We start from the raw sequence: 57671 nt of genomic DNA on the forward strand, positions 1-57671 counted from the left end.
GGAACACGGGGAACACGGGGAGACGGGGAACGGGGGAGGACGAGCTGATGGCTCGATGGGCGCTGCTGCTCGACAAACCGCCTGGTGAGGGTCCATATCGCCGGCAGTTCGAGCTGATGGCCACGATCGACGGCGCGCGTGAGGAGGCCGAGGCGCGGTTCGGGGAGCTGGTCCGCCTGTACCAGCCCCGGCATCCGATGTATCCCGTGCGGATGCAGCGGTTCCGCACCGCTGACGGCTGGATGGTGATCGGGGACGGCTCGGCCGGCGGAGTGTTCACGTACCACTTCCTGTTCACCGAGCTGGAGTGGGACTCGGGGCCCATCACCTACTGACGGCGTACCCTGCCGATCATGCTTGTCGCCGCCGCAGTCTGCCCCTGCCCTCCGCTGCTGGTGCCCGAGGTCGCCGCTGGTGCCGCCTCCGAACTGGACGCCGCGCGCGCGGCGTGCACGGACGCGGTCGGCGTGCTCGCCGCCGCCCGCCCCGACCTGCTGGTGGTCCTCGGTCCCGCAGAGCAGAGCGGGCGTGGCACCTTCCCCCAGGGCACTCCGGGCTCGTTCCGTGGGTTCGGTGTCGACCTGGACGTACGGCTCGGCCCCGCCGCGGATTCGGCGACCGAGCGTGAACTGCCGCCGTCGCTGGCCGTGGGCGCTTGGCTGCTCCAGCGGACCGGCTGGGCGGATGCCCCGATCGAGGGACTCGGCATCGGGGAGTCGCTCGCGCCCGAGCGGTGTGCCGAAGCCGGAAGGGACATCGGCGCGCGAGTAGGGCGGGTGGCGCTGCTGGTGATGGGAGACGCCAGCGCATGCCGCACGCTCAAGGCGCCGGGTTACCTCGACGAGCGGGCGGCACCCTTCGACGCGGAGGCGGCGCGGGCACTCGGCTCGGCGGACCTGGCCGCCGTCCGGGCGCTGGACGCCGAGCTTGCGTACGAGCTGAAGGCCTCGGGCCGTGCCCCCTGGCAGGTCCTCGCCGGCGCCGCCGAGGGCGCGACTCTCGGCGGCGCCCTGCTGTACGAGGACGCGCCCTACGGCGTGGGATACCTGGTCGCCACCTGGTCCTGACCCGGTCCCGGCGGTCGCCACCTGGTCCTGACCCGTCCCGGCGGTCGCCACCTGGTCCTGACCCGGTCCCGGCGGTCGCCACCTGGTCCTGACCCGTCCCGGCGATCGGCCTGCGGTACCTCGGTGCGGAATCGGCGGTCGGGCTAAAGCACCTCTGGTGTGGGAACGGCGCACGGCCTCCAGCGCCCTGGGCGCGGAAACCGCGGACGGCCGGGAGCCGTTCCGCTCCGCGGCCGTCCCTTGATCACCGTCCTCGAGCACCGTCCCCCGATAACTGCCATTCACCGTCGATCACCGCCGATCACCAGCGGGGAGCCGGCGGAACCAGGCGAATCGGGGAGGGGATTTCCGCGGCGCGCCCTCAGGAGGTCGGCGGTGGGCCCTCGGGCCTCGTCGGCATCGTCGGTTCACCGGTGGTCGGCCCGGGGCCCTGGCCCTCCTGGTGGGCGAGGCGGTCCATCGCCTCCTTGGCCTTGCCCGTGCCCGCCTGGATCTTGTCGGTGTACTTGCCCTTGGTCCGCTCGTCGACGGCCTTGGCGGCCTTGTCGATGCCGTGCTGAACCTTGTCCCCGTGCTGGCGCGCGAGGTCCGACATCTTGTCCTTGGCCGGGGCGAGCTTGCTCTTCATATTGTCCAACAGACCCATGGTCCACCTTCCCTCGCCGGGCAGTTACCTGCGGGCGCCGTCACCGGCCTCGTTGTCGGCGGCCTCCTCGGCGGACTGCTGCTTGGGGATGTCGGCGTTCCCGGTCGCGTCGTCGTCCGTAGCGGCCTCCGGCCGTTCGGTCACCTCGTCGCGCCCGTCCTCGGCCGAGCCCCTCGCCTCCGCCGACTCGGCTTCCTTCGCCTCTGCCGACTCCGCTGCCACCGCCTCGGCTCCCGCCGGCTCCGGGCCGGCCTGTGCCTCGGCGGCCGACGCCTCCTGAGTCGCCTTCGACCTGCCGAGGAGTCGTGCAAAAACGCCCATATCCACTCCATACGGTACTCGTGCGGGCGAATTCCCGCGTCACCCGGTGCGTCACATTGCCTCGCCCGGGCCACCGCCTCCTGCACTCCGGCAGACGGCGCTACGCTTCGGGCAACGACCCGCTCGCACCTCCGTCACGTAACTCGTTCGAGACCCCGTCCGCATGTTTGCGAAACTGGTGCGGTGAGCAGCGCATCCGTCGCCCCCCGTGTCATCGCCGTAGTCGGTCCCACCGCGGCCGGAAAGTCCGATCTCGGTGTCTTCCTGGCCCAGCAACTGGGCGGCGAGGTCGTCAACGCCGACTCCATGCAGCTGTACCGGGGGATGGACATCGGTACCGCCAAGCTGACGCCCGAGGAGCGTGGCGGCGTTCCGCACCACCTGCTCGACATCTGGGACGTGACCGTCACCGCCTCCGTCGCCGAGTACCAGAAACTCGCCCGCGCGCGGATCGACGCGCTGCTCGCCGAGGGCCGCTGGCCGATCCTGGTCGGCGGCTCCGGCCTGTACGTCCGCGGTGCCGTCGACAACCTGGAGTTTCCCGGCACCGACCCCGTGGTCCGGGCCCGGCTGGAGGAGGAGCTGGCGCTGCGCGGCTCCGGTGCGCTGCACGCGCGACTGGCCGCCGCCGATCCCGAGGCCGCCCACGCCATCCTCCCCAGCAACGGCCGCCGTATCGTCCGGGCCCTGGAAGTGATCGAGATCACCGGCCAGCCCTTCACCGCGAACCTGCCCGGCCACGATTCCGTCTACGACACCGTCCAGATCGGTGTCGACGTCGCTCGTCCGGAACTGGACGAGCGGATCGCGCGACGGGTCGACCGGATGTGGGACGCGGGCCTGGTGGAGGAGGTGCGCGCCCTGGAGGCGCAGGGACTGCGAGAGGGGCGCACGGCGGCGCGCGCGCTGGGTTACCAGCAGGTGCTCGCGGCGCTCTCCGGGGACTGCGGCGAAACGGAGGCGCGGGCGGAGACCGTGCGTGCCACCAAGCGCTTCGCGCGCCGTCAGGATTCGTGGTTCAGGCGCGATCCCCGGGTGCACTGGCTGAGTGGGGCCGCGACGGACCGCGGGGAACTTCCGCAGCAGGCCCTGGCGTTGATCGAACGACCGGTCACAGCCTGATCACGTGATGGCATCGGGATGCGCCGCCGGTCATCGCTGCCTTCCGCGCCGTGCCATCATCGAGCTTCGATCGACCAAGTGGAGCCTAGTTGGGAGGGCGCGTGGCGATGGAGGCCGGCCCTCGCGACACCGCACAAAGTGCCGAGCACGTCACCACTGACGGTGACGATCCGGACCAGGCTGTGGACCGTCTGGCCGACGACGGACCCGACGAGACGCCGGGCGGGGTGACCGCCGACGGGCCGACGCCCGAGGAGATGTATCCGGGCGGGCCGGAGGTCGAGGTCGAGCTGCGCCCGCAGCGCCGACTGCGCATCTGGCAGCTCGCGCCGATCGTGGGACTCTCCGCCGTGGGCTCCCTGATGTTCGCCTTCCCGCTCGCCTTCGACTTCGGCGACAGCGGTGCCGTCATCGCCATGCTCGGCCTGCTGATCTGCTCCTGCGCCGCGGGCTGGGGAATGATGGCCGCCCGCCGGGTGGGCTACACCTGGCCCGGCCTGCCGGCCCGGGGTTCCGGCCGCCGCCCCGACTGGCGGGTCGTACTCGGATACGTCCTGCTGGTGGCCGTGGTCGTGATCCTTGCCGTCTGGCGCGTGGCAAGACTGCGCTGAAACGTCCCGACAGAGCGCGGGGCCGTCGGCGCACAGGTGATGACAGCGACGTGGGGCCGGCCACGGCCGCGCAGGTGACCACTGGGACGCGGGAACTGCAGGCCCGCAGGTGAGACCACTGGGACGCGGGAACTGCAGGCCCGCAGGTGACTACGGCCCGGCAGGTGACCACACGCCCGCTGGGAGTCACAGGGCCCGGGGGATCCGCGCACTCCGTCGGCGGCCCCGGCGGAACGCTCCCGTACGATCGAGGAATGAGCACGCGGATCGCCTTCCTCAAGGGGCACGGCACCGAGAACGATTTCGTGATCGTCCCCGACCCCGAGAACGCCCTCGACCTCAGCCCGGCCGCCGTCGCCGCCCTGTGCGACCGCCGGGCCGGCATCGGTGGCGACGGTGTGCTGCACGTCGTACGGTCCGCGGCGCATCCGGAGGCCGCGGGGATGGCCGACGAGGCGGAGTGGTTCATGGACTACCGCAACGGCGACGGGTCGATCGCGGAGATGTGCGGCAACGGCGTCCGTGTGTTCGCGCGCTACCTTCAGCACGCCGGACATGTGGTCGAAGGGGACCTCGCGATCGCCACACGCGCGGGTGTGAAGTCCGTCCACATCGCGAAGGAGGGTGACGTCACCGTCGGCATGGGCCGTGCCCGGTTGCCCGAAGGGGACGTCACGGTGAGCGTGGGCGAGCACAGCTGGCCCGCACGCAACGTGAACATGGGCAACCCGCACGCCGTCGCGTTCGTCACCGGCCTCGACCAGGCGGGCCGCCTGCTCGACCCGCCGCCGGTCAGTCCGGCCGACGCCTACCCCGACGGGGTGAACGTCGAGTTCGTCGTCGACCGCGGCCCCCACCACGTCGCCATGCGCGTGCACGAGCGAGGCTCCGGCGAGACCCGCTCCTGCGGCACGGGCGCGTGCGCCGTCGCGGTGGCCGCCGCCCGGCGCGACGGCACCGATCCGGGCGTCACCGGCGCCCCGGCGACGTACACCGTCGACGTGCTCGGCGGGCGGCTGGTCATCACCGAACGGCCCGACGGTGAGATCGAGATGACAGGTCCCGCCGTGATCGTCGCCGAGGGCGAGATCGACGCCGATTGGCTGGAAAACGCCCTACGTTGATCCGGGGGAGCCGGGCGGGCGACGGCCGCACGGGCATGGACCAGCGGTTCTCCGTGACCGGAGCCGTTCGAAACCGCGGCCGAGTCCAGGGCAGGTGGCGCAAACTCTAAACCTCCTTCTCGTCGCTCGAATGGGTGATCCGTTTCACGCTCGGCGAGAGCCGGTCGGTCGCACGTGATGGGCTCGGTAGCATCAAGCACCGGCACGGACGGGGGAACGTCGCCATCCCTGAGCCGCGTACGCCCTGGGGGCCCCGTCCGCCGGTCCACGAGCCGGAGGTGCCCATGAGTGCGGAGGCCACGAACCCTGCGACCCCTGGCCCGGTAGCGCCCCCGGTGCCGCAGGCGCTCACGGCGTCCGTGGCACCCGCCGCGGCCCGCAAGAAGTCCCGGCCCCGGATCGACCTGCGCCGGCTCGGCCGGGCCGCGCTGCTCGGCCCCGCCGTCCGCGGCAGACTGCCCGACGCCATCGGTCATGTGGTGGAGGCCCATCGGGCCCACCACCCCGACGCGGACCTCGAACCCCTGCGCCGCGCCTACGTCCTCGCGGAGTCCTCGCACCGGGGGCAGATGCGCAAGAGCGGCGAGCCCTACATCACGCACCCGCTCGCGGTGACCCTGATCCTCGCCGAGCTCGGCGCCGAGACCACGACGTTGACGGCCTCACTGCTCCACGACACCGTCGAGGACACCGATGTGACGCTGGAACAGGTACGGGAACAGTTCGGCGAGGAGGTTCGTTATCTCGTCGACGGTGTCACGAAACTGGAGAAGGTCGACTACGGGGCCGCCGCCGAGCCCGAGACCTTCCGCAAGATGCTCGTCGCCACCGGCAGCGACGTGCGCGTGATGTCGATCAAACTCGCCGACCGCCTCCACAACATGCGCACCCTCGGCGTGATGCGCCCCGAGAAACAGGCGCGGATCGCCAAGGTCACCCGGGACGTTCTCATCCCGCTCGCCGAACGCCTCGGCGTCCAGGCACTCAAGACCGAACTGGAAGACCTGGTCTTCGCCATCCTCCACCCCGAGGAGTACGAGCACACCAGAGAACTCATCGCGGACAACGCCGCCCGCCGCAGCGACCCGCTCGCCGAGGTCGCCGACGAGATGCGCGCCGTGCTGCGCGAGGCCGACATCCCCGCCGAAGTGCTCATCCGCCCACGGCATTTCGTCTCCGTCCACCGCGTGGCCCGCAAGCGCGGACGGCTGCGCGGCACCGACTTCGGCCGCCTGCTCGTACTGGTGAACGAGGACGCCGACTGCTACGGCGTCCTCGGTGAACTGCACACCTGCATGACGCCGGTCGTCTCCGAGTTCAAGGACTTCATCGCCGTACCGAAGTTCAACCTGTACCAGTCGCTGCACACGGCCGTGGCCAGGCCGGACGGGCAGGTCGTCGAGGTCCTCATCCGCACCCACCAGATGCACAAGGTCGCCGAGGCCGGTGTCGTCGCCCTCGGCAACCCGTACGCCCCCGGGACCGACGACCCGGCCGACGGCGAGCGCGCCGACCCCACACGCCCCGGTTGGCTCTCCCGCCTCCTCGACTGGCAGCGGGCCGCGCCCGATCCCGACACCTTCTGGTCCACGCTGCGCGAGGACCTCGCCCAGGACCGCGAGATCACCGTCTTCCGTCCCGACGGCGGGACCCTCGGCCTGCCCGAGGGCGCCACCTGCGTCGACGCCGCCTACGCGCAGTACGGCGAGGACGCGCACGCCTGCATCGGCGCCCGCGTCAACGGCCGTCTCGCCACATTGAGCACCGTTCTGAGGGACGGCGACACCGTTCAGCTCCTGATGGGCCAGGATCCCGCCTCCGAGCCCTCCCGCGAGTGGCTGGAGCACGCCCACACCCCGGCCGCCCGCATCGCCATCCAGCGCTGGCTCACGACGCACCCGGGCGGCGGCGACGGAACCGGGGAGACGAGGGGCGACCGCTTCGAGGGAGCCGGCGGTGCGCGCACCGAGGAGGCGGGCGCCGCGCGGTTCGGACCCGCCGAGGACACCCCTCCGGGGCGCCCGGCGGACAGTGCCGTCGAGAGCTCCCCGGCCGTTCGTCCGCGCAACGCCGACGTCCTCGTCGACCGGCCGGGGGCACCCCTGGACCGGCCCGGGGCGCCCGTGCGGCTCGCCGGGTGCTGTACGCCCGTACCGCCGGACGAGATCACCGCGTTCACGGTGCGCGGGGGTGTGGTGACCGTGCACCGGGCCGGGTGCGCCGCGGTGGCGCAGATGAAGAGCCGGGGGCGCCCGGAGATCGGTGTGCGCTGGGGAGACAGCGCCGAGTGCCGTGTCACGCTGGTCGCTGAATCGTTCGGCCGCCCCCACCTGCTCGCCGACCTGACCGAGGCGATCGCCCTGGAGGGCGCCGAGATCGTCTCGGCCACCGTCGAACCGCCCAGCCAGCAGCAGGTGCGCCACACCTACACCCTCCAGCTCCCCGACTCGGCCCGTCTCCCTACGCTGATGCGCGCCATGCGGGACGTGCCCGGTGTGTACGACGTGAGCCGCGCCCAGCACCAGCCACCGTCGTCCCCCTGACCCCGTCGTACCCGGCGGACCCGCGAGGTGACGGCAAGTCGCCGAGCCGGCCCGGGCGGCCCTGAGAGGTGACGGAGCCCTTGAACCGGCCTGGGTGGACGCGAGGTACGGGGAGCCCTTGAGCCGGCCCGGGTGGACCCGCGAGGTGACGGGAAGCCTCTGAGCCGGGGTGCCGGCTCCGGCGGCCCCGGAGGTGACGCGACGCGTCGGTGCGTGGCCGGCGATGCGACACCAGGGTGGCGTGGCCGGAAGGCCGCCGGGGGCCAACCCGTTCGGGTGGGCCGGGCGCGCGTCGCCGCCGTGGCGCGGGCACGCCCTGGTAGCGGTGGTCCATGTCGCTCACCCCACGCCCCCGGACCCAGCCCCGGATCTCCCGGCACCGGAAGGCGGCCCTGCTCGCCTCCGCCGTCTCCGTCTGTCTGCTCGCCGCCGCGGCCCCGGCCGAACCTTTGGGCGTCGGGGACCGGCTCTACCCGTACCTCGGAAACCCCGGCTACGACGTGGCCTCGTACGACCTGGCCCTCACCTACCCCGGGACCAACGACAAGCCGCTGCAGGCCGTCACCACCATCGACGCCTGGACCACCGCGAACCTGGACCGCCTCAACCTCGACTTCGCGCACGGCACGGTGCGCTCCGTCGAGGTCGACGGCCGCCCCGCCGAGTTCACCAGCGCGGGCGACGACCTGGTCGTCACCCCGGAACACTTCCTGCACAAGGGCATCTGGACCAGGATCACCGTCCGGCACACCAGCGATCCCATGCCCGGCAAGGACCAGGAGGGCGGCTGGGTACGGACCGCCGACGGCCTCGCCATGGCGAACCAGGCGGACGCCGCCCACCTGGTCTTCCCGTGCAACGACCACCCGTCCGACAAGGCGCTCTTCACCTTCCGGATCACCGCCCCGAACGGCTACACCGCCGTCGCCAACGGCCTGCCCGCCGGAGCGGAACGGGTCGGCGGAACCACCACCTGGACCTACCGCACCCAGCACCCCATGGCCACCGAACTGGCTCAGGTGTCCATCGGCCGCTCCGCCGTCGTGCACCGCGAGGGCCCGCACGGCCTGCCGATGCGCGACGTCGTGCCCAGCGCCGACCGCAAGGCCCTGGAACCCTGGCTCGCCAAGACGCCCGGCCAGGTCGCCTGGCTGGAGGGCAAGGTCGGCCGCTACCCGTTCGAGACCTACGGCGTACTCATGGCACAGGCCTCCACCGGCTTCGAGTTGGAGACCCAGACCCTCTCCCTCTTCGAGAAGGAGGTGTTCACCGAGCCCGCCTACCCCAAGTGGTACGTCGAGTCGGTCATGGTCCACGAGCTGTCCCACCAGTGGTTCGGCGACAGCGTCAGCCCCCGCACCTGGTCCGACGTCTGGCTGAACGAGGGGCACGCCACCTGGTACGAGGAGCTGTACAGCGAGGAGACCGCGCACCGCCCCATGGTCGACCGGATGAAGGCCGCCTACGGCGCCTCCGACCGCTGGCGCGAGGCCGGCGGGCCGCCCGCCCGGCCCAAGGAGCCTGCCCCCGGCCAGAAGATCAGCCTCTTCCGGCCGAACATCTACGACGGCGCCGCGCTCGTGCTCTACGCTCTGCGGCAGGAGATCGGCCGGCCCGCCTTCGAGCGGCTGGAACGGCGCTGGGTCCAGGAGCACCGGGACTCCACCGCCACCACCTCCGACTTCGTCCGGCTGGCCTCGGCGGTCGCCGGCCGCGATCTGAACGGCTTCTTCCAGGCCTGGCTGTACGGCGAGAAGACCCCGCCGATGCCCGGCCACCCCGACTGGAAGCCCCAGGCGCCGACCCAGCCCGCCAAGGCACTGACCCGTCGATAACCCGATGACGAGACGTGCCGTTCCGTGCGACCATCTTCAGGTCGGCGCGACACGGGACACGGGAATCTCCCGGGGTACTCGTGCGTTGAACGCGGTAAGGCGGTCCCGCCGACCGCACCACCGGCGCCGAAACGGCACTCCATCGACGTAAGGATCCAATGACCTCCTCTTCTTCCCCTTCCCAGGACACCAAGCGCCTCGCGCACGCCTACCCCGAGGGTCTTCGGGCCGATGCCCTGATGGAAGAGGACGTCGCCTGGAGCGAGAAGATCGACGGCGAGCGGGACGGAGACCAGTTCGACCGCTCCGAGCGTGCGGCCCTGCGCCGCGTGGTGGGGCTGTCCACCGAGCTGGAGGACGTCACCGAGGTCGAGTACCGCCAGCTCCGCCTGGAGCGGGTCGTGCTCGTCGGCGTGTGGACCACCGGCACCGCCCAGGACGCGGACAACTCCCTCGCGGAGCTGGCCGCCCTCGCGGAGACCGCCGGCGCCCTCGTGCTCGACGGCGTCATCCAGCGCCGCGACAAGCCCGACGCGGCCACCTACATCGGCTCCGGCAAGGCCGCCGAGCTGCGGGACATCGTCCTCGAGACGGGCGCGGACACCGTCATCTGCGACGGTGAGCTGAGCCCGGGCCAGCTGATCCAGCTGGAGGACGTGGCCAAGGTCAAGGTCATCGACCGTACGGCCCTGATCCTGGACATCTTCGCCCAGCACGCCAAGTCCCGAGAGGGCAAGGCGCAGGTCGCACTCGCGCAGATGCAGTACATGCTGCCGCGACTGCGCGGCTGGGGTCAGTCGCTGTCCCGGCAGATGGGCGGCGGTCGCGGCGGCCTCGCCACGCGTGGCCCCGGTGAGACCAAGATCGAGACCGACCGGCGCCGCATCCGCGAGAAGATGGCGAAGATGCGCCGGGAGATCGCGGACATGAAGACCGGCCGCGAGGTCAAGCGCCAGGAGCGCCGACGCAACAAGGTGCCGTCCGTCGCCATCGCGGGCTACACCAACGCCGGCAAGTCCTCCCTGCTCAACCGCCTCACGGGCGCCGGTGTCCTGGTCGAGAACGCCCTGTTCGCGACCCTGGACCCGACCGTCCGCCGCGCGGAGACCCCGAGCGGCCGGCTGTACACGCTGGCCGACACCGTCGGCTTCGTCCGGCATCTTCCGCACCACCTGGTCGAGGCGTTCCGCTCCACCATGGAGGAGGTCGGTGACGCCGACCTGATCGTGCACGTGGTGGACGGCTCGCACCCCGTCCCGGAGGAGCAGCTCGCCGCCGTACGCGAGGTGATCCGGGACGTCGGCGCCACCGGCGTGCCCGAGATCGTCGTGATCAACAAGGCGGACGCGGCCGACCCGCTCGTCCTCCAGCGGCTGCTCAGGGTCGAGAAGCGCTCCATCGCCGTCTCGGCCCGCACGGGCCAGGGCATCGAGGAACTGCTCGCCTTGATCGACAACGAGCTGCCGCGTCCCTCGGTCGAGGTCGAGGCGCTCGTGCCGTACACCCACGGCAAGCTCGTCGCCCGTGCCCACACCGAGGGTGAGGTGATCTCCGAGGAGCACACCGCGGAGGGCACCCTGCTCAAGGTCCGGGTCCACGAGGAGCTGGCGGCGGACCTGGCGCCCTTCACGCCGGCCTCCGCGGCCTGACACGCGGCACCGGAAAGGCCCGCCACCCCTCCGGGGGCGGCGGGCCTTCGTCATACCCGGGCGGGTGGTCTCACCGCCCGGCGAACTTCCTGCTGACCGAGTCGTACACACCCTTGGCCACGTCACCCAGACGGGGACCGGCCAGCCAGCCCGAACTCACCGGGCCGATCGACGTGTTGGACACCAGCGCCGGCTTGCCGTCCGCGCCCGTCTCCACCCAGCCGCCGCCGGAGGAGCCACCGGTCATCGTGCAGCCGATCCGGTACATCGTCGGGTCCGACTTCTCGATGGACAGCCGGCCCGGCTTGTCCTGGCACCGGTACAGCAGCTGGCCGTCGTACGGGGCCGCCGCCGGGTAGCCGGACGCCGTGATGCTCTGCACCTTCGCCACGGCGGGCGCGTCGAAGTTCACCGGCAGCGCTCCGCCGACCGTCTCCTCCAGCGACTTGCCACCGCCGCCCTGTTCCGGCGTCACGTGAATCACCGCGAAGTCGTACGAGGCGCCGTTGCCGCCGGTCTCGCCGCCCTGGTCGATCCACTGCTGGGAGGTCTGCGCCGCGTCGGCCCACCACACGCCGTACGGGGCGACCTCGGACCTGCTGGCGCCCTGCAGCTGCGCGGCCGACCTGCCGGCGTTGTTGTACGACGGCACGAAGGCGATGTTGCGGTACCAGCCGCCCTTCCTGCCCGCGTGCACGCAGTGCCCGGCGGTCCAGATCAGGTTCGACTTGCCCGGGTGCGCGGGGTCCTTCACGACCGTCGCCGAGCAGACCATGGTGCCCTCGGGCGAGTCGAAGAGCAGCTTGCCCGAGGCGGCCGCGTTGGTGTGGTACGGCGGCGCGACGGCCTGCGCCTTCACCGGCTGCGGCGTCGGGTCCGTGACGCCCTGGTCACCGGAGATGTCGTTGTCGTCGACGCCCTTGTCCGGGTCGTCGGCGTCCCGCATCCGGTCCGGGTCCCACAGGCCCTTGATGATCGGGTTGATGAAGTCGTTGGCCTCGCGCAGCCAGTCGTCCTTGTTCCAGTTCTTCCAGGCGCCGTTCTTCCACTTGTCGATGTCGACCCCGTGCTCCCTGAGCCTCTCCTTGAGGTCGTCCGGGATCCTGATCTTTCCGTCGCCGGAGCCAGCCGCGGTCGCGGTGGCACTCGGCTCGCCGTCGGCGTTGTCGTCGCCGTTGCAGGCGGTGGCGGTCAGCGCCAGCGCCGATGCGAGGGCGACCGCCGCCAGCGCGGGGGAGGTGCGGCGGCTGCCCCTCCCTCGCCGAACGGTGAACGACGGCCGTATGGATCGCATGCTCTTGACTCCCCCTGCTGTAAAGGAACTCGGCGCTTCGGCCGTGCCACCGGCCCGGAACTCCCGCGGAGTTCATGCCGGTCCCACGACCTTCTGGGAACGGCATCACACACTATGCGCTCGCTGTGGGGGACTTCCGCCGGAACGGCAACGGTTCGGCTACAAGCCGTCTGACCAGGCCAATCATCCGCACATGGACCGATTTGACGTGCACTCACCTCTGGTGCCCCATAGGGACCGGGAACAGCGGACCGCCGGCAAATGATCTCCAGGAGACCCGTAACCCGACGACCGGTCCACGGTTGTAGCGGTGGGGGGCCCGCTGCCTGCGTCCGGTCCCCGGGACCGACACGCCTTCGAACAGCGGGGAGGACGACGAGCCGTGGCCGTTACGGAGTCGATGGCCGGTGGGCTGCACGGGGAAGCCCGAGCCGCGCACGAGGGGATCCTCAGACGCCAGTCGGCGCGCGAATCCTCGGCGCGCACCTACGCCCGGGCCCTGCCCATCGTGCCGGTCCGGGCCCGAGGGCTCACCATCGAGGGCGCCGACGGCCGCCGCTACCTCGACTGCCTGTCCGGCGCGGGCACGCTGGCGCTCGGCCATAACCACCCGGTCGTCCTGGAAGCCGTCCACAAGCTCCTCGCCTCAGGCGCTCCGCTCTCCGTCCTCGACCTCGCGACTCCCGTCAAGGACGCCTTCATCACCGAGCTGTTCAGCACGCTGCCGTCCGGCCTCGCCGGCCGTGCCCGGGTGCAGTTCTGCGGACCGGCCGGCACCGACGCCGTCGAGGCTGCCCTCAAGCTCGTCCGGGTGGCGACCGGCCGCACCGGCATCCTCGCCTTCACCGGCGCCTACCACGGCATGACCGCCGGCGCGCTCGCCGTTTCCGGCGGCGCCCGGGATGTCCAGGTCACCCGCCTGCCCTACCCCCAGGACTACCGCTGCCCCTTCGGCATCGGCGGCCCACACGGCGCCGAACTCGCCGCCCGCTGGACCGAGTCCCTCCTGGACGACCCGAAGTCGGGTGTGCCGCTGCCCGCCGGGATGATCCTCGAACCCGTCCAGGGCGAGGGCGGGGTGATCCCCGCTCCGGACGACTGGCTGCGTCGCATGCGAAAGCTCACGGAGGACCGTTCCGTCCCGCTCGTCGCCGACGAGATCCAGACCGGGGTGGGCCGGACCGGTGCCTTCTGGGCCGTCGAGCACAGCGGCGTCACGCCCGACGTCATGGTCCTGTCCAAGGCCATCGGAGGCAGCCTGCCCCTCGCCGTCATCGTCTACCGGGACGATCTCGACGTCTGGGAACCAGGCGCCCACGCCGGCACCTTCCGCGGCAACCAGCTCGCCATGGCCGCCGGCACCGCGACCCTCGCCTACGTCCGTGAGAACGGCCTCGCCGCCCGGGCCGCCGACCTCGGCTCCCGCATGCTGACCCGACTCAGACGGTCCATCGGCGACCTGCCCTGCGTCGGGGAGGTGCGGGGACGAGGGTTGATGATCGGGGTCGAACTGGTCGAACCGGAGGCAGCGGGGACGGCTTTCGGCGGGACGGCTTTCGGTGGAGCGGCTTTCGATGGGTCGGCCTTCAGCGGGGCGCCGGCCGACGGCGACGAGCGTGTGGCGCCGGGCTGCCCGCAGCCCGGACCAGGTCCGCAGCCCGGACCAGGTCCGCAGCCCGGACCAGGCCCGCAGCCCGGACCAGGCCCGCTCCCGGCCGCGCCCGATCTGGCCGCGGCCGTCCAGCGGGCGTGCCTCCAGCGGGGGCTGATCGTCGAACTCGGTGGCCGCCATGAGGCCGTGGTCCGGCTGCTTCCTCCTCTTACGCTCAGTGACGAGCAGGCGGCCGCGGTCCTCGACCGCCTGACGGACGCGGTGGCAGCGGTGGCCCGCGACCACCTGCACCACGGCGCACACCGCCGCCGACACAACGGCCCTGTCCAGCGCTCCGGCTGAGCCCTTTCGCCATCTCGCACGTCGGGCCGCTCCCGCGGACGCCGCGCCCAGCATCCCGCCCGGGCGGCCTCTGCCCCGAGGGACCGGCGCCGAGCGGACGGCGGAAACGGCGCCACCATCCCGCCCCAGCCCCAGGAATCGGCATGAACGACACACCCACTCCCGACGGCCGCTCCGGCGCCCCCGACGAACAGGGAGACCCCGCTGCGAACTCTCCCGTACCGCTCGCCGACGCCCTTCCCCAGCAGAAGAGACGCAGCGTGGCACCGGCACGACCGACGGATACCGGCGCCGACCCGCTGAACGACCCCGTCCCCGGCATCGCGGCCCAGGCCGCCGCCATGGACAACCTGCTGCGCTGCTGGGTGCGCGAGACCGACCTCCCCGTCCCCGCGACCGGCATCCTCTACATCCCCCTGCCCGCCAGCGGCACCTCCCTGACCGTCCCGATCCGCTACTGGTCCCCGACGGGGTGGCACCGCTTCGGACCCGCACGTTTCACCGGCGCTCCCGAGGACGCCCCGCCGACGGACGCCGTCACCCTCGCCGCGCTACTGGCCAGGGAGGCCGCGCCGAAGAACACCCCTCCCTCCGACGTCGTCACCCTCCCGGCACCGCTCACCGGCGAGAGCACCGGCACCCAGGGACGCGTCCCCCACAGCTCAGGCGCCTCTCCGGTCGGCACCACCACCGCAGCCCCAGCACCCGGAGCCGCAGACGCCGCGGCAGCAGGCGACACCACAGGCGGCGACACCACTACCGGCGACACCACTGCCGGCGACCTCGCAGCCACAGCCACAGCCGGCGCCGCCGCAGCCGCGCGCGGCGACGGAGGCGACCTCGTGGCCAGGGTCGCCGACTCCCTGCGCCACACCACGGCCTTCATCCGCGACCGGCGCGCAGACCCCGCCGAGGGCACCGACCTCTTCCTCAGCGCCGAGCAGTCCCTTCTCCTCGGGCACCCCCTGCATCCGGCACCCAAGAGCCGCGAAGGCCTGACGGATCTCGAAGTCCGCCTCTACTCACCGGAGCTGCGCGGCTCCTTTCCCCTGCACTGGCTGGCTGTCGCCCCCTCTCTGCTCGCCACCGACTCGGCCTGGACCGAGCGGGGCCGACCCGTCCCCGCCGGCCACCTCACCCGACGCCTCGCGGGAACCGCACTTCCTCTGCCCGACGGATACGCCGCCCTGCCGCTCCACCCCTGGCAGATGCGCGAGGTGCGGCACCGCGAATCCGTCGCCGCCCTCCTCGACGCCGGCCTGCTGTGCGATCTCGGACCCGCCGGGGCCCCCTGGCACCCCACGTCGTCCGTGCGCACCGTCCACCGGCCCGGGGCGCCCGCGATGCTCAAGCTGTCGCTCGGTCTGCGCATCACCAACTCCCGCCGGGAGAACCTGCGCAAGGAACTCCACCGCGGGGTCGAGGTGCACCGGCTGCTGCGCACCGGGCTGTCCCGGCGGTGGCAGGCTGTACACCCCGGCTTCGACGTCGTCCGCGACCCCGCCTGGCTGGCCGTCGACGGTCCGGACGGGCTGCCGGTCCCCGGACTGGACGTGATGATCAGACACAATCCGTTCACCCCGGCCGACGACGTCGGCTGCGTCGCCGGACTCGTCTCTCCCCGGCCCCTGCCCGGACCGGATCCCGACCTCTCGCCCCGGCAGGCCGCACGGGCCATGCGGTCCCGACTCGCCCAGATCCTGGCGCGACTCGCCGCCCGCACCGGCCGGCCCATCGGGGCCGTCGCCGCGGAGTGGTTCCTGCGGTATCTGGAGCAGGTCGTCCGTCCCGTGCTCTGGCTCGACGGCGAGGCCGGCATCGCCCTCGAAGCCCACCAGCAGAACACCCTGGTCCTGCTCGACGGCGACGGCTGGCCCTCCGGCGGCCGCTACCGCGACAACCAGGGGTTCTACTTCCGCGAGTCCCGACGCGCCGAACTGGCCGCCTGGCTGCCCGGCATCGGCGAGCGCAGCGACACGTTCGTCTGCGACGGGGTCGCCGACGAACGCTTCGCCTACTACCTCGCCGTCAACAACGTGCTCGGCCTGATCGGTGCCTTCGGCTCCCAGCGCCTGGCCGACGAGCGGCTGCTCCTCGCGGCCTTCCGTCGCTTCCTCACCGGTCTCGCCTCGGGCCCCGGCGCTCTGCGCACCCCCCTGCCCGGCCGACTGCTCGACTCGACCGTCCTGCGCTGCAAGGCCAACCTGCTGACCCGGCTGCGGGGCCTCGACGAACTCGTCGGCCCGGTCGAAACCCAGTCCGTCTACGTCACCATCGCCAACCCCCTTCACTCCTGACCCTGTTCCCGACGCACGCGCATGTCCGATACCCCTGCCTCGGTCCCGAGGCCTGCCTGTCCGCAGTCCCCGTCCCGACACTGACGCCCGGGCCTGCCTCCGATCCCTGCCGGTTCCCAACGCCCGGGCCGGTAGCCGTTTCCCGGGCCTGTTCCGAAGCGGCCCTCCACCCACCCGTCCCGTATCTCCGAGGACCATGACCGAGCCCATCTCCTGAGAGGAGCGCACCATGTCTCCCGCCGACGCGAACACCCCCGGTCCCGCCCCTGCCCGCCCGGCCCACACCGGCCCCCGCGCGGACAACGGCGGCACCCGGGACGCCCTGTTCAGCGAGTTCACCGTCGTGGACGACGACGCCGACAGCGAGGACACGCTGGAGCTGCACCTCCCCTCCGAGTACCTCGCTCTCTTCACCGTGGGGACGGCCGACCTCCTCGACCGTCTCCACACATGGGGGCCGGTCGCCACCCCTGTCGGCTCCTTCCACCTGGTGCCCGTACGTGCCGAGCGTGACCTGCCACTGATCCACGGCTGGATGAACGAGCCCGCCGTCGCGGAATTCTGGGAGCTGGCCGGGCCCAGGGAACGGGCGGAGGACCATCTGCGGGCTCAACTCGACGGCGACGGGCGCAGCGTGCCGTGCCTGGGGGCGCTGGACGGCACCCCGATGAGCTACTGGGAGATCTACCGGGCCGACCTCGACCCGCTGGCCCGGCACTATCCGGCCCGGCCCCATGACACCGGCATCCACCTCCTCGTCGGCGATGCCGCGGACCGCGCACGAGGCCTTGGATCCGTCCTGCTCAAAGTCGTGGCCGATCTCGTCCTCGACCGGCGCCCCGCCTGCGCGCGAGTAGTGGCGGAACCCGATCTGCGCAACACCCCCTCCATCTCCGCCTTCCTGAGCGCCGGCTTCCGGTACGCGGACGAGATCGAGCTGCCCGACAAGCGGGCCGCGCTCATGATCCGGGACCGGGTCCTGCGCGATGTTCTGTAGCGCAACGTGCTGTCGCGCTCACAGTGAGTACGAACGGCGGGGGTGCGGTGTTCCCGTGCCGGCGAAAAAAGCGGGGAGGGGCCGCAGCGCCCGATGCGGGGTGCCGGTCCCGCAGTCGTCTTCACTCGTGCGGATGTCGTCTCCTCTCCTCCGCTCTGCGCGATCCCACCCGTCGGCGGGCGCTGAACCGGGCCGCTCACCCGTTCCGTCGCCTTTTCCGGCCGTCCGGCCTGCGGAATCCCGCCCGATGGCGGTCCCCGGATCGGGCCGGTCACCGGCTCGGGGCCTGCCCCGGCTTCCGCCGGGAGCCCCTCGGACTCCGCCGTGACCGTCCGTTTGTCAGTGCCGGGTCGTAGGGTGGTCGGGCTATGACGAAGCCCTCACTCCCCGAACTCCTGCATGCCGCCGTCGCCGCCGTCGGCGGCACGGAGCGCCCCGGCCAGGTCACCATGGCCGAAGCGGTCGCCGCGGCGATCGACGACGGATCCCACCTGCTGGTCCAGGCCGGCACCGGCACCGGTAAGTCGCTGGGCTATCTCGTGCCCGCGCTCGCGCACGGAGAACGGGTGATCGTCGCCACGGCCACGCTCGCACTGCAGCGCCAGCTCGTGGAACGGGACCTGCCCCGCACGGTCGACGCCCTGCATCCGCTGCTGCGCCGCCGCCCGGAGTTCGCAATGCTCAAGGGCCGGTCCAACTACCTGTGCCTGCACCGCCTGCACGAGGGCATGCCGCAGGACGAGGAGGACGGCCTCTTCGACCAGTTCGAGGCCGCGGCGCCCACCAGCAAACTGGGCCAGGACCTGCTGCGGCTGCGGGACTGGGCGGACGAGACCGAGACCGGTGACCGGGACAATCTCACCCCGGGCGTCTCCGACCGCGCCTGGGCGCAGGTGTCGGTGTCGTCCCGCGAGTGCCTGGGTGCGTCGAAGTGCGCGTACGGCGCCGAGTGTTTCGCGGAGATGGCCCGCGAGCGCGCCAAGCTCGCCGAAGTCGTGGTCACCAATCACGCGCTGCTGGCCATCGACGCCATCGAGGGTGCCCCGGTGCTGCCCCAGCACGAGGTGCTGATCGTGGACGAGGCGCACGAGCTCGTCTCCCGGGTCACCGGCGTCGCCACGGGCGAACTCACGCCCGGCCAGGTCAACCGCGCGGTGCGCCGGGCCGCCAAGCTCGTCAGCGAGAAGGCCGCCGACCAGCTCCAGACCGCCGCCGAGGGCTTCGAGCGCCTGATGGAGCTGGCCCTGCCGGGCCGTCTCGAGGAGATCCCGGAGGATCTCGCCTATGCCCTCATGGCCCTGCGGGACGCCGCGCGCACGGTCATCTCCGCGATCGGTACCACCCGCGACAAGTCCGTCCAGGACGAGGACGCCGTCCGTAAGCAGGCGCTGGCCTCGGTGGAGACGGTGCACGACGTGGCGGAGCGGGTCGCGAACGGCTCGGAGTGGGACGTCGTCTGGTACGAGCGGCACGACCGCTTCGGCGCCTCCCTGCGAGTCGCCCCCATGTCCGTCTCGGGACTTCTCAGGGAGAAGCTCTTCGCGGACCGCAGCGTCGTCCTGACCTCCGCGACCCTCAGACTGGGTGGGGACTTCAACGGCGTCGGCGCCTCCCTCGGCCTCGCGCCCGAGGGCGTGGAGGGCGAGGACCTGCCGCAGTGGAAGGGCGTCGACGTGGGCTCGCCCTTCGACTACCGCAGGCAGGGCATCCTCTACGTCGCCAAGCATCTGGCGCGCCCCGCGCGCGACGGCGAGCGCACCGACATGCTCGACGAACTGACCGAGCTGATCCAGGCGGCAGGCGGCCGTACTCTCGGGTTGTTCTCGTCGATGCGGGCCGCCCAGCTCGCCGCGGAGGAGCTTCGCTCGCGCATCCCGGAGTTCCCGATCCTGTTGCAGGGTGAGGAGACACTCGGAGAGCTGATCAAGAACTTCGCGGCCGACCCGCAGACCTGTCTCTTCGGCACGCTGTCGCTGTGGCAGGGGGTCGACGTCCCGGGGCCCAGCTGTCAGCTGGTCGTCATGGACAAGATCCCGTTCCCGCGCCCCGACGATCCGCTGATGAGCGCGCGGCAGAAGGCGGTGGAGGACGCCGGCGGCAACGGCTTCATGGCGGTGGCCGCCACTCACGCTGCCCTGCTGATGGCTCAGGGCGCCGGCCGCCTCGTCCGTGCGTCCGGGGACCGGGGCGTGGTCGCCGTGCTCGATCAGCGGCTGGCCACGGCACGTTACGGCGGCTACCTCAAGACGTCACTGCCCGACTTCTGGTACACGACGGACCGTAACCAGGTCCGCAAGTCCCTGGCGGCGATCGACGCGAAGGCCAAGCAGACCGAGGCGGAGCAGGCCGTGGTGGAGCAGGCCGTGGCGGAGCAGGCCGTGGCGGAGTAGCCGGTGGAGAAGTGAAGGCAAAACGGCCTGACCGGCACAGGTCAGGCCGGCGTCCCCGCGACTCCACTGCTCGGAGCACCACGCCCGCGCTGCCTCCGCTCAGGCGACCGCCCCCGCGCCGCGCCACCCTCCGGGACCCCGCTCATCCAGTCTCAGCTGCGGGGAGGCGGCGAGATACAGAGGTCCCAGCGGACATAGCAGGGCCCCGGAACCGGCGCAGGGGTCCCGGGGCCCGGTCAGGGAGCGGGTCGGCCGACCCGCTCGTCGCAGCCGTCACACTCGCCGCAGCACGGCGACGACCTTGCCGAGGATGGTCGCGTCGTCACCGGGGATCGGCTCGTAGGCCGCGTTGTGCGGGAGGAGCCACACATGGCCGTCCTCGCGCTTGAAGCGCTTGACAGTGGCTTCGCCGTCGAGCATGGCGGCGACGATGTCGCCGTTCTCGGCGACCGGCTGACGGCGGACGGTCACCCAGTCACCGTCGCAGATCGCGGCCTCGATCATGGAGTCGCCGACGACCTTCAGGACGAACAGCTCGCCGTCGCCGACGAGCTGGCGGGGGAGGGGGAAGACATCCTCGACGGACTCCTCCGCGAGGATCGGGCCACCGGCGGCGATGCGGCCCACGAGCGGGACGTACGACGCGGCGGGCTTGCCGGCGGTGTCCGTGGGCTGCACGGTCACGGCCTGATCGGAACCACGCACCTCGTACGCCCGCGGGCGGTGCGGGTCGCGGCGGAGGAAGCCCTTGCGCTCCAGTGCCATCAGCTGGTGGGCGACCGAGGAGGTGCTGGAGAGGCCGACGGCCTGACCGATCTCGCGCATCGACGGCGGGTAGCCCCGCCGCTGTACGGAGTCCCGGATGACCTCGATCACCCGGCGCTGCCGGTCGGTGAGTCCGGAACTGTCCGCCCGGATGCCTGGAGGTCGCCCGGGTAGGGAGCGCTTATGTCCTTCGGGATTCGTGGCTTCGTTCATCGCGTGTACCGGCTCGACTCGGCCCTGGGAGCGGTCCTGGGCAGTGATGGTGGCACTGTCTGCGGTGGTGGTCACGTCGGCCCCTCTCGATGGTCTCCCTGCTGCACAACGGTAGTTGCTTTCGAAAGGTTGCGCCAAACACACGTTCGAGTGAAAAAGTGCGATTCACCTGTCGCACTCAAGCGTGTGGGTGTATGGCCGACGCGGTACCTGACGGACAAAACTGCCCATTGTTGTACTCTTCACCGCCGGGCTCGCCGACCTGCTGGGCCGCGACCCCAGTCTGCCATCCGGAACCCGGCCTGCCGGGGCCTGGGGGCCTTCTGTGCCGGAGTCCCACGTGTCCTCCGTTCGGCGCCCACGGTATCTCCGTAAGCGCCACGGTGATGCGACGTGCGTCCGCGCGTTCGGGTGGATCCCCCCCGGCGGTCGCGGTCCGTCACTTCTCGCGACACGCGAGTCTTTCTCTGTGTATGAGCCAATCCCCACATCTAGTGGTTGGATGGCTACAGCAGCCCACAAGTTGTGGTCCCCCGGGTCTCGGACGGTTCAGCGATCGCCTATGCTTAGGGCTGCTTCGCGGGACTCATGGGGTCTGGCGAGGCCTTTGAGTCTGCTGTGAGGAGGGTTGGAGATCATGCACTGCCCCTTCTGCAGGCACCCCGACAGCCGTGTGGTCGACAGTCGTACGACCGACGACGGCACGTCGATCCGCAGGCGCCGCCAGTGCCCCGACTGCTCCCGTCGTTTCACGACCGTGGAGACGTGCTCGCTCATGGTGGTGAAGCGGTCCGGGGTCACCGAGCCTTTCAGCCGTACCAAGGTCATCAACGGCGTGCGCAAGGCATGCCAGGGGCGGCCTGTCACCGAGGACGCACTCGCCCAGCTCGGCCAGCGGGTCGAGGAGGCGGTGCGGGCCACCGGAAGCGCCGAGCTGACCACCCACGACGTGGGTCTGGCCATACTCGGCCCGTTGCAGGAGCTGGACCTCGTCGCATATCTGCGATTCGCCTCCGTCTACCGGGCTTTCGACTCGCTCGAGGACTTCGAGGCGGCCATCGCGGAACTGCGGGAGGCGACGCGGGACCGCGCCGCGGACGGCGGTGGCGCGGGAGCGGGGAGCCAGGAAGACGACCGCGGGCGCGGCGGGACCACTCAGGTCCCCGTGCCCGCCCACGCCGCCGACTGACCGGTGGGCCGGGATCCGGGAGGAGATCCGGGTCCGGCCGTCGGACGGCGACCGAAGACCTGTTGCGGGCGGCATCTGAGCGAGCCCGCAACACAAGACAGCACACCGTGCCACGGGAACAAACGGGGCACTTCAGGGCGTTTTCGCCCGTACAGGGAGGCGGCATGACAGAGACGGCGAGCGGTCCGGCACGAGGTTCCCGCGCCAAGGGCGGCAAGGCGGGGAGCAAGGGGCTGCACATCGAGCGCATCCACACCACCCCCGGCGTACACCCGTACGACGAGGTCGCCTGGGAGCGCCGTGACGTCGTCATGACCAACTGGCGCGACGGCTCGGTCAACTTCGAGCAGCGTGGCGTCGAATTCCCCGACTTCTGGTCGGTGAACGCGGTCAACATCGTCACCAGCAAGTACTTCCGGGGCGCCGTGGGCACCCCGCAGCGTGAGGTCAGCCTGAGGCAGCTGATCGACCGCATCGTGAAGACGTACCGGAAGGCCGGCGAGGACCACAGGTACTTCGCCTCGCCCGCCGACGCCGAGATCTTCGAGCACGAGCTGGCCTACGCCCTCCTGCACCAGGTCTTCAGCTTCAACAGCCCGGTCTGGTTCAACGTCGGGACCCCGCAGCCCCAGCAGGTCTCCGCCTGCTTCATCCTGTCCGTCGACGACTCCATGGAGTCGATCCTCGACTGGTACAAGGAAGAGGGCATGATCTTCAAGGGCGGCTCCGGCGCCGGCCTGAACCTCTCCCGCATCCGCTCCTCCAAGGAGCTGCTCTCCTCCGGCGGCAACGCCTCCGGCCCGGTCTCCTTCATGCGCGGCGCCGACGCCTCCGCCGGCACCATCAAGTCCGGTGGCGCCACCCGCCGCGCCGCCAAGATGGTCGTGCTCGACGTCGATCACCCCGACATCGAGGACTTCATCGAGACCAAGGTCAAGGAGGAGCAGAAGATCCGCGCCCTGCGCGACGCGGGCTTCGACATGGACCTGGGCGGCGACGACATCACGTCCGTCCAGTACCAGAACGCCAACAACTCGGTCCGCGTGAACGACGAGTTCATGAAGGCGGTCGAGCAGGGCGGCGACTTCGGGCTGCGTGCGCGGATGACCGGTGAGGTCATCGAGGAGGTCGACGCCAAGTCGCTCTTCCGCAAGATGGCGGAGGCGGCCTGGGCCTGCGCCGACCCGGGCATCCAGTACGACGACACCATCAACCACTGGCACACCTGCCCCGAGTCCGGCCGGATCACCGCGTCGAACCCGTGCAGCGAGTACATGCACCTGGACAACACGTCCTGCAACCTGGCCTCGCTGAACTTGATGAAGTTCCTCAAGGACGACGGCAAGGGCCACCAGTCCTTCGAGGCCGACCGTTTCCAGAAGGTCGTCGAGCTGGTCATCACCGCGATGGACATCTCCATCTGCTTCGCCGACTTCCCGACCCAGAAGATCGGCGAGAACACGCGCGCGTTCCGCCAGCTCGGCATCGGCTACGCCAACCTCGGCGCCCTGCTGATGGCCACCGGTCACGCCTACGACTCCGACGGCGGCCGCGCTCTGGCCGGTGCCATCACGTCTCTGATGACCGGCACGGCCTACCGCCGCTCCGCCGAGCTGGCAGCCGTCGTCGGCACCTACGACGGCTACGCCCGCAACGCCGACGCCCACAAGCGCGTCATGGCGCAGCACGCCGACGCCAACGGCACGGCCGTGCGGATGGACGACCTGGACTCCCCGGTGTGGGCCGCCGCCACGGAGGCCTGGCAGGACGTGGTGCGGCTCGGCGAGAAGAACGGTTTCCGTAACTCCCAGGCGTCCGTGCTCGCGCCGACCGGCACCATCGGTCTCGCGATGTCCTGCGACACGACCGGTGTCGAGCCCGACCTCGCCCTGGTCAAGTTCAAGAAGCTGGTCGGCGGCGGCTCGATGCAGATCGTCAACGGCACCGTCCCGCAGGCCCTGCGCCGCCTGGGCTACCAGGAGGAGCAGATCGAGGCGATCGTCGCCCACATCGCCGACAACGGCAATGTCATCGACGCCCCCGGCCTCAAGCCCGAGCACTACGAGGTGTTCGACTGCGCCATGGGCGAGCGCGCCATCTCCCCGATGGGCCACGTCCGCATGATGGCCGCGATCCAGCCCTGGATCTCCGGCGCCATCTCCAAGACGGTCAACATGCCGGAGACGGCGACCGTCGAGGAGATCGAGGAGATCTACTTCGAGGCCTGGAAGCTCGGCGTCAAGGCGCTCGCGATCTACCGCGACAACTGCAAGGTGGGCCAGCCCCTCTCCGCCAAGAAGAAGGAGGAGGAGAAGGCCGAGATCACCGAGAAGACCGAGGGCACGATCCGTGCCGCGGTCGAGAAGGTGGTCGAGTACCGCCCGGTCCGCAAGCGTCTGCCCAAGGGCCGTCCCGGCATCACCACGTCCTTCACCGTCGGCGGCGCCGAGGGTTACATGACCGCCAACTCCTACCCGGACGACGGTCTCGGCGAGGTCTTCCTGAAGATGTCGAAGCAGGGCTCGACCCTCGCGGGCATGATGGACGCCTTCTCCATCGCCGTCTCGGTCGGTCTGCAGTACGGCGTGCCGCTGGAGACGTACGTCTCGAAGTTCACCAACATGCGCTTCGAGCCGGCCGGCATGACCGACGACCCGGACGTGCGGATGGCGCAGTCGATCGTCGACTACATCTTCCGCCGCCTGGCGCTGGACTTCCTGCCCTTCGAGACGCGCTCGGCGCTCGGCATCCACTCCGCCGAGGAGCGCCAGCGTCACCTGGAGACGGGCTCGTACGAGCCGTCCGACGACGAGGTCGACGTCGAGGGCCTGGCCCAGTCGGCGCCGCGGGCCCAGGAGCTGAAGGCGGTGGCCACGCCGAAGGCGGAGTCGGAGGTGGCCAAGCCGGCCCCGAAGCAGGCGCACACCAGCGCCGAGCTGGTGGAGATGCAGATGGGCATCCAGGCCGACGCCCCGCTGTGCTTCTCCTGCGGCACGAAGATGCAGCGGGCCGGTTCCTGCTACATCTGCGAGGGCTGCGGCTCGACCAGCGGCTGCAGCTGATCACGCGCGGTTGACGAGCTGAGGGGCGCCGGCCTGGCCGGCGCCCCTCAGCCGTGTGCGCGGGCGTCAGGGCCGGTGGCCCTCAGTCAGTGGTGTGCGCGGGCGTCAGGGCCGGTGCCGCCTGCCCATGACCCGGGTGAACGTCGCGGGGTCCTCCACGAAACCGTGCACACCGGGACGGAAGATCCACTCGCCGGAGCCGTCGCGTTCGAACTCCGCGATCGTGGCGGCCGTCGCCCCGGGCACCGAATCGAACTCGTCCTCGGCGAGGACGGTGTAGCCCTCCCGGACCCGCATGGCCGGATTCAGGACGTGTTCGAACGTCCTGGGCGCGAGCTGCTGTTGGATGACGACCCCCACCACCACGCGCGCGTAGCGGTCACCGAGGCGGTCCAGTTCGAGCGTCATGACCTCGTCCCACCCGAAGCCCTTGCCGTCCGTGCTGTCCCGGTTGAGGAAGATCGTCCCGTCCGGCGAGCGGCTGTCGAAGTGCACCAGATAGGCCGGGGTCCCATAAGGGTCCGCTGATTCGAAGGTGGCCGCGAGGATATCGAGGTCGGTGGCCGGCTGATCCGCCGGGCTGGGATCCCACTTGAGCGCGACCTCGATCTTGCGGTTCCCCTTGCTGAAGCCGGTCACCAGGCCTTCCCTTCCCCCTGAGGTTACTCGCCCCAACTCCTCTGAAGTCAGGGCTGCTTGTCCATCGTGCCACGCGCGAGGGGGCGCACGCGCGGGCGATCTCCGCCGGAGCGTGGCCGACGCCACGCCCGCTGGCCGTACGATGGCGCGGTGCTGGTCAAGTGGATTCGCTGCACCGTGGTCGACCGCCGCGGGTTCGAGCGGGGGCAGCGGAAATGGGCGGGGCTTCCGGGGGAGCCGGGTTTTCGGGGGCAGGGCGGAGGCTGGAGCCGGCAGCGGCAGGGGGTGGCCCACATCTTCGCCTTCTGGGAAAGCCGCGCCTTCTACGACTCCTTCATGGCCCGTTCCCACGACCGCCTGGCGGCCGCGCAGTCCGGCACGTTCAAGGACTCCCAGGTCAAGCTCTTCGAGTACCGCTTCGATGTGAAGACCGGCTTCGAGCCCCGGTTCACCGACTCCGATCTGATCCGGGCGGCCCTGTGCCGGGTGCACGAGGAACGCGTCGAGCACTTCATGCTCATGCAGGAGAAGGTCTGGAACCCGGCGATGGCCGGTTCGCCGGGCATGATCCGTGGCATGTTCGGTGAGGCGCCCGAACGGGAGTTCCTGATCCTGTCGATGTGGCGGGCGGCCGCCGAGCACGGAAAGTACCGCACCGAGCGCGTGGAGCGTCTGGCCCTGCGCGCCCAGACGGAGGCGGACGTCGCGGCGCTGTCGGGTGACATCGTGGAGATGGAGCCGTCCTGGACGGTCTGAGCCCGCCCGGGACGGTTTGAAAACCAAATGCACCCCCTCGAATATGTGGCGTGCGTCTCGATCAAGCCTTCGGAACAGGGAAATCGTGTGACCTACGCCGTATGAGGCCCGTACGAGTGCTCGACTTTCCCCCGCTCGATCTAGGGTTTCCGCATGGCACGACCACGGCGCATCGTCCTTGTCCGGCACGGCGAGTCGACCGGCAACGTCGACGACTCCGTGTACGAACGGGAGCCCGACCATGCGCTCGGGCTGACCGAGCGCGGCCGGCGGCAGGCCGAGGAGACCGGCAAGGGGCTCAGGGATCTCTTCGGCCGGGAACCCGTCAGCGTGTACGTGTCCCCGTACCGGCGTACGCACGAAACCCTCCGCGCCTTCCACCTCGACCCCGATCTCATACGTGTGCGCGAGGAGCCGAGGCTGCGCGAGCAGGACTGGGGCAACTGGCAGGACCGCGACGACGTACGTCTGCAGAAGGCCTACCGCGACGCCTACGGCCACTTCTTCTTCAGGTTCCCCCAGGGGGAGTCCGGCGCCGACGTGTACGACCGGGTCGGCGGCTTCCTGGAGAGCCTGTACCGCAGCTTCGAGGCCCCGGACCACCCGCCGAACGTGCTCCTGGTGACACACGGCCTGGCGATGCGGCTGTTCTGCATGCGCTGGTTCCACTGGACGGTCGCCGAATTCGAGTCGCTGTCGAATCCGGGGAACGCCGAGGTGCGGATGCTCGTTCTGGGTGAGGACGGCAAGTACACACTCGACCGGCCCTTCGAGCGCTGGCGCGAGCCGGTGCCGAACTGGGTCACCGGATAGAGTGGCAGGGCGATGACCGCTGACTCCACTCCTCCCGGGCGCCTGGAGCGCGCCTTGGCGAGCCTGCGCGGACTGGCCGCGGGCGACGCCCTTGGCTCCCAGTACTTCGTGCCGGCGAACTACCCCCTGCTGCAGCGGCGCGAGCTGCCCGCAGGTCCCTGGCAGTGGACGGACGACACGGAGATGGCCTGCTCCGTGGTCGCCGTTCTCGCCTCCCACCAGCGTGTCGACCAGGATGCGCTGGCCCGCTCCTTCGCCGAGCACCACGACTTCGACCGGGGCTACGGTCCTGCGGTCAACCGACTGCTGCGACTCGTCCGGGAAGGCGGGGACTGGCGCGAGCTGGCCGCCGCCCTCTTCAACGGACAGGGGTCGTGGGGCAACGGTGCGGCGATGCGCATCGCGCCCCTGGGCGCCTGGTACGCGGACGACCCGGAGCAGGCCACCCACCAGGCCGAGATCTCGGCCTATCCCACGCACCAGCACCGGGAGGCCGTGGTCGGGGCCATGGCCGTGGCCGCGGCCGCGGCGCTGGCCGGCTCGCCGGGCGGCCCACCCGGCCCGGAGGCACTCCTGGACGGGGTCATCGCCCTGGTGCCGAAGAGCGCCGTCGGACAGGGGCTCCGCCGTGCCCGCGACATGCTCGACTACGGCGATGCGGCCACCGTTGCGGCCGTCCTGGGCTGCGGGCGGCGCACCACCGCCCACGACACCGTGCCCTTCGCCCTCTGGTCCGCGGCGCGGAGCCTCGGTGACTTCGAGACGGCGTTCTGGACGACCGCCCAAGTGGGCGGGGACGTCGACACGACCTGCGCCATCGTGGGCGGCGTCCTGGCGTCCGGCAAGGCGGGCGCACCGCCCGCGGAGTGGGCCGACCGCACCGAGGCACTCCCGGCCTGGGTACCCACGGCCCTCTGACGGGCCGGAACGGCGTGGCCCCCTCGGGTCGCTCACCGCACCGGAGGCGGCCCGTCCCCCGTCGGCTCCTCCGCTTGCGCGGGAGTCCCCTCGGGTCACCGCTGCACGAACTCTGCGTGTTCGGCGGGAACTCTCTGTGACGGTCACCCGTTCTTCTCGTATCCGCCGCATGATCGTTCGGCGCGCAGGCGGGTTATCGGGCTCTGGAGGTGTGGGATGGTCGGCGCGTGGTCGAGCCCGGCGTCGGTGCTGGTTCCAGCCCTGGTCCTGATGTCGTCGTGGCGGGCCGTGGCGCGGCCGGCCGAACCGTCCGAAGCGTCGCACGTGCCGTTCGTGCCGGTGCGGCGGTCCGGGGGGCCGCTCGTGCGGCCGTCCGGCGGGCCGCGGCTCTGCGCGGCCCGAGCCGGGTCAGCCGATGCCCGGTCCCGTGACCCCGGCGAGGGAGTCGAGATCGCTCTTGCGGACCCTGATCACCAGCCAGGCGGTGAGGAACGCCAGAGCGGCCATCGCGGCGGCCGGGACGAAGGCGACCGAGATGCCGTGTGCGAGCACCTCGTTCCCCCAGGGCGCCGGCAGCTGGTGCGTCTTGGCGAACTGCGCCTTCTGCTCGGGCGAACCCTCGGCAAGGAACTTCGGCAACTGCTTCTCCGCCTCCTCCTTCCCGGCCGACCCGAAGACGGTCGTCAGGATGGACAGCCCGAGCGAACCGCCCACCTGCTGCATGGCATTAAGCAGACCGGAGGCCGCTCCCGCCTCGTGCTGGGCGACACCGGTGACGGCGGTGACGGTGGCCGTCACGAAGTTCAGGCCCATACCGAACCCGAACGCCAGCATCGGTCCCAGGACGCCGCCGACATAGGAGCTGTCGGGCCGGATGAAGGTCTGCCACACCAGCCCGATCACGACGAGCGCGGAGCCGACCACCATCAACGGCTTGGGGCCGAAGGTCGGCAGGAACCGCTGGGCCAGGCCGGCGCCGATCGCGATCGCGACCGTCACGGGGAGGAAGGCCACCCCGGACTCGATGGCGGTGTAACCGAGCACGTTCTGCACGAACAGCACGATGTAGAAGAACATGCCGAACATCGCGGCGGCCAGGCAGAGCATGATCACGTACGTGCCCCAGCGATTGCGGTCCGTGAACATCCTGAGCGGGGTGATCGGCTCCCTCACCCGCTTCTCGGTGAGGACGAAGGCGAGCAGCAGCACCACCGCCGCGCCGAACGAGCCGACGGTGAGGCCGTCCCGCCAGCCGTCCTCGGCCGCCCGGATGAAGCCGTAGACCAGCAGGGCCATGCCCCCCGTCGAGGTCACCGCACCGGTGATGTCGAAGCGTCCGGGATGCCGCTGGGACTCGTTGATGTACAGAGGTGCGAGCGAGGCGATCAGCACACCGATGGGCACGTTGACGAACAGCACCCACCGCCAGTCGAGCCAGTCGGTGAGCATGCCGCCGGCAAGCAGGCCGATGGCGCCACCGCCCGCGGACACGGAGGCGAACACGCCGAAGGCCCGGTTGCGCTCCGGGCCTTCGGGGAAGGTCGTCGTGATCAGTGCCAGGGACGTGGGCGACGCGATCGCGCCACCTACGCCTTGGAGGGCCCGTGCGGCCAGCAATTGCCAGGGTTCCTGGGCGAGGCCGCCCAGCAGAGAGGCGAAGGTGAACAGCAGGATGCCGGTCATGAACACCCGGCGGCGGCCGAGGATGTCACCGGCCCGCGCGCCGAGCAGCAGCAGACCGCCGAAGGTGAGCGTGTACGCGCTGACCACCCAGGTGAGGTCGGTGGTGCTGAACCGGAGAGCATCTTGAATGTGCGGAAGCGCGATGCTAACAATCGTCGCGTCGAGTACCACCATGAGTTGGCAGGCCGCTATGACCGTGAGTGCTATGCCGGGGTGCCCCTCCCGGCGGGCCGCACCCGGCTTCTGATCCCGCAGCAGTTGAGAGGTCGTCACTATGGGTCCCCCCTTACGGCGTTAGTGAACGCTTGCGTTCACTGGCGCGTCCACGGTAGTGAGTCCCCAACAGTGAACGCAAGCGTTCACTTGGGCGCGCACCTCGCATCACGTCCCCCTGTTGCCGCTGCGTGGCGTCCTCGCCTGCTCCGAAATCCCCGCTCCCCACACATGCTGGAGAAACACAGATGGCTACCTCTGGCTGCCCGGCCGCCCCTGCCGGGTCCGCCCCCGCTCGCCGGCGCGGTGCGGTGCTGGAGCGCGCGATCCTGAGCGCCGCTCTGCAGCAGCTCGGTGAAGTCGGCTGGAAGGGCCTGACCATGGAAGGTGTCGCGGCCGGCGCCCAGACCGGCAAGGCCGCGGTCTACCGCCGGTGGTCCTGCAAGGAGGATCTCGTCGCGGACGCGCTGGCGGCCGGCCTGCCCGAGGTCGATTCGGCTCCGGATGCCGGGAGCGTGCGCGAGGACCTTCTCGCCCTGTGCCGGCAGGTGCGGCAGATCATGTATTCGGCTCAGGGCGCCGCACTGCGCGCGGTGCTTTACGAATGCGATCACGTGCAGGCGGAACGCTTCCAGGGGGTGATCGTCGGAGGGGTGGTGGAGCCGACCGTCAGGCTGCTCCGGGATGTCATCGCGCGGGGTGTTGAACGCGGTGAGGTTCGCCCGGACGCCGTAAACGACTTCGTTTTCGATGCCGTCCCGGCCATGATGATGTACCGCTCGAAGGTGTGCGCAAGCGAATGGAGCGATCGGGAGCTCGAGGGCATGATCGACCAGCTGATGATGCCCCTGCTGCGTCCCCGCGCGGACTGACCGCCCGGGTCGGCGATCTCGGCACGGAACGGCAGACCGGGGTGTCGCGTGACGATCCCGGCGGCGTACCCTAAGTGCGCCATGCCGTACGAACCGCCTACCCACACCGTCGAGCGCTCGCTGCGCGCCACGACCGGAGCGAAGGTCATTGCCGGCGTCGACGAAGTGGGGCGCGGCGCCTGGGCCGGGCCCGTCACCGTCTGCGCGGCGATCACCGGACTGCGCCGACCACCCGAGGGCCTCACCGACTCCAAGCTGCTGACGATCAGGCGGCGCACGGAGCTGTCCGAGATCCTGCTGACATGGGTGACGGCCCATGCGCTGGGGCATGCTTCCCCCGAAGAGATCGACGACTTGGGGATGACGGCCGCGCTGCGGCTCGCCGCGGGCCGCGCTCTGGACGCCCTGCCGGTCCGCCCCGATGCCGTCATCCTCGACGGGAAGCACGACTATCTCGGTGCCCCGTGGCGGGTCCGCACGGTGATCAAGGGCGACCGCTCGTGCGTGGCCGTCGCGGCGGCATCGGTGATCGCCAAGGTTCAGCGCGACAAAATGATGGCCGAACTGGGTGTCGACCATGCAGACTTCGGATTCGCGGACAACGCCGGGTATCCATCGCCCGTGCACAAGGCCGCACTGGAGGAGCGGGGGCCCACCCCGCATCACCGGATGTCCTGGGCGTATCTTGATGCGTTGCCTCAGTGGCGGCACCTCAAGAAGGTCCGCAGCTGGGCGGACGGGAGCGTTCCGGAAATCGAGGGTCAGCTCGGCTTCGATTTCTGACGTCTCCGCTCGCACTGATGTGCCACCCGGTCGTCCGCACCGCACCAATGTTTGATAAAAATCAGCTCATGCCTCTCATTCCCGAGGAGCCTCAGATTCACGAGAGTGCCCAGGGTCCCCGCACCGCGCCGACCCCACGCCCCGTACCCGGCCCCCGCCCCGCGGCTCCGTCCCGCCCCGGTCGTCCCGGCCCCCCGCGGCCCACGGCGCCGGTGCAGCGCACCTCGCGTGACGCGGTTCCGGTCAAGCCGAGCCCGTCCGGGCCGGCCACTCCCGCCACACCGGCGGCGACTCCCCAGATCCAGCTGATCCCGGCTTCGCCCGAAGGCGCGCTCGACGCCGCGGAAGAGGCGTTGGACCTGCTCCTGGACTCGGGTCGCGCCCCTGGTGACGTACTCGTGATCACCACTGGTGCCCAGCACCCGTGGGCCGAGCACGAGCTGTCCTTCGGTGAAGCCTCCTACTGGGCGCAGCACGACACCGGTGACGACGTCTTCTACACGGATGCCGCCGTCGCCTCCCGTGCCGCGTCGCGTCCCGTGGTCGTCGTGGCCGTCAACGGAGGCCCCGCCTCCGCCGCTGCCACCGCCCTCCCGCTGGCCCACGCCAGGGCCGGAGCACTGCTGATCGTCTGCGGCGACCCGCAGCAGATCAACTCGGTGCTGGGCGCCGGTCTCTGAGCCGCGTACGGCACCTCGGCGCACCGGGGTGACGTAGGGGCCGCGCCGATGCCCTGAAGCACGGTGCGGCTTTCGGCATGCCAGGACGACCGGCGGCTACTCCGGTGCGGGGCGACTGGGTCTCCGCCACCTCGGTGTGGCTCATGTGCCCGCTACTCGGGTGTGGCGTGGCCATGCATCCGCTACGCCCCGGTGCAAGGCGGCTGCGCCTTCGCGCCCCCGAGCCGTCTTCGGCCTGGGGAGGCTCGTCTCTCCCGGCCACCGGTTGCCGGAGCGCGCCCTGCGGCCGACGGCCGGCGTCTCCCTTTCCGCGGGCCGGGTCGGTCGGATCGGCCGGGTCGGTCCGGTCGGTCGGCTCGGTCCGGACGGTCGGATCGGACGGGTCGAACGGCTCGGCCGACTGTGCGGAAGACCCGCGGAGGCCGGCTCCGGCGGCGGATGCGCCTCAGCGGGCCGCCGCGCGGCGCAGGACCTCGGAGACCGGACCTCCGGTGCGCGGAGTGAGTGGCGGGGCCTGTGTCATGGCCAGGGGCTCCGGCGCGGAGTGAGAGTGGGGCCGGCGTCCGCCGCGCCCTTCGCCGAGCACCTGCCAGCCCTCGTGAGTCAGCGTGATGTACGCCCCGCAGCGCAGCCCGTGCAGGGTGCAGGCGTCGCGCAGCCCCCACATCCAGGCGCCGTCCTCCTCCGTCCAGTGTGCGTCACCCTCGCGGCAGTAGAGCAGTACCGCCGTGCGCACCGGTGTGCGGCGTCGCAGGTCGTGCGGAATGACCCGGCGCAGCTGGGACAGGAGCGCGTTGCGGAACATCCAGCCGTCGGCCGGAGCGGGACGACGGGTGAACGAGGCGCTGGCGCACAGCCGCTCGTCCGGATCGAGGACCGCCACGACCGCCGTGGACGGCTTCGGCTGATGCCGGGTGTGCAGACCGCTGACGACCTCACGGGGGTTGCGCAGCAGCGGGATTCCGGCGGCAGCCCACTCCGCCGGCTCGAGCAGACGACTGGCGGAGGCGGCGGGCGCGGATGTCGAGAACGAGGCCGCCGAGGACGAGGCGAATCCGAAGGTCACGTTCCTCCCTTCGGCTACGCGCCCATACTGCGGGCGAGGTCGGATTCGGGGGAGCGCGCACCGCAGTGAAGCCCAGCCGGATCACGGACGAGCCGTGCGGGGAGCGGATCTCAATTCTTCCTGTCGAACTGGGATGCGGCAACGAGCAATTGGCGCCACCGCCGGTTATCTGTTGGTGCGGGGTTTATATCCCTACCCACGGGTCGCGCCGATGACGCCTGGCCGGTCGGATCACGTCGTGCCCGGTCGCCGGCGGCGGCCGCGCGGTCAGCCCTGGACGGCCAGGACCAGCGGCAACACCCCCTGCGCACCAGCTCTCCTGAGCAGGCGCGCCGCGACAGCGAGGGTCCAGCCGGTCTCGGTGAAATCGTCCACCAGCAGGACCGGCCCCCCGGCCTCGGCGAGCGCCGACGCGAGGGCGGGAGGCACCGCCAAGGAGCCGTCGAGAGCCTTCAGTCGCTGCGCACTGTTGCTGCGTGGCATCCGGGGCGCCTCCTCGGCGTAGTCCACGGAGCCGAGCAGCGGCAGCCGGCCGATCTGGGAGATCCGGGCGCCCAGGGATCCGATCAACTCGGGCCTGGTGCGTGAGGCGATGGTGACCACGCCCACCGGCCGGGCCTGGGCATCGGCCGCGCCGGGGGCCCACCCGCCCGGGCCGCGGGCCCAGTCGGCCAGCACGTCGACGACGGCTCGCGCCACGTCGTCCGGCACGGGGGCGTCCGATGCCTGCGGGGCGAAGAGGGGGCGCAGGCGGTTGCCCCAGCCGATGTCCGACGACCGGCCCAGAGCCCGTCCCTGCGCCGCCTGTTCACCGGCCGGGATGCGGCCCTTGAGGTCGATACCGACGGCCGACAGGCCGGTCGGCCACATGCGTCGGGGCTCCACCTCGACGCCCGCCCGGCCCAGGTCGCTCCGTGCGGCGTCCAGCGCCGTCGTGGACATGTCGGTGGTGAAGCGAGATCCGGCGCAGTTGTCGCAGCGACCACACGGTTTGGCGCCCTCGTCGTCCAGTTGGCGCTGCAGGAACTCCATCCGGCACTCGGTGGTGGATGCGTACGCCCGCATCGCCTGCTGCTCGGCCGTGCGCTGCCGGGCGACCCAGTCGTAGCGCTCGGCGTCGTACGACCACGGCTGCCCGGTCGCGATCCAGCCGCCCTTGACCCGGCGTACCGCCCCGTCCACGTCGAGGACCTTCAGCATGGTCTCCAGACGTGAGCGGCGCAGTTCGACCAGGGGCTCCAGCGCAGGCAGCGACAGAGGTCTGTCCGCCTGGGTGAGGACGTCCAGGGTGCGCCGGACCAGGTCCTCGGAGGGGAAGGCCAAGGAGGCGAAGTACTGCCAGATCGCCTCGTCCTCCTTGCCTGGCAGCAGCAGTACCTCGGCGTGCTCGACGCCACGGCCGGCCCGGCCCACCTGCTGGTAGTAGGCGATGGGGGAGGAGGGCGAACCGAGGTGGATCACGAAGCCCAGATCGGGCTTGTCGAAACCCATGCCGAGCGCGGAGGTGGCGATCAGCGCCTTCACCCGGTTGGCGAGCAGATCGTCCTCGGCCTGCTGCCGTTCGGCGTTCTCCGTCTTGCCCGTGTACGAGGCGACGACATGGCCGCGCTGCCGCAGGAAGGCGGTGACCTCCTCGGCGGCGGCGACAGTGAGTGTGTAGACGATGCCGGATCCCGGCAGCTCGTCCAGGTGGTCGGCGAGCCAGGCCATCCGGTGGGCCGCGTCCGGCAGCCGCAGCACGCCGAGGCTGAGACTCTCCCGGTCCAGCGGCCCGCGGAGCACCAGGGCGTCCGACGTGCCCCCGGTGCCCAGCTGCTCGGCGACGTCCGCGGTGACACGTGCGTTGGCCGTGGCGGTGGTGGCCAGCACGGGGACCCCCGGTGGGAGGTCGCCGAGCATGGTGCGCAGTCGTCGGTAGTCGGGCCGGAAGTCGTGACCCCAGTCGGAGATGCAGTGGGCCTCGTCCACCACCAGCAGGCCTGTGGCCGCCGACAGCTTGGGCAGGACCTGATCGCGGAAGTCCGGGTTGTTCAGGCGCTCCGGGCTGACGAGCAGGACATCCACCTCGCCGGCCGCGATCTCGGCCTGGACGTCCTGCCACTCCTCGGTGTTGGCCGAGTTGATGGTCCGGGCGTGGATGCCGGCCCGCGCCGCGGCGTCCACCTGGTTGCGCATGAGGGCGAGCAGCGGAGAGACGATCACCGTGGGTCCGCTTCCTCTGGCCCGCAGCAGCGAGGTCGCCACGAAGTACACCGCGGACTTGCCCCACCCGGTGCGCTGGACGACCAGCGCCCGGCGCCGTTCGGCGACCAGTGCCTCGATCGCCCGCCACTGGTCCTCGCGCAGACGTGCCGCGCCCGTGGCGTCCCCGACGAGGCGGGCGAGGACGGTGTCGGCCTGTGCCCGGAGGTCCGCGTTGCTCGTGTGCTCCATGCGCTCCATACAACAGGACGGGACCGACAAGCGGGCGGTCCGGGCCGAGCGCTGTGGACAACCGATCTGACCTTGTCGTGTCCCTGATTCGACTTATCCACAGGCCCGGGCGGAGTCTCAGGATCCGCGAGATCGTCTGCGCATGACGAATCACAGCGAAACGACCGGACCCTTCGAGAACGGCGACATCCCGGGACAGGAGCCGTCGAGCAAACCGTCGGCGCACGACCCGCAGGTCACCCTGCGCAGCCCGGCCGAGCTGGCCGACGCCCTGCCCTATCTGCTCGGCTACCGCCCGGAGGACAGCATGGTGCTGGTCGCCCTCCACGACCGCGAGACCCCGGGCAGGTTCGGTGGCCGGGCCCGGCTCGGCATTCCCGCCGGCGAGGAGGACTGGGAACCGGCCGCCCGGCAGCTGGCCCAGGGGCTGGTGACCGGCTGCGAGCGGCGCGGCGCCCGCCCCGAGCGGATGGTGGCCTACGTCTGCCGTGAACCGGCCCCGGGGGAGTCGGGCCGGGACGTGAAGCGACGACTGGAGGGGCTGGCCCACGCCCTGCGGGTCGCCTGCGGCAGCCTCGACGTGCCGGTCATCGAGGCACTGTGCATCTCGGACGGCCGCTACTGGAGCTACTGCTGTCCGGTCGACGGCTGCTGCCCCGAGGACGGTTCGCCGATGGGCCTTCCCGGCACCTCCGTGCTGGCCGCTGCCGCCACCTACGCCGGCATCCAGGTCCGCGGCACCCTGAGGGAGCTGCGGGCCAGGCTGCAGCCCTGGGAGACCAGCGCGGCACTGGAGCAGGAGGTCGCCCTCGACGCGGCCGGTATGAGCCTGGTGCCCCGCATCCTGGAAGAGTCGAGCCGTGCGGAGGTCGCGCGGGAGACGCTCGACCTCGCCGAGCGGATCATGCACCGCCTCGCAGCCGCAGCGCCGGTGTCCGGTACGCATCCGGCAGACCTGCGCGACGACGACCTCCTCGGTCACGACGAGGCGGCGGCGCTCGTTCTCGGACTCCAGGACCGCACGACCCGCGACCGGGCGGCCGCGTGGATGGAAGGCGAGGAGGCGGGCCCGGCCCTTCGGCTCTGGCGCGCCCTGGCCCGCCGTTGTGTCGGCCCCTACGGCGAGCACGCCGCCGCTCCGCTGACCCTGGCCGGCTGGGTCGCATGGTCCACGGGCGACGAACTGGAGGCGCGCGAGGCCCTGGCCATGGCGCTGGGCGCGGACCCCGACTACCTCTTCGCCCGTCTGCTGCACCAGGCCTGCAATGAGGGCCTCGACCCGGAGGCGATTCGCCGCTGCCTGCGCACCGGAGGCTCCGGACGTACGACCGCGGAGACGGCGGAACGGACGGACCAAGCGCCGGACACGGCTTGCACCGAGCCCGCCCGAGCAGCCGCGGTCGTGCCCGGACAGGCCGGACAGCCCGGACCGATCGCACCGGCCGCGCCGACAGCACCGGCGGCGTCGACAGCACCGGCTGCACCGACAGCACTGGCTGCACCAACAGCTCCGAGCGCACCGGCCGCACCGGCCGCACCGGCCGCACCGGCCGCACCGGCCGGACCGACCGTGCCGGCCGCGCCGGTTGCGGACCGTCAGGGTGTCGAAGCGGGCTCAGGAACGGGTTCGCGCCGCCGGCGGCGAGTGCGGTCCGTGGACGGCGGTGACGGCCGCCGCACGCGTCGTCCGGCCGAGGGCCGGCGAGGGCCGACCGGCTCCCGTCCCCGGCCGTCGTCCACGGAACCCTCACGGCCCGGCACCCGAGGCACCAGCGGCACCCGAAGTGCTCGGGGTGCGATCGCGCCCGACGGCACGACGAACGGCGCCCCGACGGGCAGCGGCCCGCATGAGCACGGGGAGGAAGCGTGAGTCCCGGGCGAACGAGCGCGGATCGCACGGGCCGGGAGAGATCTGCCGACGCGGCGAGCCCCGGCCGTTCGACGCCGGGAGGCAGGACGTGTGTCGCCGGCCGCCTTGGCCCAGCCGACGTATGTGCCGGAGAGACGGACGGCCGACCGGCAGGGTCCGCACCAGACGTTTGCCGGCCGCGTTCGGCTTCCGCCCGTACCTGCAGTGCCTGCCGCCGGCCGCCGTCCGGTCGGCTTCCACGGAGTGGGCCGTGACCACGACGAGGCCTGCTCCGTTCACCTGAGTGGCGGAACACCCGGACGGGCCTCGCCGCCGCACGCCCCCTTGCCCCCCAGGGAACCCAACGGCCGCTCCGCACGTACGAGGCGCACCGAGCGCAGAAGAGGCGACCCCATGCACCAGCAGCCGACTCCGCCCGCCGCCGGCGACGAACGTTCGCCCTGGGACAGGCCCGAGGTGATCCCGGCGGACGCCGCCGACCTACAGCGGCGGCCCATGCGCACGGCGCCCGGGCTGCCACCCACCTTCACCGCGCCCGGGCGGCAGCCCATGCGCACCGCGTCCGGGCTGCCACCCACGCACACCGCGCTGATCTGCGTCGCTCTGCCCGGCCTCGCCATCTCCGGCGAGTCGGGGCAACTGTCCGGCCGGGGGCTGGACGGCTTCTACCGAGGCGGAAGGCGGCTGCTGTCGCGGTGCCAGGTCAGGGTTGCCGGCCGGGAACCGCTGGCGGTGCAGGCGCGGATGACCGCAGCCGACAGTGCCCGCTTCGTGGGCACGCTGCGCCTCTCCCCGGCGACGGGACCCGATCCCGACGTCGTCGTCGAGCGGACGCGTTGCGCCGACGGAACCGAACGGATCGTTTTCCGCAACGCCGCTCTGCGCCACCTGCGTCTGCCTCTCGAAGTCGCCCTCAGCACGGATCTCGCGGAGCTCGGCGCCATCGCTTCCGGTGCGGCGGGCCCCGAACTCCCGGCCACGGTCCGCGACTCGGGCCTGCGCTGGACCACGACGAGCGCCGCGGCCTGCGTCACGGCCGACCCGCCACCCGCCGACGCCCTGGCGTCCGCCGGACTGCTGCGCTGGGAACTCGACCTGCCACCGAGCGGGGCGGCAGTCGTGGAACTGCGGGTACGAGCCGACGGAGCGGCTCCACTGCGGGCCGTGGGACATGCCTCGTCCCGTCCCCTCGCACCCGCTCGAGCAGCCGGCGATGATCCCCGGGTGGCCCCCCTGCTGCAGGCGGCCGTCGCCGACCTCCAGGCACTGCTCCTTCGCGACCCCGCGCACCCCTCGGACACTTACCTCGCCGCGGGTGCCCCGTGGCGCTGCGGCATGGCCCCCGCCGACGCCCTCGCAGCCGCCCGTATGGCCCTGCCCCTGGGCACGCGCCTCGCCGCGGGCACCCTGCGTGCCCTGGCCCGCACGCAGCTGCCGGGGCCCGGCCCCGGAACCGGCATGATCCCCGGGCCACGACGCGACGCCGGTCCCCTTCTCCCGCCGGGCTGCACGGGAACCGAGGCCACACTGCTCTTTCCCGTCCTGCTCGCCGAGGCCCGCAGATGGGGACTCCCCGAGCAGGAGACGGAGGAACTGCTGCCCGCGGCCGAACGCTGCCTGACCTGGCTGCGCACCACCGTCGCTGACGGGACCTACCTCTCCGATCCGCAGCCCGCAGGGCCGGCCCGCTGCGAGACGCAGGCCCAGGCCTACCGCGCGGCGCTGCTGGGCGCCGACCTCCTCGACGCGTGCGCGAGACCGGGGGCCACGGAGCTGCGGGAGTGGGCCGGGGCCCTGCGGTCCGCCTTCCGGACCGGCTTCTGGATCGACGACCACGGCGGCGGCCGCCCGGCCGCGGCCCTGGCGCCGGACGGCCGTCCCGTGCCGCACCTGGGTTCCGCCGCGGTCCACCTGCTCGACACCGGGCTGCTCGGCTCCGGCAGGTTCGCCCCGGGCCTCCTGGACAAGGTGCAGACCGAGCACCTCGCCAGACTGCTCGGCGGCCCCGCCATGGATGCGGGCTGGGGGCTGCGCGGCCTCGGCAGCAAGGAGGCGGCGCACAACCCGTTCGGCCACCGGAGCGGAGCCGTCCGAGTCCACGAGAGTGCGCTCGCCGTCGCCGGCCTGGCCGCCGCCGGATACGAGAGGGAGGCCGCCGGCCTGCTGACGGGCCTGCTGGAAGCGGCGGACCACTTCGGCCACCGGCTGCCCGAGATGTTCGGCGGAGAACAGCGCTCCGCAGGCAGCGCGCCCCTGCCCCATCCGGCGGCCTGCCGTCCGGCGGCCACCGCAGCGGCCTCCGTGGTCCTGATGCTCACCGCGATCGCCGGTATCCGTCCCGACGCCCCCGCCGGCACCGTCATCCTGCGCCCCGTGAGCAGTGCCCCGCTCGGCGAACTGGGTCTGACCGGGCTCCGCGTGGCGGGCGCCCCGTTCGCCGTGCGGGTCAGCCGACTGGGACTCGCCATGGTCGAGGAGGCCGCGGACGGCCTGCAACTGGGGGTGTGAGCCCGGCGCCGACGCCTGTGACCTCGTACGACGTGACCGTCACGACGAACGGGACCCGGCCTTGGCTTCCTTCGGGAACGGAGCTGGGGGCACGACCTGCGCGACCGACGAAGGGAGTGTTTATCGTCAGGCAGACGACTATGATCGCCGCATGCCCTACGACCCGTCAGCGTTTCCGCCCTTCGCCGTCACCGTGGACCTGGTCGTGCTGACCGTGCGCCGCCATGCCCTGTGCGCGCTGGCGGTACGCCGGGGCGAGCCTCCGTTCCAGGGGCGCTGGGCACTGCCTGGCGGCTTCGTACGGGCCGACGAGAACCTGTCGCAGGCGGCGGCACGCGAGCTGGCCGAGGAGACGGGGCTGCGCGCCCACGATCCCTCGGCCCCGGCCCAGGACAACGGAGCCCACCTGGAGCAGCTCGCCACCTACGGCGACCTGGAGCGGGATCCGCGCATGCGCGTGGTGAGCGTCGCTCATCTCGCGCTCGCGCCCGACCTGCCCGCACCGCGCGCGGGCGGCGACGCGAGCAACGCGCGCTGGGCGCCGGTGGAGGAACTGCTCGAGCAGGGCGGATACGGCCGCGACGGCGAGCCGGTGGCACCGCTGGCGTTCGACCACGCCCGGATTCTCGCCGACGGGGTGGAGCGGGCACGGTCCAAGATCGAGTACTCGTCGCTGGCCACCGCTTTCTGCCCGCCCGAGTTCACCGTCGGAGAGCTGCGCCGGGTCTACGAGGCGGTCTGGGGCGTGGCCCTCGATCCGCGCAACTTCCACCGCAAGGTGACCGGAACGCCCGGATTCCTCGTCCCCACGGGAGGTACGACCACCCGCCAGGGCGGCCGGCCGGCCCAGCTCTTCCGGGCCGGCGGGGCCACCCTGCTCAACCCTCCGATGCTGCGCCCCGAGGTCTGAGCCGCCGCCCGGACGGCCGCCGCTGCCAAGGGCGAGCCGGCCGTGCGAGCCGGGCCCCGGCTGCGTCGAACGGCGGACACGGACGGGGTTGTGCATGCGGCACTCCGCGACAGAACGCGCTATACACCAAAAAATGGGACATAGCGCGCTATCTTGCTGCAGGTGATCCAGGCCTTCGGACTGACCAGCAACCCCCGCAAGGCGCACCCGCCCGCCATCGACGACGTCTCCTTCGAAGCGCGCGCCGGGCACGTCACCGCGCTCCTCGGCGGCGCCGGCGCGGGCAAGACGACGGCGCTCAGACTGATGCTCGAGCTTCAACCCGGTCGTGGCATCACCTACTTCAAGGGGCGGCCCCTGCACCGGATCGCGCATCCCGCCCGGGAGGTCGGCGTGCTCCTCGGTGACGTGCCAGGGCACCCGGCCCGCTCGGTCCGCGGTCATCTGCGCATGCTGTGTGCGGCGTCGGGGCTTCCCGCGCGCCGCGCCGACGAGGTCCTCGAGGTGGTCGGCCTGGTCAGCCTTCGCGAGGAGCGCCTCGACACGCTGTCGTGCGGCGTGGACCGCAGACTCGGCCTGGCCTGCGCTCTCCTGCCCGACCCGCACACGCTCGTCCTGGACGCACCCACCGACGGGCTCTCCGCCCGTGAGGCGCAGTGGCTGCACAGCATGCTGCGCGCGCACACCCGCCAGGGCGGCACCGTGCTCTTCACCACGGCCGACCCCAAGGAAGCCGCGCGGACAGCCGACCGCGTCGTCACCCTCGACGGTGGCAGGCTCGTCGCGGATCAGGAGGCCAAGGAGTTCGCCCGCACCCGGCTGCGCCCCCGGGTCGCCGTCCGCAGCCCCCACGCGGCGCGCCTCGCGGCCCTGCTCGCCAAGGAGGCCCGCACCGCCCGCCGATCCGTGGAGGTCGTACGGGAGGGCGGCAACCGCCTCTCGGTGTACGGCAGCACGACCGCCGACGTCGGTGAGACGGCGTTCCGCAACGGCATCCTCATCCACCAACTCGCGGACGAGGTCGGCGACATGGGTCCCGGTGCCGAACGAGGCGACGGTGCGGAGGCTGACGGCGTACGGCAGGCTCGGGGCGAGTCGGTCGTCCCGCACTCGCCTGGGGCGTCCCTGGAGGCGGCCACCGCGGAAGCCGGTCCGGCGGAGCGGGAGCCCGCGCGATCCGGCTCATCGGCGTCCGGCCGGCGCGGCGCGGGGATCGGCTCATCGGTGACCGGCCCGGGCGACGCGGAGCGTTTCCGGCCGGTGGAGCCGGGCGATGCGGACTCCGCCCTGGCGGCAGCGGGTACCGGCACCGCCGCTGCGCTCGACGCCTCCCGGCCGGACCCGGAGACCCCGGCGTCGGCCGGCGCGTCACGGGGCCGGCGCGGTGCGGCGCCGGACGTCTCGCCGGAGGAGCGCGAGAACTGTGCACGGAGCCCGTCGGCAACGGAGCGCGCAGCGTCCGGCATCAGTGCGGCCCGGGAAGACCTCCTTGCGGACCGGGAGTCGTGGATCCGCTCCGGGGGCGCAGGGTGGGCCGGATCGGGGCGGCCCGGACGGGAGCGTGCGCAGGCCGGTGGCGGCGAGCGGTCATCCGCCGGGGAGGACCCCGCCCGCGTGCTGGGGCCGGAGCAGTCGGAGAGCACCTGCGCCACTACGGCGCAGGCCGCGCGGATTGCCGCGGGCGGTGGGGAAACGGTGCGCGACGCCGTCGGGCTCGGCGCTGGGGCGACTCCGGCCGAGGCGCCCACGGCGGCCGGCCTCGACCGGGCCGCCGACGCGACGACAGTGCCGGACACCGGCCAGGCCGACGACGCGAGACCCTCGAAATCACCGGCGGGCGGCAGGAGCAGCGTGGCAGCGGGCATCCTCGCCACGCGCACCCGGCTGCCCGGCGCCAGGAACCCCGGCACCGGTAAGCCGCTGACCGGCCGCGCCGTACGCCCCGAAGGCGCGGTCGCACCCGATGCCCTCTCTCCTCTCCCGCCTCCCATCTCCGTCCTGCCCGCACCCGCCCCGCTCCGCCCCCTGCGCTACGAGATCCGGCGCGCCGCCGGGGTCGGTACCGGCTTCTTCACCTGCGCCGGCGCGCTGGTGGTGTCCGCGATCACGGCCGTAGTGCTGGCCCGGCTCGGTCACACCCCGCACGAACGGCTGTTCGCCGCATGGCCACGGGAACTGCCGCTGCCGCCCGCGGCGCTCGCGGCGGGGCTGCTCGGTGCGCTGGCGTTCGGGGACGAGTTCCGCCACCCCGCCCTGGCGGCGGACCGCGGCACCGTGCCCCGCAGGCTGGGGCTGCTGACCGCGAAACTGTTCGTCTCCGGAGCCACCGCCCTGCTGCTCGCCTTCCTCACCGTGGGCTGCGACGCCGAACTCCTGTACCTCGTCTACGGGCGGGAGCTGACACAAGTTCCCGCGGACTGGCTCTCGCTCGGCGCGGGTTGGTTCGCACTGGTGGTCGGGTGCGCCTGGGCCGGCGTGCTGGCGGCCGGAGTGTTCCGGTCCACCACGGCGGGTCTGGCCGCGGTCCTCGCCGTACCCGTCCTCGTCGTACCGCTCGTGCACCAGGCGCTGCGGGGCTCTGGGATGCGGATGGCGGCCGGCGTCCCGATGCGGATGCACGAACTTCTGCTGCTGCAGTGGCCCTTCGGGGGAGAGCGATATCTGGTCGCGGTGTTGCGGCTGCTCGCCCAACCCGTGGGCGGAGCAATGGTGTTGTCGCTGACGGGACTGCTCTGTGCCTATCTGTCCACGACCCTGCGCACCCGGGTCCGATGACGACCGTCCGAGCGCTTCCGGTCCCGTGGTGCGCACAACTCCCCGCAGAAAGCACATTTCTTTCCGATAAGGCGTCAATTGCGACGGTGTGAGCGATCACCCTTTCGTGTGCTTTTCACCAAAGACCTCAAGGGAGTTGGAGACGACGCCGACAAAGGATCCGTGAGTACCCTTGCGCACACCATGATGACCGCCGCCCGCCCCGCAGACTCAGGTCTGACCGGCTCGGGCGATCTCGACCGCTACCCCTACGCCGAGGCCCCGATGGCCGACCGCGTCGGAGCGCCCTCCTGGGAGGGCACGGAGCCGGAGCTGGGCCGCGTCGGCCGGCGTGCCACGGGCAGCCGCGGGCGCGGGCTGCACGGACAACTCGTACAGCAGCTGGGGCAGATGATCGTCTCCGGCGACCTGGGTGCGGACCGCCCCCTGGTGCCCGAGGAGATCGGCCAGCGGTTCGAGGTCTCCCGTACCGTCGTCCGTGAGTCCCTCCGCGTGCTCGAGGCCAAGGGGCTGGTCAGCGCCCGCCCCAACGTCGGCACGCGCGTGCGTCCCGTCAGTGACTGGAACCTTCTCGACCCGGACATCATCGAGTGGCGCGCCTTCGGGCCGCAGCGCGACGACCAGCGCCGTGAGCTCAACGAGCTGCGCTGGACGATCGAGCCGCTCGCAGCCCGCCTCGCCGCCGGGCACGGGCGCGAGGAGGTGCAGCAGCGCCTGTGCGACATGGTCGAGATCATGAGCCACGCCATGGCGCAGGGTGATGCCCTGACCTATTCGCGTGCGGACAACGAGTTCCACGGGATGCTCATTCAGATCGCCGGCAATCGCATGCTGGAGCACCTCTCCGGGATCGTCTCGTCGGCCCTTCAGGTATCGGGCGGCCCGGTGACCGGCTGCGACCGGCCCAACGAGGCGTCCCTCGCGCAGCATGCGCGGATCGTGGACGCCCTCGGCACCGGTGACGGCACGGCCGCGGAGTCGGCCATGCGCCAGCTGCTCACGGTCCACCCCGAGGTGGAGCGCGTGGTTCCCGCCCCGCGCGAGCACTGACCCGTGACGAGGCGGTGCGGTCGCCGGTGTGCGGCGTCCTCGTTCTCCTAGCCGCGCCGGACCGGTTCTCGAGGCCACGCCGGCCCTGGGTACCGGACCCCGCCGGACCCGCCGGATCCTCTGGAGCCGGCGGGTCCGGCGGTGCGACGGGCCGCCGTGGTGCTGTTCACTGGCCGGGAGTGCGTCACCAAAGTCTCGGTCTGCCCATTTCCGACCGTTTTTGAACGCTTACGGGGTGTGACTCGGGCCACGCGGATTGGGCGTAACGCTCGCGGGAGCAGTGCGATGACCTAAGAGGTGACAGCCGCGGAGGGAATACGGACGCCATGACAGGCGCTGTGCATCTTCCCGGCGCCGCCCGCTCCGTCGGCCCATCCCCAGGCCGGTGGTCGGCTCCCGTCCGCACCGGACGATGCCGGAAGCCGTTTTCCAACGTTCCGAGAGGTTGTTCGTGTCGGCCAGCACATCCCGTACGCTCCCGCCGGAGATCGCCGAGTCCGTCTCTGTCATGGCGCTCATTGAGCGGGGAAAGGCTGAGGGGCAGATCGCCGGCGACGATGTGCGTCGGGCCTTCGAAGCTGACCAGATTCCGGCCACTCAGTGGAAGAACGTACTGCGCAGCCTCAACCAGATCCTTGAGGAAGAGGGTGTGACGCTGATGGTCAGTGCCGCAGAGCCCAAGCGCACCCGAAAGAGCGTCGCAGCGAAGAGCCCGGCCAAGCGCACCGCCACCAAGACGGTCGCGGCGAAGACGGTGACCACCCGGAAGGCCACCGCCACCACGGCCGCCCCGGCCGTGCCCGCCGCCCCGGACGATGCCGATTCCGCCGAGGAAGCCACGCCCGCGAAGAAGGCCGCCGCCAAGAAGGCGACCGCAAAGAAGGCCGTAGCCAAGAAGGCCGTCGCGAAGAAGACGGCCGCCAAGAAGACCACGGGCAAGAAGGACGACGGCGAGATCCCCGAGGAAGAGGTCCTCGAGGACACCAAGGTCGCCGACGAACCCGAGGGCGCCGAGAGCGCGGGCTTCGTCCTGTCCGACGAGGACGAGGACGACGCGCCCGCCCAGCAGGTCGCCGCCGCCGGCGCCACCGCCGACCCGGTCAAGGACTACCTGAAGCAGATCGGCAAGGTCCCCCTGCTCAACGCCGAGCAGGAGGTCGAGCTGGCCAAGCGCATCGAGGCGGGCCTGTTCGCCGAGGACAAGCTGGCCAACGCCGACAAGCTCGCCCCGAAGCTCAAGCGCGAGCTGGAGATCATCGCCGAGGACGGCCGCCGCGCCAAGAACCACCTGCTGGAGGCCAACCTCCGTCTGGTGGTCTCCCTGGCCAAGCGCTACACCGGCCGCGGCATGCTCTTCCTGGACCTCATCCAGGAGGGCAACCTCGGTCTGATCCGCGCGGTCGAGAAGTTCGACTACACCAAGGGCTACAAGTTCTCCACGTACGCCACTTGGTGGATCCGTCAGGCGATCACCCGCGCCATGGCCGACCAGGCCCGCACCATCCGTATCCCGGTGCACATGGTCGAGGTCATCAACAAGCTCGCGCGCGTGCAGCGCCAGATGCTCCAGGACCTGGGCCGCGAGCCCACCCCGGAGGAGCTGGCCAAGGAACTCGACATGACCCCGGAGAAGGTCATCGAGGTCCAGAAGTACGGCCGCGAGCCCATCTCGCTGCACACCCCGCTCGGCGAGGACGGCGACAGCGAGTTCGGTGACCTCATCGAGGACTCCGAGGCCGTCGTCCCCGCCGACGCCGTCAGCTTCACGCTCCTGCAGGAGCAGCTGCACTCCGTCCTGGACACCCTGTCCGAGCGCGAGGCCGGCGTCGTCTCCATGCGGTTCGGCCTGACCGACGGTCAGCCGAAGACCCTCGACGAGATCGGCAAGGTCTACGGGGTGACGCGTGAGCGCATCCGTCAGATCGAGTCCAAGACCATGTCGAAGCTGCGCCACCCGTCGCGTTCGCAGGTGCTGCGCGACTACCTCGACTAGGCTGCGGCCTCACGACGGCGAAGGCCCGGTTCCCCTCGCGGGGGCCGGGCCTTCGTGCTGCGAGCCACGACGCACTGGATGACTCTGGGTGTTCCAGAAGTACCCCAGAGTAAGGATCTCGCATGCGTGGTTCCGTTGTCCGGGCGCTGATCCGGCCGCTGGCCCTGGCGGCCACGATGACCGTCATACCCCTGATGGGCGCGGCTCCTGCCGCCGCCGACAGCGTGGTGGTGGGGGGGTTCCCGATCAAGATTTCGCAGGCTCCGTGGACGGTGGCGCTGTCCAGCCGTGACCGGTTCGGAGGTACGCGGGCGGGCCAGTTCTGCGGCGGCGTGGCCATCTCGCGCACCGCGGTGCTCACCGCGGCCCACTGCATGGCCGAGGAGGTCCTGGGCGCCCCGCCGGACCTCGTGGACGACCTCAAGGTCATCACGGGCCGTACGGATCTGCTGGCGGACGAGGGAGACGAGGTCGCCGTCCGCGACGTCCAGGTCAACCCCGGGTACGACAGTGCGACCAACTCCGGCGACTTCGCCGTGCTCACACTCGCCGGGGAGCTGCCGCAGTCCGCGGTCGTGACCATGGCGGGCGCGGGCGACCCCGCCTACGCGCCGGGTACCGAGGCCACGGTGTCGGGCTGGGGCGACATCACCGGAGGGGGTGCCTACGCGCGTCGGCTTCGGGCGGCACGCTTGCACGTGCTGTCCGACGATCTCTGTTCCCGCGCCTATCCGGGCGGACCGGACGGCACCTACCAGGCCGACACCATGCTCTGCGCCGGCGAGGCCACCGGAGGCCCGGACGCCTGTCAGGGCGACAGCGGCGGCCCGCTGGTGGCCGGCGGGCGGCTGATCGGGCTGGTGTCGTGGGGGAGCGGCTGTGGACGGCCTGGAAGCCCTGGCGTCTACACGCGCGTCTCCGAGGTCGTCCGGGCCCTGCGACCGGGAGCTGAGGGCCCGGGGAGGCCGTACAGCCGCTCCTGAGGGCCGCACGCGGGCATGAGCACGGGCGGCCGCTCCTAGGGAGGGAGCGGCCGCCCGTTCACCGGCCTGTGCCGGGGCTGGCTCGTCGTGTGTGCGAGATTCAGCGCTCTTCTTCCGAAGCGGTGTCCGGGGCGGACGTCAGTCGCTCCGTCTCGTCCTGTATCTCAGCGGCGATCTTCTTGAGTTCCGGCTCGAACTTGCGACCGTGGTGGGCGCAGAAGAGCAGTTCTCCGCCGCTGAGCAGGACCACGCGCAGGTAGGCCTGGGCGCCGCAGCGGTCGCAGCGATCGGCGGCCGTCAGCGGGCTCGCGGGGGTCAGAACAGTAGTCACGTCGCCTCTTCTCTAGCTCGACGAGCTGTCGTACCAGGGTCAACATCCAACCAGCCCGAAAACGTTCCCGCTCGTGGCTTTTCCTCGAAAAAATCTTTCCGTGGCGGCTGTCTGCTGCCGGTTGGCGGCGAATGTGCCGTAGTGCGTGTCTGGAGTGCTTACGGGTTCGCGCGGTTTGGGGGGTCTTGATCCTCCCGGCTGGCTTGCCGGTTTGTTCATGAGGACGTGCCCGGAGCCTAAATGGTTCATGCCTCCAAGGGAACGTGATGTGTACTTCACCCCATCGAGGGATCGAACAGATATGCGAGCTTGGATTAGTGTGGGTTCCCGACGAGGGTGGCGTTACACCGGCTCTACCAGGCCTCGGTACCCTCTGAGCGGCGACCGAAGCCGACCCCTTACCCAGAAGGGGGCCATCTGAAATTCAGCGAGGAGCGAACCGCGTGACCGCCGATACGTCCGTGCCGTCCACAGCGCTGCTGGCAGGAGCAGACCGGGACGGTTCCAACTACACCGCGCGGCACCTGCTCGTCCTCGAGGGCCTCGAAGCCGTGCGTAAGCGCCCTGGCATGTACATCGGCTCGACGGACAGTCGCGGCCTGATGCACTGCCTGTGGGAGATCATCGACAACTCCGTGGACGAGGCCCTCGGCGGCTACTGCGACCACATCGAGGTGGTCCTCCACGACGACGGCTCCGTGGAGGTGCGGGACAACGGCCGCGGCATCCCCGTGGACGTGGAGCCCAAGACCGGACTGTCCGGCGTGGAGGTCGTCATGACCAAGCTCCACGCCGGCGGCAAGTTCGGAGGCGGCTCCTACGCCGCGTCCGGTGGTCTGCACGGCGTCGGTGCCTCCGTGGTGAACGCGCTCTCCGCCCGTCTCGACGTCGAGGTGGACCGCGGTGGGCAGGTGCACGCCATCAGCTTCCGGCGCGGCGTCCCCGGCGCCTTCGCCGGTGCCGGCCAGGAGGCCAGGTTCGAGGCCAAGAGCGGCATGCGCAAGATCAGGAAGATCCCCAAGACCCGCAGCGGCACGCGCGTGCGGTACTGGGCCGACCGGCAGATCTTCCTCAAGGACGCCAAGCTCTCGCTGGAGACCCTGCACCAGCGGGCCCGCCAGACCGCCTTCCTGGTGCCCGGCCTGACCATCGTCGTCCGCGACGAGTTCGGGCTCGGCGAGGGCGGCAGCAAGGGCGAGGAGTCCTTCCGCTTCGACGGCGGCATCAGCGAGTTCTGCGAGTACCTGGCGAACGACAAGCCGGTCTGCGACGTCGTCCGATTCTCCGGTCAGGGCAGTTTCAAGGAGACCGTTCCGGTCCTGGACGAGCACGGCCAGATGACGCCCAAGGAGGTCACCCGCGAGCTTGGCGTCGACATCGCGCTGCGCTGGGGCACGGGCTACGACACCACGCTCAGGTCCTTCGTCAACATCATCGCCACGCCCAAGGGCGGCACCCACGTCGCCGGCTTCGAGCAGGCCCTCACCCAGACGATGAACGACGTCCTGCGCGCCAAGAAGATGTTGCGCGTGGCCGAGGACAACATCGTCAAGGACGACGCCCTGGAAGGCCTCACCGCGGTCGTCACCGTGCGCCTGGCCGAGCCGCAGTTCGAGGGACAGACCAAGGAGGTCCTCGGCACCTCGGCGGCCCGTCGCATCGTTAACAGCGTGGTCACCAAGGAACTGAAGGCGTTCCTGACCGCCACCAAGCGTGACGCCGCGGCCCAGGCCCGGGTCGTCATGGAGAAGGTGGTGGCGGCCGCCCGTACCCGCGTCGCGGCCCGGCAGCACAAGGACGCCCAGCGGCGGAAGACCGCCCTGGAGTCCTCCTCCCTGCCGGCCAAGCTGGCCGACTGCCGCAGCGACGACGTCGACCGCAGCGAGCTGTTCATCGTCGAGGGCGACTCCGCGCTCGGCACGGCCAAACTGGCCCGGAACTCCGAGTTCCAGGCACTGCTCCCGATCCGCGGCAAGATCCTCAACGTGCAGCGGTCATCGGTGACCGACATGCTGAAGAACGCCGAGTGCGGCGCGATCATCCAGGTCATAGGAGCGGGCTCGGGCCGCACCTTCGACATCGAGCAGGCCCGCTACGGCAAGATCATCATGATGACCGACGCCGATGTGGACGGCTCTCACATCCGCTGTCTGCTGCTCACGCTGTTCCAGCGCTACATGCGGCCCATGGTCGAGGCCGGCCGCGTCTTCGCCGCGGTGCCGCCGCTGCACCGCATCGAGATCGTCCAGCCGAAGAAGGGGCAGGACAAGTACGTCTACACGTACTCCGACCGTGAGCTGCGCGACAAACTGATGGAGTTCCAGACCCAGGGCGTCCGGTACAAGGACTCCATCCAGCGCTACAAGGGCCTGGGCGAGATGGACGCCGACCAGCTGGCCGAGACCACGATGGATCCCCGCCACCGCACGCTGCGCCGCATCAACCTCTCCGACCTGGAGGCAGCCGAGCAGGTCTTCGACCTCCTGATGGGCAACGACGTGGCACCGCGCAAGGAGTTCATCTCCAGCTCGGCGGCGACGCTGGACCGCTCGCGCATCGACGCGTAGCCGGCTTCGCCGGCTTCCCGCCGATCGGGGCCGCCGGAAGGCGGCCCCGACGGGCCCGTCGGCCCGTCGGCCCCGGCGGGTGTGACCCTTCGGGCCTGCCTCTTCGAGCGGGCCGGACTCTTCGTGCCCGGCCGGCCGCCTGCGGAGCCCGGCCGGCCGCCCGTGGGCCTTTGCCGGGCGCCTATCGATCCCGGTCGCCGCACCTTCGATCCCCGGGCGCTCCACCCCCGGGTGGAGACCCGCCGCTGTCCGGATCCACCCGTGATCCACCCCCGCGCCGATCTCCTGACCTGGGAATCTCCGTAACTTCGAAGGCGCCGGCAGTCCTCGCTTCCGGCACCACCTTCTCGCTCACGGAGGCTCTGATGTCCGGGCTCGTCAACGCGCTCGTGATCGTGGCCGTCGTCGGCGCCGTGATCGTGCGGCAGTTCCGCGCACGCGCAATCACCACGGACCGGCGCTGGTGGCTGGTGCCCGTGATCCTCACCGTCGTAGCACTGCGTGAGCCCGGCATCCTCGACACCCACCACCGCGTCGAATCCGCCGTCCTGCTCGCCGTCGAGCTGCTCATAGGGCTGGCCACCGGTGCCGGCTGGGCCTTGACCACCCGCGTGTGGACGGCCACCGACGGCGTGGTGTGGACCAAGAGCACCAGGGCCAGCGGTGCCGTGTGGGTCGGGGGCATCGCCCTGAGAGCCGCTGTCTTCGGCCTCGGCGCCTGGCTCGGCCTGCACCAGGACAGCGCCGGCCTGATGCTGGGCCTCGCCGGCACCCTGCTGGTCCGCGGCGCGATCCTGGTCCGGCGGGCGCAGTCCGAGGGCACCGCGAGCCGTCACGCCACGGCGTACGGTGACGGCAAAGGGCTGGCGTGGAAGGAGAGCGTGTGACCGAGAACGCCTGGACCCGCTGGCCCTCGCGCGAGGCTCTCGGCCGCGAGGCGATCACCCGGCCACGGCGCGTGCTGGGCTGGACCGTCAGGCTGTCGGCGTGCGCAGTGCTTCTGTGGAGCGCGTTCAGCCACCGGCACGTCGGAATCTGGGGAGCGCTCGCGGCGGCTGTGGGAGTGGTCGTCGCCGTGCTCGCCGCATGGGCCGTCTTCTGGACGACCTACGAGCACCGGCTGCTGCGATCCCTGGCGCTCATGGGCGTACTCCTGGCCATCGCGGTCGCCGCCCAGGCCACAGGATTCCGGATCGCCGCTCTCGTGATCTTCTGCGCCTGCGGCGTCAGCGCGCTGCAGAGATTCCCGCTCGCCGTGGCCGGCCCGCTGGCGGCGATCGCACTGACCGCGTACTGCGCGTTCGACAACGACGCCTGGCTGACCACCGCCGTCACCGTGGCCGGCATGGCGCTCGCCGGCTACGTGCTGCGCCTGGACGCCGAGGCCCGGGGCAGCGCCCAACGGCTGCTCGCCCAGGAGCGGGCCGCTCTTGCCGCCGAGGCCGAGTCCGCAGCCCTGACCGAGCGGGCCCGGATCGCCCGGGAGATCCACGACGTGCTCGCCCACAGCCTCTCGGCCCAGCTCGTGCATCTGGAGGCGGCCCGGCTGCTGATCGAGAACGGCGCCGAGCGTGAGCGGATCCTCGAGCGCGTGGTGGCCGCCCGCGGCATGGCCCGCGACGGCCTCGCCGAGACCCGGCAGGCGCTGTCCGCCCTGCGGGGCGAGCTGACCCCGCTGGAGGACTTCCTGACCGAACTCGTCAGCCCGGCGGGCAACGCGGAGGTCACCGTCACGGGTGAGCGCAGACCCCTGCCGGCCGAAGCCTCCCAGGCCGTCCGCCGGGTCGCGCAGGAGGCACTGACGAACATCCGCAAGCACGCGCAAGGCGCCAAGGTGCTCCTGCGGCTCGACTACAGCGAGCACGAAGTGACGCTGGACGTGCGGGACTCGGGCGGCTCACCGGGCGAACTCACCGCCTCCGGAGGCGGGTACGGTCTGCTGGGTATGCGTGAGCGCGCCGAGCTGCTCGGCGGTTCGCTGGCCGCGGGACCGGACGAGGAGGGGTTCGTGGTGACGCTGAAGGTGCCCGTATGACGCGGACTGAGGAGGAGAAGAAGCCGGCACGGGTGGTGGTCGTCGACGATCAGACCGTGGTCCGCGAGGGCATCGTGATGCTGCTGGGTCTGCTGCCCGGGGTGGAGGTCGTCGGTGCCGCCGGCGACGGTGAGGAAGCGGTGCGCCTCGTCGGGGAAGTCGCCCCGGACGTCGTCCTGATGGATCTCAGGATGCCCCGCTGCGACGGCGTGGAGGCCACCCGGCGGATTCGGGCCCAGTACCCCGGCACCCAGGTCGTGGTGCTGACCACGTACGCGGACGACGAATCCCTGTTCCCAGCCCTGCAGGCCGGGGCGCGGGGCTACCTGACCAAGGACGCGGGCGGCGACGAGATCGTACGGGCGGTGCAGAGCGTGCTGTCGGGGGACGCGGGGCTGTCGCCGAGCATCCAGCGCCGCCTGCTCGAGCGGCTCTCGCAGCCCGAGCCGGGACCGGCGGCCACCGAGGCGCCCGACGGGCTGACCGCGCGTGAGACCGAGGTCCTGGTACTCATCGCCGAAGGCCTCACCAACCAGGAGATCGCCCGCCGACTGCATGTCTCCACCGCGACCGTGAAGACACACATCAACAACCTCTTCGCCAAGACGGGACTCAAGGACCGGGCACAGGCGGTGCGTTACGCCTACGGCAAGGGGCTGGTGCGCCCGCCCACCCGCTGAATCACCTGATGGGGTGAAGACCCGGGGGAAGAAGAGTCAGGGAACTTCCCGATCTGTCCATCCTTGGGCATGCAGTCAAGCAATGACCGTGCCCACGGAGTCGGGGACGGTCCGGAGAGCTCCCCCGAGCAACGGGAAGAGCACGGCGCGCCCGCCCGCGACATCAGGTACGAGGACCCTTGGTACGACGCCCTGGCCACCGGCTGGGGCGAACCGGACGGCATCGGCAGGCCGGTACCGGCCGTGCCGTCCGCTCGCCGGGAGCGAAGCGGAGCAGATGTGCGGGCCCGAGACGTGTACGTAGAGGTGCAGCGCAGCGAGGCCTTCCAGGAAGTGCGGGCCAGGTACCGACGGTTCGTGGTGCCCGGCGTCATCGCCTTCCTCGCCTGGTACGTGGGATACGTGGTCATGGCGACGACCGCGCCCGGGCTCATGGCCTACCCCGTGGCGGGCGCGGTGAACGTGGGGATGCTCGCGGGACTCGGACAGTTCCTCAGCACCTTCCTGCTCACCTGGGCCTACTCCCGGCACGCCCGGTTGCGCCGGGACCGCGCGGCGCTGGAACTGCGCTGGGACACCCAGGAACTGACCCGCGGCGCGCAGGGAGGTGCCTCGTGACGGGCGGCCACCAGACCCTCGCGCTGCTGCTGTTCAGCGGATTCGTCGCGATCACCCTGGGCATCACGACCTGGGTGAGCCGCAAGCGGCATGGCTCGGCGGAGGAGTTCTACGCGGGTGGCCGGCTGTTCTCCCCGATGGAAAATGGTTTTGCCATCTCGGGTGATTACATGTCGGCCGCCTCCTTCCTCGGGGTCCCGGGGCTCATCGCGCTGTACGGGTACGACGGGCTGCTGTATGTGGTGGGCTTCTTCGTGGCGTGGCTGGTCGTGCTGTTCCTGGTGGCCGAACTGGTCCGCAACTGCGGGCGGTTCACGCTGGCCGACGTGGTGGCGGCGCGGATGAGCGAGCGCCCTGTGCGGATCGCCGCGGGAACTTCCTCCGTCACGGTGTCCGTTCTGTATCTGGTGGCGCAAATGGTCGGGGCGGGCAGCCTGGTGGCGCTGCTGCTGGGGCGGTCGAGCGGTGCCGCCCAGGCCTGGATGGTCATCGGCGTCGGCGCGCTCATGGTGATCTATGTGACGTTGGGAGGGATGCGTGCCACCACCTGGATCCAGATCGTGAAGGGGGTTCTGCTGCTCGGCGGGACCGTCGCGCTGACCGTTCTCGTCCTGGTCCGCTTCCACGGGGACTTCGACCGGTTGCTGGTCACGGCCGCGGAGCGCAGTGGTGAGGGGAACTCGTTCCTGGCGCCCGGCCTGAAGTACGGCGGGACCTGGACCGCCCGTCTCGACTTCATCAGCCTCGGGCTCGCCCTGGTGCTGGGCACGGCGGGGCTGCCGCACATCCTGTCCCGCTTCTACACCGTGCCCACGGCGCGGGCCGCCCGCCGCTCCGTGGTGTGGTCCATCGGCCTGATCGGTGGGTTCTACCTGATGACGATCGTCCTCGGGTTCGGGGCGGCGGCCGTCGTGGGCCCGGAGGCCGTGCGCGGCTCGAACGCGGCCGGGAACACGGCCGTCCCGCTGCTCGCCCTCGATCTGGGCGGCGGAGCGGGCTCCACCGGCGGAACCGTTCTGTTCGCGGTGGTCGCCGCCGTCGCCTTCGCCACGATCCTCGCGGTGGTCGCCGGCATCACGCTCGCCTCCTCCGCCTCGGTGGCCCACGACCTGTACGCGTCGCTGCGGCGCCCCGACCGCAAGGCCCGCAGTGAGGTGGCGGTGGCGCGCTTCGCGGCGGTCGGTATCGGCGTCGTCGCGATCGCGCTCGGTCTGCTGGCCCGCGATCTGAACGTCGCCTTCCTCGTCGGGCTCGCCTTCGCGGTCGCCGCGTCGGCGAATCTTCCGGTGCTGCTCTACTCGCTGTTCTGGGGCGGCTTCACCACACGCGGCGCGGTGTGGGCCGTGTACGGTGGGCTGGTCCCCGCGCTCGGGCTCGTGCTGCTGTCCCCGGTGGTGTCCGGCAGCCCGGGCTCACTCTTCCCGGACATCGACTTCCAGTACTTCCCGCTGCAGAACCCGGGCATCGTCTCCATTCCGCTCGGCTTCCTCGCCGGCTGGCTGGGCACGGTCACCTCGGACGAGGTCGCGGACGAGGCCAAGTACGCCGAGACCGAGGTGCGGTCGCTGACCGGGGCGGGAGCCGTGTAGGAGGAGGGGGCGCGGCCGTCCGCTCAGCCGCGGGTGGCCCAGACGTAACGGTGCTCCGGGCGGCCCGCGTCGCCGTACTTCAGGGTCAGCCGGGCCCGTCCCGTGCGCTCCAGGAGCTTCAGATAGCGCTGGGCGGTCTGCCGGCTCACTCCCGTCCGCTCGGCGATCTCCTGGGCGGACAGCGCGCCTTCGGCGTTCATCAGCGCCTGGCGCACCAGTTCGGCCGTGGTGGGGGAGTGCCCCTTCGGCAGCCCCGGCTCCGACGCGGCGGACAGGGCGCCGAAGATGCGGTCGACCTGCGCCTGTTCGGCCTCACCGCCGCCGTCCAGGGTGCGCCGCAGTTCGGCGTACGCCTCCAGCTTCGCCCGCAACCCGGCGAAGGCGAACGGTTTCACCAGGTACTGCAGCGCCCCGTGCCGCATGGCGGCCTGGACGGTCGTCACGTCCCGTGCCGCGGTCACCATGATCACGTCGGTCTGATGACCGCGCCGGCGCATCTCCCGTACGACCGCGAGCCCCGTGCCGTCGGGCAGGTAGTGGTCCATCAGCACCAGGTCGAGCCGGGGCAGGGTCTCCACCTGGCGCAACGCCTCCGCCGCGTCGTGAGCCTCGCCGGCCACGTGGAATCCGGGCACCTTCTCCACGTAGGCGGCGTTGACCCGGGCCACCCGGGAGTCGTCGTCGACGACCAGGACCTCGATCACCGGGTCTCCTCCTCGGCGGTGGCCGGGACGTTCGCGGGGACCGTACCGGACTCGGCGGGCTCGGCGGTCCGGGAGAGTGCCGGATTCGGCCCGGGCTCGGTCAGCGCCTCGGGCAGGATCACGGTGAACTCCGCACCGCCGCCGTCCGCCCCGTCCACGCGCGCGCTGCCGCCCTGCCGTTCGGCGAGCCGGCGCACCAGGGAGAGCCCGATGCCGCGCTGGCCGTGCGCGGGCGGCGCCTTGGTGGACCACCCCTCGGTGAAGATCAGCTCCCGCTGGTCCGCCGGGACTCCTGGGCCCGTGTCACGCACCCTCAGGACGACCGTACGGCCCTCGGTGCGCAACTCGACCTCCACGCGCGCGTGCGGGGTGCCGGCGACCGCGTCGAGGGCGTTGTCCACGAGGTTGCCGACGACCGTGACCAGGCCCCGCGGGTCGATCAGCCGGTCCGGGAGGCCGGTCCGCTGCGACACCCGCAGGGCGACCTGGCGCTCGGCGGCCACGGTCGCCTTGCCCACCAGCAGCGCGGCCAGCAGCGGGTCGTGGATCCTCTCGGTGACCTGCTCGGCGGTGACCCGGTGGTCGCCGACCACTTCGCCCACGAACTCCACCGCGTCGTCGTACATCTCCAGTTCCAGCAGTCCGAGCAGCGTGTGCATGCGGTTGGCGTGTTCGTGGTCCTGGGCGCGCAGCGCGTCGATCAGGCCGCGCGTGGAGTCCAGTTCCCGTCCCAGCTGTTCCAGCTCGGTGCGGTCGCGCAGCGTCGCCACGGCGCCGCCGTCGTCGGTGGGCATGCGGTTGGCGACCAGGACGCGCCGGCCGCGCACGGTGAGCAGATCGGTGCCGGCCACCCGGCCGGCCAGGACGTCCGTCGTGCGGCCCGCGCCGAGCGCCTCGTCCGGGGTCCGCCCGACCGCCTCGTCGCCGATGCCGAGCAGCCGCCGGGCCTCGTCGTTGAGGAGGCGGACGCGGCCGCCGTGGTCGAGGGCCACCACACCCTCCCGGATGCCGTGCAGCATGGCCTCGCGCTCCGCGAGCAGCGCCGAGATGTCGGAGAAGGCCAGGTCCCGGGTCTGCCGCTGGACCTTGCGGGAGATCAGCCAGGCGGCCAGCGCGCCCACCG

General features: G+C 71.4%; 44 protein-coding genes (1 of these 44 running past the window's edge). 33 read left to right on the forward strand and 11 right to left on the reverse strand.

Annotation, left to right across the window (positions count from 1 at the left end; genetic code table 11):
* Positions 1 to 47 precede the first annotated feature (47 nt).
* Positions 48 to 335, forward strand: a complete 288-nt coding sequence (locus ACGFT2_RS26155) for a hypothetical protein (RefSeq protein WP_393282325.1) — start codon at positions 48 to 50, stop codon at positions 333 to 335.
* An 18-nt stretch (positions 336 to 353) separates the two neighbouring features.
* The gene (locus ACGFT2_RS26160; RefSeq protein ID WP_393282328.1) at positions 354 to 1067 is read left to right on the forward strand and encodes a class III extradiol dioxygenase subunit B-like domain-containing protein; all 714 of its coding nucleotides are present in this window, start codon (positions 354 to 356) and stop codon (positions 1065 to 1067) included.
* A 361-nt stretch (positions 1068 to 1428) separates the two neighbouring features.
* On the opposite strand, the gene ACGFT2_RS26165 is transcribed toward ACGFT2_RS26160, so the two are convergent.
* Together ACGFT2_RS26165 and ACGFT2_RS26170 are read right to left on the reverse strand one after the other, a co-directional pair.
* A complete protein-coding gene (locus tag ACGFT2_RS26165) occupies positions 1429 to 1713 on the reverse strand; it encodes an antitoxin (protein ID WP_393282331.1) in 285 nt (94 codons plus the stop codon).
* Between the two features lie 24 nt (positions 1714 to 1737).
* Complete coding sequence (locus ACGFT2_RS26170) at positions 1738 to 2034, reverse strand: hypothetical protein (protein ID WP_393282333.1); 297 nt, start codon at positions 2032 to 2034, stop codon at positions 1738 to 1740.
* 183 nt (positions 2035 to 2217) lie between these two features.
* On the opposite strand from ACGFT2_RS26170, the gene miaA reads away from it, so the two are divergent.
* From miaA to hflX, 6 genes are all read left to right on the forward strand, one after another.
* The gene (gene miaA / locus ACGFT2_RS26175; RefSeq protein ID WP_393282336.1) at positions 2218 to 3156 is read left to right on the forward strand and encodes a tRNA (adenosine(37)-N6)-dimethylallyltransferase MiaA; all 939 of its coding nucleotides are present in this window, start codon (positions 2218 to 2220) and stop codon (positions 3154 to 3156) included.
* A gap of 107 nt (positions 3157 to 3263) precedes the next feature.
* A complete protein-coding gene (locus ACGFT2_RS26180) occupies positions 3264 to 3767 on the forward strand; it encodes a hypothetical protein (RefSeq protein ID WP_393282853.1) in 504 nt (167 codons plus the stop codon).
* 254 nt (positions 3768 to 4021) lie between these two features.
* A complete protein-coding gene (dapF, locus tag ACGFT2_RS26185; RefSeq protein ID WP_393282338.1) occupies positions 4022 to 4891 on the forward strand; it encodes a diaminopimelate epimerase in 870 nt (289 codons plus the stop codon).
* A gap of 284 nt (positions 4892 to 5175) precedes the next feature.
* Positions 5176 to 7434, forward strand: coding sequence for a RelA/SpoT family protein (locus tag ACGFT2_RS26190; protein WP_393282340.1), 2259 nt, complete (start codon positions 5176 to 5178; stop codon positions 7432 to 7434).
* A 332-nt stretch (positions 7435 to 7766) separates the two neighbouring features.
* Positions 7767 to 9269, forward strand: a complete 1503-nt coding sequence (locus ACGFT2_RS26195) for a M1 family metallopeptidase (protein ID WP_393282343.1) — start codon at positions 7767 to 7769, stop codon at positions 9267 to 9269.
* A 158-nt stretch (positions 9270 to 9427) separates the two neighbouring features.
* Positions 9428 to 10918 (forward strand): GTPase HflX, encoded by a 1491-nt coding sequence (hflX, locus tag ACGFT2_RS26200; RefSeq protein WP_393282345.1) that lies wholly within the window; start codon positions 9428 to 9430, stop codon positions 10916 to 10918.
* Between the two features lie 70 nt (positions 10919 to 10988).
* Here hflX and ACGFT2_RS26205 read toward each other — a convergent pair whose 3' ends face one another.
* The gene (locus ACGFT2_RS26205; RefSeq protein ID WP_393282348.1) at positions 10989 to 12212 is read right to left on the reverse strand and encodes a trypsin-like serine peptidase; all 1224 of its coding nucleotides are present in this window, start codon (positions 12210 to 12212) and stop codon (positions 10989 to 10991) included.
* A 400-nt stretch (positions 12213 to 12612) separates the two neighbouring features.
* Between ACGFT2_RS26205 and ACGFT2_RS26210 the strand changes: the two genes are divergently transcribed.
* The 4 genes from ACGFT2_RS26210 to ACGFT2_RS26225 all read left to right on the forward strand — a co-directional run bounded on the left by ACGFT2_RS26210 (position 12613) and on the right by ACGFT2_RS26225 (position 19850).
* Positions 12613 to 14166, forward strand: a complete 1554-nt coding sequence (locus ACGFT2_RS26210; protein ID WP_393282856.1) for a diaminobutyrate--2-oxoglutarate transaminase family protein — start codon at positions 12613 to 12615, stop codon at positions 14164 to 14166.
* Positions 14167 to 14507: 341 nt separating this feature from the next.
* Positions 14508 to 16463: an IucA/IucC family protein gene (locus tag ACGFT2_RS26215; RefSeq protein ID WP_393282859.1), complete on the forward strand. Its 1956-nt coding sequence runs from the start codon at positions 14508 to 14510 to the stop codon at positions 16461 to 16463.
* Positions 16464 to 16692: 229 nt separating this feature from the next.
* Positions 16693 to 17460: a GNAT family N-acetyltransferase gene (locus tag ACGFT2_RS26220; protein WP_393282351.1), complete on the forward strand. Its 768-nt coding sequence runs from the start codon at positions 16693 to 16695 to the stop codon at positions 17458 to 17460.
* A 368-nt stretch (positions 17461 to 17828) separates the two neighbouring features.
* Positions 17829 to 19850, forward strand: coding sequence for an ATP-dependent DNA helicase (locus ACGFT2_RS26225; RefSeq protein ID WP_393282354.1), 2022 nt, complete (start codon positions 17829 to 17831; stop codon positions 19848 to 19850).
* 273 nt (positions 19851 to 20123) lie between these two features.
* Here the strand turns inward: ACGFT2_RS26225 and lexA are convergent, their stop codons facing one another.
* Positions 20124 to 20903 carry a transcriptional repressor LexA gene (gene lexA, locus ACGFT2_RS26230; protein WP_030750750.1) on the reverse strand — a complete coding sequence of 260 codons (780 nt, stop codon included), beginning with the start codon at positions 20901 to 20903 and terminating at the stop codon, positions 20124 to 20126.
* A 562-nt stretch (positions 20904 to 21465) separates the two neighbouring features.
* On the opposite strand from lexA, the gene nrdR reads away from it, so the two are divergent.
* Positions 21466 to 22017, forward strand: a complete 552-nt coding sequence (nrdR, locus tag ACGFT2_RS26235) for a transcriptional regulator NrdR (RefSeq protein ID WP_393282357.1) — start codon at positions 21466 to 21468, stop codon at positions 22015 to 22017.
* A 164-nt stretch (positions 22018 to 22181) separates the two neighbouring features.
* Entirely contained in the window at positions 22182 to 25079 is a 2898-nt protein-coding gene (locus ACGFT2_RS26240) for a vitamin B12-dependent ribonucleotide reductase (RefSeq protein WP_393282359.1), read from the forward strand.
* A 105-nt stretch (positions 25080 to 25184) separates the two neighbouring features.
* Here ACGFT2_RS26240 and ACGFT2_RS26245 read toward each other — a convergent pair whose 3' ends face one another.
* Positions 25185 to 25718, reverse strand: coding sequence for a TerD family protein (locus ACGFT2_RS26245; protein ID WP_393282361.1), 534 nt, complete (start codon positions 25716 to 25718; stop codon positions 25185 to 25187).
* Positions 25719 to 25868: 150 nt separating this feature from the next.
* Here ACGFT2_RS26245 and ACGFT2_RS26250 point away from each other — a divergent pair, with 150 nt between their 5' ends.
* From ACGFT2_RS26250 to ACGFT2_RS26260, 3 genes are all read left to right on the forward strand, one after another.
* Positions 25869 to 26474 (forward strand): YdbC family protein, encoded by a 606-nt coding sequence (locus tag ACGFT2_RS26250; RefSeq protein ID WP_393282364.1) that lies wholly within the window; start codon positions 25869 to 25871, stop codon positions 26472 to 26474.
* Positions 26475 to 26627: 153 nt separating this feature from the next.
* Positions 26628 to 27287 carry a histidine phosphatase family protein gene (locus tag ACGFT2_RS26255; protein WP_393282367.1) on the forward strand — a complete coding sequence of 220 codons (660 nt, stop codon included), beginning with the start codon at positions 26628 to 26630 and terminating at the stop codon, positions 27285 to 27287.
* 12 nt (positions 27288 to 27299) lie between these two features.
* The gene (locus tag ACGFT2_RS26260) at positions 27300 to 28205 is read left to right on the forward strand and encodes an ADP-ribosylglycohydrolase family protein (RefSeq protein WP_393282370.1); all 906 of its coding nucleotides are present in this window, start codon (positions 27300 to 27302) and stop codon (positions 28203 to 28205) included.
* Positions 28206 to 28613: 408 nt separating this feature from the next.
* On the opposite strand, the gene ACGFT2_RS26265 is transcribed toward ACGFT2_RS26260, so the two are convergent.
* Complete coding sequence (locus ACGFT2_RS26265) at positions 28614 to 30161, reverse strand: MFS transporter (RefSeq protein ID WP_393282373.1); 1548 nt, start codon at positions 30159 to 30161, stop codon at positions 28614 to 28616.
* A 188-nt stretch (positions 30162 to 30349) separates the two neighbouring features.
* Between ACGFT2_RS26265 and ACGFT2_RS26270 the strand changes: the two genes are divergently transcribed.
* The 3 genes from ACGFT2_RS26270 (at position 30350) to ACGFT2_RS26280 (ending at position 32436) form a co-directional block, all read left to right on the forward strand.
* Positions 30350 to 30973, forward strand: coding sequence for a TetR/AcrR family transcriptional regulator (locus tag ACGFT2_RS26270; protein ID WP_393282375.1), 624 nt, complete (start codon positions 30350 to 30352; stop codon positions 30971 to 30973).
* 81 nt (positions 30974 to 31054) lie between these two features.
* Entirely contained in the window at positions 31055 to 31756 is a 702-nt protein-coding gene (locus ACGFT2_RS26275; RefSeq protein WP_393282378.1) for a ribonuclease HII, read from the forward strand.
* 68 nt (positions 31757 to 31824) lie between these two features.
* Complete coding sequence (locus ACGFT2_RS26280; RefSeq protein ID WP_393282381.1) at positions 31825 to 32436, forward strand: hypothetical protein; 612 nt, start codon at positions 31825 to 31827, stop codon at positions 32434 to 32436.
* A 445-nt stretch (positions 32437 to 32881) separates the two neighbouring features.
* On the opposite strand, the gene ACGFT2_RS26285 is transcribed toward ACGFT2_RS26280, so the two are convergent.
* Complete coding sequence (locus ACGFT2_RS26285) at positions 32882 to 33502, reverse strand: hypothetical protein (RefSeq protein WP_393282384.1); 621 nt, start codon at positions 33500 to 33502, stop codon at positions 32882 to 32884.
* 267 nt (positions 33503 to 33769) lie between these two features.
* Complete coding sequence (locus tag ACGFT2_RS26290; protein ID WP_393282387.1) at positions 33770 to 35935, reverse strand: RecQ family ATP-dependent DNA helicase; 2166 nt, start codon at positions 35933 to 35935, stop codon at positions 33770 to 33772.
* 142 nt (positions 35936 to 36077) lie between these two features.
* Here ACGFT2_RS26290 and ACGFT2_RS26295 point away from each other — a divergent pair, with 142 nt between their 5' ends.
* The 7 genes from ACGFT2_RS26295 to ACGFT2_RS26325 all read left to right on the forward strand — a co-directional run bounded on the left by ACGFT2_RS26295 (position 36078) and on the right by ACGFT2_RS26325 (position 48024).
* Positions 36078 to 37805 (forward strand): DUF4192 domain-containing protein, encoded by a 1728-nt coding sequence (locus tag ACGFT2_RS26295; protein ID WP_393282390.1) that lies wholly within the window; start codon positions 36078 to 36080, stop codon positions 37803 to 37805.
* A 549-nt stretch (positions 37806 to 38354) separates the two neighbouring features.
* Positions 38355 to 40313 carry a glycogen debranching N-terminal domain-containing protein gene (locus ACGFT2_RS26300; RefSeq protein ID WP_393282862.1) on the forward strand — a complete coding sequence of 653 codons (1959 nt, stop codon included), beginning with the start codon at positions 38355 to 38357 and terminating at the stop codon, positions 40311 to 40313.
* 151 nt (positions 40314 to 40464) lie between these two features.
* The gene (locus ACGFT2_RS26305) at positions 40465 to 41223 is read left to right on the forward strand and encodes an NUDIX domain-containing protein (protein ID WP_393282393.1); all 759 of its coding nucleotides are present in this window, start codon (positions 40465 to 40467) and stop codon (positions 41221 to 41223) included.
* A gap of 162 nt (positions 41224 to 41385) precedes the next feature.
* On the forward strand, positions 41386 to 43998 hold the full coding sequence (locus tag ACGFT2_RS26310; protein WP_393282396.1) for an ATP-binding cassette domain-containing protein: 2613 nt from the start codon (positions 41386 to 41388) through the stop codon (positions 43996 to 43998).
* 162 nt (positions 43999 to 44160) lie between these two features.
* On the forward strand, positions 44161 to 45048 hold the full coding sequence (locus ACGFT2_RS26315; RefSeq protein WP_393282398.1) for a FadR/GntR family transcriptional regulator: 888 nt from the start codon (positions 44161 to 44163) through the stop codon (positions 45046 to 45048).
* Between the two features lie 451 nt (positions 45049 to 45499).
* Complete coding sequence (locus ACGFT2_RS26320; protein ID WP_393282402.1) at positions 45500 to 47041, forward strand: RNA polymerase sigma factor; 1542 nt, start codon at positions 45500 to 45502, stop codon at positions 47039 to 47041.
* A gap of 122 nt (positions 47042 to 47163) precedes the next feature.
* Entirely contained in the window at positions 47164 to 48024 is an 861-nt protein-coding gene (locus tag ACGFT2_RS26325) for a serine protease (RefSeq protein ID WP_393282404.1), read from the forward strand.
* A 100-nt stretch (positions 48025 to 48124) separates the two neighbouring features.
* On the opposite strand, the gene ACGFT2_RS26330 is transcribed toward ACGFT2_RS26325, so the two are convergent.
* Positions 48125 to 48355 carry a hypothetical protein gene (locus tag ACGFT2_RS26330; RefSeq protein ID WP_393282407.1) on the reverse strand — a complete coding sequence of 77 codons (231 nt, stop codon included), beginning with the start codon at positions 48353 to 48355 and terminating at the stop codon, positions 48125 to 48127.
* A 443-nt stretch (positions 48356 to 48798) separates the two neighbouring features.
* On the opposite strand from ACGFT2_RS26330, the gene ACGFT2_RS26335 reads away from it, so the two are divergent.
* The 6 genes from ACGFT2_RS26335 to ACGFT2_RS26360 all read left to right on the forward strand — a co-directional run bounded on the left by ACGFT2_RS26335 (position 48799) and on the right by ACGFT2_RS26360 (position 55844).
* The gene (locus ACGFT2_RS26335; protein ID WP_393282410.1) at positions 48799 to 50922 is read left to right on the forward strand and encodes a type IIA DNA topoisomerase subunit B; all 2124 of its coding nucleotides are present in this window, start codon (positions 48799 to 48801) and stop codon (positions 50920 to 50922) included.
* 365 nt (positions 50923 to 51287) lie between these two features.
* Positions 51288 to 51809 (forward strand): DUF1453 domain-containing protein, encoded by a 522-nt coding sequence (locus ACGFT2_RS26340; protein WP_393282412.1) that lies wholly within the window; start codon positions 51288 to 51290, stop codon positions 51807 to 51809.
* Positions 51806 to 52957, forward strand: coding sequence for a sensor histidine kinase (locus ACGFT2_RS26345; protein WP_393282415.1), 1152 nt, complete (start codon positions 51806 to 51808; stop codon positions 52955 to 52957). The genes ACGFT2_RS26340 and ACGFT2_RS26345 overlap by 4 nt, the downstream gene beginning before the upstream one ends.
* Entirely contained in the window at positions 52954 to 53637 is a 684-nt protein-coding gene (locus tag ACGFT2_RS26350; protein WP_393282417.1) for a response regulator, read from the forward strand. The genes ACGFT2_RS26345 and ACGFT2_RS26350 overlap by 4 nt, the downstream gene beginning before the upstream one ends.
* 69 nt (positions 53638 to 53706) lie before the next feature.
* A complete protein-coding gene (locus ACGFT2_RS26355) occupies positions 53707 to 54255 on the forward strand; it encodes a DUF485 domain-containing protein (RefSeq protein ID WP_393282420.1) in 549 nt (182 codons plus the stop codon).
* Positions 54252 to 55844 carry a cation acetate symporter gene (locus tag ACGFT2_RS26360; RefSeq protein WP_393282423.1) on the forward strand — a complete coding sequence of 531 codons (1593 nt, stop codon included), beginning with the start codon at positions 54252 to 54254 and terminating at the stop codon, positions 55842 to 55844. Before ACGFT2_RS26355 ends, ACGFT2_RS26360 begins: the two co-directional genes overlap by 4 nt.
* 23 nt (positions 55845 to 55867) lie before the next feature.
* Here the strand turns inward: ACGFT2_RS26360 and ACGFT2_RS26365 are convergent, their stop codons facing one another.
* Positions 55868 to 56548 carry a response regulator gene (locus ACGFT2_RS26365; protein ID WP_393282426.1) on the reverse strand — a complete coding sequence of 227 codons (681 nt, stop codon included), beginning with the start codon at positions 56546 to 56548 and terminating at the stop codon, positions 55868 to 55870.
* Positions 56545 to 57671: the 3' portion of an ATP-binding protein gene (locus tag ACGFT2_RS26370; protein WP_393282428.1), read on the reverse strand. It continues 580 nt past the right edge of the window; 1127 of the gene's 1707 nt are visible here — the last part of the coding sequence; the start codon falls outside the window, past its right edge; the stop codon is at positions 56545 to 56547. Before ACGFT2_RS26370 ends, ACGFT2_RS26365 begins: the two co-directional genes overlap by 4 nt.

Source organism: Streptomyces sp. NPDC048514, assembly GCF_043199955.1.
Classification (GTDB): Bacteria; Actinomycetota; Actinomycetes; order Streptomycetales; family Streptomycetaceae; genus Streptomyces.

What these genes read in the sequence shown, in the direction of transcription:
- ACGFT2_RS26155 (WP_393282325.1), top strand. Translation starts at nt 48, where the DNA reads ATGGCTCGATGGGCGCTGCTGCTCGACAAACCGCCTGGTGAGGGTCCA.
- ACGFT2_RS26160 (WP_393282328.1), top strand. Translation starts at nt 354, where the DNA reads ATGCTTGTCGCCGCCGCAGTCTGCCCCTGCCCTCCGCTGCTGGTGCCC.
- ACGFT2_RS26165 (WP_393282331.1), bottom strand. Translation starts at nt 1,713, where the DNA reads ATGGGTCTGTTGGACAATATGAAGAGCAAGCTCGCCCCGGCCAAGGAC.
- ACGFT2_RS26170 (WP_393282333.1), bottom strand. Translation starts at nt 2,034, where the DNA reads ATGGGCGTTTTTGCACGACTCCTCGGCAGGTCGAAGGCGACTCAGGAG.
- ACGFT2_RS26180 (WP_393282853.1), top strand. Translation starts at nt 3,264, where the DNA reads ATGGAGGCCGGCCCTCGCGACACCGCACAAAGTGCCGAGCACGTCACC.
- dapF (WP_393282338.1), top strand. Translation starts at nt 4,022, where the DNA reads ATGAGCACGCGGATCGCCTTCCTCAAGGGGCACGGCACCGAGAACGAT.
- ACGFT2_RS26190 (WP_393282340.1), top strand. Translation starts at nt 5,176, where the DNA reads ATGAGTGCGGAGGCCACGAACCCTGCGACCCCTGGCCCGGTAGCGCCC.
- ACGFT2_RS26195 (WP_393282343.1), top strand. Translation starts at nt 7,767, where the DNA reads ATGTCGCTCACCCCACGCCCCCGGACCCAGCCCCGGATCTCCCGGCAC.
- hflX (WP_393282345.1), top strand. Translation starts at nt 9,428, where the DNA reads ATGACCTCCTCTTCTTCCCCTTCCCAGGACACCAAGCGCCTCGCGCAC.
- ACGFT2_RS26205 (WP_393282348.1), bottom strand. Translation starts at nt 12,212, where the DNA reads ATGCGATCCATACGGCCGTCGTTCACCGTTCGGCGAGGGAGGGGCAGC.
- ACGFT2_RS26210 (WP_393282856.1), top strand. Translation starts at nt 12,613, where the DNA reads ATGGCCGGTGGGCTGCACGGGGAAGCCCGAGCCGCGCACGAGGGGATC.
- ACGFT2_RS26215 (WP_393282859.1), top strand. Translation starts at nt 14,508, where the DNA reads ATGGACAACCTGCTGCGCTGCTGGGTGCGCGAGACCGACCTCCCCGTC.
- ACGFT2_RS26220 (WP_393282351.1), top strand. Translation starts at nt 16,693, where the DNA reads ATGTCTCCCGCCGACGCGAACACCCCCGGTCCCGCCCCTGCCCGCCCG.
- ACGFT2_RS26225 (WP_393282354.1), top strand. Translation starts at nt 17,829, where the DNA reads ATGACGAAGCCCTCACTCCCCGAACTCCTGCATGCCGCCGTCGCCGCC.
- nrdR (WP_393282357.1), top strand. Translation starts at nt 21,466, where the DNA reads ATGCACTGCCCCTTCTGCAGGCACCCCGACAGCCGTGTGGTCGACAGT.
- ACGFT2_RS26240 (WP_393282359.1), top strand. Translation starts at nt 22,182, where the DNA reads ATGACAGAGACGGCGAGCGGTCCGGCACGAGGTTCCCGCGCCAAGGGC.
- ACGFT2_RS26255 (WP_393282367.1), top strand. Translation starts at nt 26,628, where the DNA reads ATGGCACGACCACGGCGCATCGTCCTTGTCCGGCACGGCGAGTCGACC.
- ACGFT2_RS26260 (WP_393282370.1), top strand. Translation starts at nt 27,300, where the DNA reads ATGACCGCTGACTCCACTCCTCCCGGGCGCCTGGAGCGCGCCTTGGCG.
- ACGFT2_RS26270 (WP_393282375.1), top strand. Translation starts at nt 30,350, where the DNA reads ATGGCTACCTCTGGCTGCCCGGCCGCCCCTGCCGGGTCCGCCCCCGCT.
- ACGFT2_RS26275 (WP_393282378.1), top strand. Translation starts at nt 31,055, where the DNA reads ATGCCGTACGAACCGCCTACCCACACCGTCGAGCGCTCGCTGCGCGCC.
- ACGFT2_RS26280 (WP_393282381.1), top strand. Translation starts at nt 31,825, where the DNA reads ATGCCTCTCATTCCCGAGGAGCCTCAGATTCACGAGAGTGCCCAGGGT.
- ACGFT2_RS26290 (WP_393282387.1), bottom strand. Translation starts at nt 35,935, where the DNA reads ATGGAGCACACGAGCAACGCGGACCTCCGGGCACAGGCCGACACCGTC.
- ACGFT2_RS26295 (WP_393282390.1), top strand. Translation starts at nt 36,078, where the DNA reads ATGACGAATCACAGCGAAACGACCGGACCCTTCGAGAACGGCGACATC.
- ACGFT2_RS26300 (WP_393282862.1), top strand. Translation starts at nt 38,355, where the DNA reads ATGCGCACCGCGTCCGGGCTGCCACCCACGCACACCGCGCTGATCTGC.
- ACGFT2_RS26305 (WP_393282393.1), top strand. Translation starts at nt 40,465, where the DNA reads ATGCCCTACGACCCGTCAGCGTTTCCGCCCTTCGCCGTCACCGTGGAC.
- ACGFT2_RS26325 (WP_393282404.1), top strand. Translation starts at nt 47,164, where the DNA reads ATGCGTGGTTCCGTTGTCCGGGCGCTGATCCGGCCGCTGGCCCTGGCG.
- ACGFT2_RS26340 (WP_393282412.1), top strand. Translation starts at nt 51,288, where the DNA reads ATGTCCGGGCTCGTCAACGCGCTCGTGATCGTGGCCGTCGTCGGCGCC.
- ACGFT2_RS26350 (WP_393282417.1), top strand. Translation starts at nt 52,954, where the DNA reads ATGACGCGGACTGAGGAGGAGAAGAAGCCGGCACGGGTGGTGGTCGTC.
- ACGFT2_RS26355 (WP_393282420.1), top strand. Translation starts at nt 53,707, where the DNA reads ATGCAGTCAAGCAATGACCGTGCCCACGGAGTCGGGGACGGTCCGGAG.